General features: G+C 67.9%; 57 protein-coding genes and 1 riboswitch (2 of these 58 cut by a window edge). Of the genes, 25 read left to right on the top strand and 32 right to left on the bottom strand.

From position 1 onward, the window contains the following. Positions 1–194 carry the 3' portion of a class I SAM-dependent methyltransferase gene (locus HV701_RS14715; protein WP_175133753.1) on the top strand. The gene continues 988 nt to the left of window position 1, outside the view, so only the last 194 of its 1,182 coding nucleotides appear in the window; its start codon lies beyond the left edge, outside the window; its stop codon occupies positions 192–194. Between the two features lie 11 nt (positions 195–205). Here HV701_RS14715 and HV701_RS14710 read toward each other — a convergent pair whose 3' ends face one another. After that, positions 206–1,309: a tRNA nucleotidyltransferase/poly(A) polymerase-related protein gene (locus HV701_RS14710; RefSeq protein ID WP_175133752.1), complete on the bottom strand. Its 1,104-nt coding sequence runs from the start codon at positions 1,307–1,309 to the stop codon at positions 206–208. Further along, positions 1,306–3,348 carry a lytic transglycosylase domain-containing protein gene (locus HV701_RS14705; RefSeq protein WP_254595177.1) on the bottom strand — a complete coding sequence of 681 codons (2,043 nt, stop codon included), beginning with the start codon at positions 3,346–3,348 and terminating at the stop codon, positions 1,306–1,308. The genes HV701_RS14710 and HV701_RS14705 overlap by 4 nt, the downstream gene beginning before the upstream one ends. A 306-nt stretch (positions 3,349–3,654) precedes the next feature. Here HV701_RS14705 and HV701_RS14700 point away from each other — a divergent pair, with 306 nt between their 5' ends. The 6 genes from HV701_RS14700 (at position 3,655) to HV701_RS14675 (ending at position 9,975) form a co-directional block, all read left to right on the top strand. Continuing rightward, the gene (locus HV701_RS14700) at positions 3,655–4,329 is read left to right on the top strand and encodes a 5-formyltetrahydrofolate cyclo-ligase (RefSeq protein WP_175133751.1); all 675 of its coding nucleotides are present in this window, start codon (positions 3,655–3,657) and stop codon (positions 4,327–4,329) included. A 336-nt stretch (positions 4,330–4,665) separates the two neighbouring features. Continuing rightward, positions 4,666–6,096, top strand: a complete 1,431-nt coding sequence (locus HV701_RS14695; protein ID WP_175133750.1) for a circularly permuted type 2 ATP-grasp protein — start codon at positions 4,666–4,668, stop codon at positions 6,094–6,096. A 2-nt stretch (positions 6,097–6,098) separates the two neighbouring features. Then, entirely contained in the window at positions 6,099–7,085 is a 987-nt protein-coding gene (locus HV701_RS14690) for an alpha-E domain-containing protein (protein WP_175133749.1), read from the top strand. Positions 7,086–7,098: 13 nt separating this feature from the next. Next, positions 7,099–7,902, top strand: a complete 804-nt coding sequence (locus HV701_RS14685) for a transglutaminase family protein (RefSeq protein ID WP_175133748.1) — start codon at positions 7,099–7,101, stop codon at positions 7,900–7,902. A gap of 55 nt (positions 7,903–7,957) precedes the next feature. Further along, positions 7,958–8,821: a proteasome-type protease gene (locus HV701_RS14680; protein WP_175133747.1), complete on the top strand. Its 864-nt coding sequence runs from the start codon at positions 7,958–7,960 to the stop codon at positions 8,819–8,821. A gap of 155 nt (positions 8,822–8,976) precedes the next feature. Beyond that, on the top strand, positions 8,977–9,975 hold the full coding sequence (locus tag HV701_RS14675; RefSeq protein ID WP_175133746.1) for a tripartite tricarboxylate transporter substrate-binding protein: 999 nt from the start codon (positions 8,977–8,979) through the stop codon (positions 9,973–9,975). Between the two features lie 172 nt (positions 9,976–10,147). Here the strand turns inward: HV701_RS14675 and metF are convergent, their stop codons facing one another. The 9 genes from metF to HV701_RS14630 form a co-directional block, all read right to left on the bottom strand. After that, positions 10,148–10,990: a methylenetetrahydrofolate reductase [NAD(P)H] gene (gene metF / locus HV701_RS14670; RefSeq protein ID WP_175133745.1), complete on the bottom strand. Its 843-nt coding sequence runs from the start codon at positions 10,988–10,990 to the stop codon at positions 10,148–10,150. 136 nt (positions 10,991–11,126) lie between these two features. Continuing rightward, a complete protein-coding gene (locus tag HV701_RS14665; protein WP_050446250.1) occupies positions 11,127–11,462 on the bottom strand; it encodes a phage holin family protein in 336 nt (111 codons plus the stop codon). 116 nt (positions 11,463–11,578) lie between these two features. Next, positions 11,579–12,997, bottom strand: a complete 1,419-nt coding sequence (ahcY, locus tag HV701_RS14660) for an adenosylhomocysteinase (protein ID WP_175133744.1) — start codon at positions 12,995–12,997, stop codon at positions 11,579–11,581. A gap of 101 nt (positions 12,998–13,098) precedes the next feature. After that, positions 13,099–13,234, bottom strand: a riboswitch (S-adenosyl-L-homocysteine riboswitch). Between the two features lie 67 nt (positions 13,235–13,301). Then, positions 13,302–14,342, bottom strand: a complete 1,041-nt coding sequence (locus tag HV701_RS14655) for a glycosyltransferase family 4 protein (RefSeq protein ID WP_175133743.1) — start codon at positions 14,340–14,342, stop codon at positions 13,302–13,304. 86 nt (positions 14,343–14,428) lie between these two features. Beyond that, the gene (locus tag HV701_RS14650) at positions 14,429–14,665 is read right to left on the bottom strand and encodes a DUF1289 domain-containing protein (RefSeq protein ID WP_175133742.1); all 237 of its coding nucleotides are present in this window, start codon (positions 14,663–14,665) and stop codon (positions 14,429–14,431) included. A gap of 126 nt (positions 14,666–14,791) precedes the next feature. Continuing rightward, positions 14,792–15,697, bottom strand: coding sequence for an alpha/beta fold hydrolase (locus HV701_RS14645; protein WP_175133741.1), 906 nt, complete (start codon positions 15,695–15,697; stop codon positions 14,792–14,794). 15 nt (positions 15,698–15,712) lie between these two features. Then, on the bottom strand, positions 15,713–16,351 hold the full coding sequence (gene leuD / locus HV701_RS14640) for a 3-isopropylmalate dehydratase small subunit (RefSeq protein WP_175133740.1): 639 nt from the start codon (positions 16,349–16,351) through the stop codon (positions 15,713–15,715). Continuing rightward, a complete protein-coding gene (gene leuC, locus HV701_RS14635) occupies positions 16,348–17,769 on the bottom strand; it encodes a 3-isopropylmalate dehydratase large subunit (protein WP_175133739.1) in 1,422 nt (473 codons plus the stop codon). The genes leuD and leuC overlap by 4 nt, the downstream gene beginning before the upstream one ends. Positions 17,770–17,826: 57 nt before the next feature. Next, positions 17,827–18,810: a tripartite tricarboxylate transporter substrate binding protein gene (locus HV701_RS14630; protein WP_175133738.1), complete on the bottom strand. Its 984-nt coding sequence runs from the start codon at positions 18,808–18,810 to the stop codon at positions 17,827–17,829. 132 nt (positions 18,811–18,942) lie between these two features. Between HV701_RS14630 and HV701_RS14625 the strand changes: the two genes are divergently transcribed. Continuing rightward, positions 18,943–19,866, top strand: coding sequence for a LysR family transcriptional regulator (locus HV701_RS14625; protein ID WP_175133737.1), 924 nt, complete (start codon positions 18,943–18,945; stop codon positions 19,864–19,866). Positions 19,867–19,885: 19 nt separating this feature from the next. Here HV701_RS14625 and HV701_RS14620 read toward each other — a convergent pair whose 3' ends face one another. Genes HV701_RS14620 through HV701_RS14610 form a run of 3 tightly spaced genes read right to left on the bottom strand, consistent with a single transcriptional unit; the run spans position 19,886 to position 22,269 of the window. After that, entirely contained in the window at positions 19,886–20,509 is a 624-nt protein-coding gene (locus tag HV701_RS14620) for a flavin reductase family protein (RefSeq protein ID WP_175133736.1), read from the bottom strand. A 1-nt stretch (position 20,510) separates the two neighbouring features. Continuing rightward, a complete protein-coding gene (locus tag HV701_RS14615; protein ID WP_175133735.1) occupies positions 20,511–21,281 on the bottom strand; it encodes a GntR family transcriptional regulator in 771 nt (256 codons plus the stop codon). 37 nt (positions 21,282–21,318) lie between these two features. After that, positions 21,319–22,269, bottom strand: coding sequence for a polysaccharide deacetylase family protein (locus HV701_RS14610; RefSeq protein ID WP_175133734.1), 951 nt, complete (start codon positions 22,267–22,269; stop codon positions 21,319–21,321). A gap of 196 nt (positions 22,270–22,465) precedes the next feature. Between HV701_RS14610 and HV701_RS14605 the strand changes: the two genes are divergently transcribed. The 3 genes from HV701_RS14605 to HV701_RS14595 are packed head-to-tail and all read left to right on the top strand — an operon-like array spanning position 22,466 to position 27,041. Continuing rightward, positions 22,466–23,656: an ABC transporter substrate-binding protein gene (locus HV701_RS14605; RefSeq protein WP_175133733.1), complete on the top strand. Its 1,191-nt coding sequence runs from the start codon at positions 22,466–22,468 to the stop codon at positions 23,654–23,656. A gap of 17 nt (positions 23,657–23,673) precedes the next feature. Continuing rightward, a complete protein-coding gene (locus tag HV701_RS14600; protein WP_175133732.1) occupies positions 23,674–24,552 on the top strand; it encodes a branched-chain amino acid ABC transporter permease in 879 nt (292 codons plus the stop codon). After that, the gene (locus tag HV701_RS14595; protein ID WP_175133731.1) at positions 24,552–27,041 is read left to right on the top strand and encodes a branched-chain amino acid ABC transporter ATP-binding protein/permease; all 2,490 of its coding nucleotides are present in this window, start codon (positions 24,552–24,554) and stop codon (positions 27,039–27,041) included. Before HV701_RS14600 ends, HV701_RS14595 begins: the two co-directional genes overlap by 1 nt. 43 nt (positions 27,042–27,084) lie before the next feature. Here HV701_RS14595 and HV701_RS14590 read toward each other — a convergent pair whose 3' ends face one another. Further along, positions 27,085–28,059 (bottom strand): Lrp/AsnC family transcriptional regulator, encoded by a 975-nt coding sequence (locus HV701_RS14590; RefSeq protein ID WP_236755506.1) that lies wholly within the window; start codon positions 28,057–28,059, stop codon positions 27,085–27,087. A gap of 113 nt (positions 28,060–28,172) precedes the next feature. Between HV701_RS14590 and HV701_RS14585 the strand changes: the two genes are divergently transcribed. Further along, entirely contained in the window at positions 28,173–29,477 is a 1,305-nt protein-coding gene (locus HV701_RS14585; protein ID WP_175133729.1) for an MFS transporter, read from the top strand. An 84-nt stretch (positions 29,478–29,561) separates the two neighbouring features. Beyond that, positions 29,562–30,989, top strand: coding sequence for an amidase (locus HV701_RS14580; protein WP_175133763.1), 1,428 nt, complete (start codon positions 29,562–29,564; stop codon positions 30,987–30,989). A gap of 102 nt (positions 30,990–31,091) precedes the next feature. On the opposite strand, the gene metK is transcribed toward HV701_RS14580, so the two are convergent. Continuing rightward, positions 31,092–32,255, bottom strand: a complete 1,164-nt coding sequence (gene metK, locus HV701_RS14575) for a methionine adenosyltransferase (RefSeq protein ID WP_175133728.1) — start codon at positions 32,253–32,255, stop codon at positions 31,092–31,094. A gap of 202 nt (positions 32,256–32,457) precedes the next feature. Here metK and HV701_RS14570 point away from each other — a divergent pair, with 202 nt between their 5' ends. From HV701_RS14570 to xerC, 5 genes are all read left to right on the top strand, one after another. Continuing rightward, positions 32,458–33,396, top strand: coding sequence for a lysophospholipid acyltransferase family protein (locus tag HV701_RS14570; protein ID WP_419761597.1), 939 nt, complete (start codon positions 32,458–32,460; stop codon positions 33,394–33,396). Between the two features lie 44 nt (positions 33,397–33,440). Beyond that, a complete protein-coding gene (locus tag HV701_RS14565; protein WP_175133726.1) occupies positions 33,441–34,331 on the top strand; it encodes a lysophospholipid acyltransferase family protein in 891 nt (296 codons plus the stop codon). Positions 34,332–34,393: 62 nt separating this feature from the next. Further along, complete coding sequence (gene dapF / locus HV701_RS14560) at positions 34,394–35,305, top strand: diaminopimelate epimerase (protein ID WP_175133725.1); 912 nt, start codon at positions 34,394–34,396, stop codon at positions 35,303–35,305. A 4-nt stretch (positions 35,306–35,309) separates the two neighbouring features. Further along, entirely contained in the window at positions 35,310–35,987 is a 678-nt protein-coding gene (locus HV701_RS14555) for a DUF484 family protein (RefSeq protein WP_175133724.1), read from the top strand. A 7-nt stretch (positions 35,988–35,994) separates the two neighbouring features. Continuing rightward, complete coding sequence (xerC, locus tag HV701_RS14550) at positions 35,995–36,996, top strand: tyrosine recombinase XerC (protein ID WP_276529850.1); 1,002 nt, start codon at positions 35,995–35,997, stop codon at positions 36,994–36,996. A gap of 9 nt (positions 36,997–37,005) precedes the next feature. Here xerC and HV701_RS14545 read toward each other — a convergent pair whose 3' ends face one another. Genes HV701_RS14545 through HV701_RS14520 form a run of 6 tightly spaced genes read right to left on the bottom strand, consistent with a single transcriptional unit; the run spans position 37,006 to position 41,537 of the window. Next, the gene (locus HV701_RS14545; protein WP_175133723.1) at positions 37,006–38,151 is read right to left on the bottom strand and encodes a nickel/cobalt transporter; all 1,146 of its coding nucleotides are present in this window, start codon (positions 38,149–38,151) and stop codon (positions 37,006–37,008) included. Continuing rightward, positions 38,142–38,825: a DUF1007 family protein gene (locus HV701_RS14540; protein ID WP_175133722.1), complete on the bottom strand. Its 684-nt coding sequence runs from the start codon at positions 38,823–38,825 to the stop codon at positions 38,142–38,144. Before HV701_RS14540 ends, HV701_RS14545 begins: the two co-directional genes overlap by 10 nt. Next, positions 38,786–39,766: a metal ABC transporter substrate-binding protein gene (locus HV701_RS14535; RefSeq protein ID WP_175133721.1), complete on the bottom strand. Its 981-nt coding sequence runs from the start codon at positions 39,764–39,766 to the stop codon at positions 38,786–38,788. Before HV701_RS14535 ends, HV701_RS14540 begins: the two co-directional genes overlap by 40 nt. Before the next feature lie 18 nt (positions 39,767–39,784). Then, on the bottom strand, positions 39,785–40,651 hold the full coding sequence (locus HV701_RS14530) for a metal ABC transporter permease (protein WP_175133720.1): 867 nt from the start codon (positions 40,649–40,651) through the stop codon (positions 39,785–39,787). Beyond that, positions 40,648–41,370, bottom strand: a complete 723-nt coding sequence (locus tag HV701_RS14525) for a metal ABC transporter ATP-binding protein (RefSeq protein WP_175133719.1) — start codon at positions 41,368–41,370, stop codon at positions 40,648–40,650. Before HV701_RS14525 ends, HV701_RS14530 begins: the two co-directional genes overlap by 4 nt. Beyond that, complete coding sequence (locus HV701_RS14520; protein ID WP_175133718.1) at positions 41,367–41,537, bottom strand: hypothetical protein; 171 nt, start codon at positions 41,535–41,537, stop codon at positions 41,367–41,369. The genes HV701_RS14525 and HV701_RS14520 overlap by 4 nt, the downstream gene beginning before the upstream one ends. Positions 41,538–41,712: 175 nt before the next feature. On the opposite strand from HV701_RS14520, the gene HV701_RS14515 reads away from it, so the two are divergent. The 5 genes from HV701_RS14515 (at position 41,713) to hslU (ending at position 46,373) form a co-directional block, all read left to right on the top strand. Continuing rightward, positions 41,713–42,210 (top strand): Fur family transcriptional regulator, encoded by a 498-nt coding sequence (locus tag HV701_RS14515; RefSeq protein ID WP_175133717.1) that lies wholly within the window; start codon positions 41,713–41,715, stop codon positions 42,208–42,210. A gap of 334 nt (positions 42,211–42,544) precedes the next feature. Continuing rightward, positions 42,545–43,672: a CobW family GTP-binding protein gene (locus tag HV701_RS14510; protein WP_175133716.1), complete on the top strand. Its 1,128-nt coding sequence runs from the start codon at positions 42,545–42,547 to the stop codon at positions 43,670–43,672. A gap of 127 nt (positions 43,673–43,799) precedes the next feature. Next, positions 43,800–44,264, top strand: coding sequence for an RNA polymerase-binding protein DksA (gene dksA, locus HV701_RS14505; protein ID WP_056327244.1), 465 nt, complete (start codon positions 43,800–43,802; stop codon positions 44,262–44,264). Between the two features lie 161 nt (positions 44,265–44,425). Beyond that, positions 44,426–44,965, top strand: coding sequence for an ATP-dependent protease subunit HslV (hslV, locus tag HV701_RS14500; RefSeq protein ID WP_175133715.1), 540 nt, complete (start codon positions 44,426–44,428; stop codon positions 44,963–44,965). A 73-nt stretch (positions 44,966–45,038) separates the two neighbouring features. After that, a complete protein-coding gene (gene hslU, locus HV701_RS14495) occupies positions 45,039–46,373 on the top strand; it encodes an ATP-dependent protease ATPase subunit HslU (protein WP_175133714.1) in 1,335 nt (444 codons plus the stop codon). A gap of 154 nt (positions 46,374–46,527) precedes the next feature. Here the strand turns inward: hslU and HV701_RS14490 are convergent, their stop codons facing one another. Beyond that, the gene (locus tag HV701_RS14490) at positions 46,528–46,833 is read right to left on the bottom strand and encodes a copper-binding protein (RefSeq protein WP_175133713.1); all 306 of its coding nucleotides are present in this window, start codon (positions 46,831–46,833) and stop codon (positions 46,528–46,530) included. Positions 46,834–46,976: 143 nt separating this feature from the next. Here HV701_RS14490 and HV701_RS14485 point away from each other — a divergent pair, with 143 nt between their 5' ends. Then, complete coding sequence (locus tag HV701_RS14485) at positions 46,977–47,540, top strand: cob(I)yrinic acid a,c-diamide adenosyltransferase (protein WP_175133712.1); 564 nt, start codon at positions 46,977–46,979, stop codon at positions 47,538–47,540. A gap of 46 nt (positions 47,541–47,586) precedes the next feature. Here the strand turns inward: HV701_RS14485 and lipA are convergent, their stop codons facing one another. Next, positions 47,587–48,594 (bottom strand): lipoyl synthase, encoded by a 1,008-nt coding sequence (gene lipA, locus HV701_RS14480; protein WP_175133711.1) that lies wholly within the window; start codon positions 48,592–48,594, stop codon positions 47,587–47,589. A gap of 146 nt (positions 48,595–48,740) precedes the next feature. On the opposite strand from lipA, the gene HV701_RS14475 reads away from it, so the two are divergent. Next, complete coding sequence (locus HV701_RS14475; RefSeq protein ID WP_175133710.1) at positions 48,741–49,553, top strand: substrate-binding domain-containing protein; 813 nt, start codon at positions 48,741–48,743, stop codon at positions 49,551–49,553. 78 nt (positions 49,554–49,631) lie between these two features. Here HV701_RS14475 and HV701_RS14470 read toward each other — a convergent pair whose 3' ends face one another. From HV701_RS14470 to HV701_RS14435, 8 genes are all read right to left on the bottom strand, one after another. Next, positions 49,632–50,363, bottom strand: coding sequence for a tetratricopeptide repeat protein (locus HV701_RS14470; protein ID WP_175133709.1), 732 nt, complete (start codon positions 50,361–50,363; stop codon positions 49,632–49,634). Beyond that, on the bottom strand, positions 50,360–51,001 hold the full coding sequence (gene lipB / locus HV701_RS14465; protein ID WP_175133708.1) for a lipoyl(octanoyl) transferase LipB: 642 nt from the start codon (positions 50,999–51,001) through the stop codon (positions 50,360–50,362). The genes HV701_RS14470 and lipB overlap by 4 nt, the downstream gene beginning before the upstream one ends. A gap of 18 nt (positions 51,002–51,019) precedes the next feature. Next, entirely contained in the window at positions 51,020–51,292 is a 273-nt protein-coding gene (locus HV701_RS14460; protein WP_175133707.1) for a YbeD family protein, read from the bottom strand. Positions 51,293–51,401: 109 nt separating this feature from the next. Then, positions 51,402–52,268 carry a D-amino acid aminotransferase gene (locus tag HV701_RS14455; protein ID WP_175133706.1) on the bottom strand — a complete coding sequence of 289 codons (867 nt, stop codon included), beginning with the start codon at positions 52,266–52,268 and terminating at the stop codon, positions 51,402–51,404. A 134-nt stretch (positions 52,269–52,402) separates the two neighbouring features. Further along, positions 52,403–53,665 (bottom strand): D-alanyl-D-alanine carboxypeptidase family protein, encoded by a 1,263-nt coding sequence (locus HV701_RS14450; RefSeq protein WP_175133705.1) that lies wholly within the window; start codon positions 53,663–53,665, stop codon positions 52,403–52,405. A gap of 154 nt (positions 53,666–53,819) precedes the next feature. Continuing rightward, on the bottom strand, positions 53,820–54,473 hold the full coding sequence (locus HV701_RS14445; RefSeq protein ID WP_175133704.1) for an alpha/beta hydrolase: 654 nt from the start codon (positions 54,471–54,473) through the stop codon (positions 53,820–53,822). Positions 54,474–54,506: 33 nt separating this feature from the next. Then, positions 54,507–55,106, bottom strand: a complete 600-nt coding sequence (locus tag HV701_RS14440) for an ABC-type transport auxiliary lipoprotein family protein (protein WP_175133703.1) — start codon at positions 55,104–55,106, stop codon at positions 54,507–54,509. Beyond that, positions 55,103–55,532: the 3' portion of an MlaD family protein gene (locus tag HV701_RS14435; RefSeq protein WP_175133702.1), read on the bottom strand. 527 nt of this gene lie beyond the right edge of the window; only the last 430 of its 957 coding nucleotides appear in the window; its start codon lies beyond the right edge, outside the window; its stop codon occupies positions 55,103–55,105. Before HV701_RS14435 ends, HV701_RS14440 begins: the two co-directional genes overlap by 4 nt.

The raw sequence follows: 55,532 nt of genomic DNA, 5'->3' as shown, positions 1-55,532 counted from the left end.
ACGCCGGCCTGATGGAGCTGCTGGCCCAGCTCGATCCCAGCGATGCGCGGGCCTACGCCCAGGCGGTGGCGCCGGTGCAGAAGCTGCTCTCGGAAGCCGAGATGGGCGAGCTGTTCAAGGTGCTGGCGGTAGGCCGCGGCGTCACGGAACCGCTGATCGGCTTTGCGCGCGGCGACCGCCTCGGCAAGCTGTAGAACACGCCGCTTCAGGCGTCGCGCAACCGCTGCAGACGCGCTTGACGCACGCTCTGCTTGATCCGCGCGGGGTCACCGGCGCAGGCCCGGGCAATGGCGCCGGCATCCACCTCACGCACCGCCTGCGCGCGAGCGCGCCAGGCGCCGATGTCCACCGGCCGCAACACCGCCGCGGTCTCCAGCAGATCGAAGAAGCGCTCGGGCTTGCGCAGCGCGTCGACGCGCTCCAGCAGCGCGAGCTGGGTTTCGGCGGCATCGGCGCTGGCCGCCTGTGCCGCCTCCAGGCCCGACAGCACCTCGGGCAGCAGGCGCGCATAGTCATTGCACTCGGTGGGTACGCGCAAACGCCGGCCCAGGGCGTCGCGCCCGGGCGACAGGCGGCACAACAACGCATAACGCCCCGGCAGGGACAGCTTGCGCGCGGCCGCGCGATCGACGTCGCCGCCGGTTTCCCCGGATTCCTGCAACTCGGGCATGACGCGATCCAATGCGCCCGACTGCCGCAACACATCCAGCATGCGCGAGGGCGCGGCGGCCATCAGGCCACGCGAGACCTCTTTCCAGACGCGCTCGGGCACCAGGGCATCGGCCTCGCCGGCCTCGACCATGCGGCGGCACAGCGCCAGGGTCTCGGGCGCGACGCCGAAATCGGGGAAACGCGCCGCGAAGCGGGCCAGGCGCAGGATGCGCACGGGATCTTCCTCGAACGCCTCCCCTACATGGCGGAACACGCGTGCCTTGACGTCGCCGGCGCCGCCGAGCGGGTCCACCAGCTCGCCGTCCCGCGTCTGCGCGATGGCATTGACGGTCAGGTCGCGGCGGCGCAGGTCTTCTTCCAGCGTGACGTCAGCGCCGGTGTAGAAGGTGAAGCCCTTGTAGCCGCGGCCCGACTTGCGCTCGGTGCGCGCCAGCGCGTATTCCTCTTTGGTCACCGGATGCAGGAACACCGGGAAATCGCCGCCCACGGGAATGAAGCCGCGCCGCGCCATGTCTTCCGGCGTGGCGCCGACCACCACCCAGTCGTGGTCGCCGGGCGTCAGGCCGAGCAGCGCGTCGCGCACCGCGCCGCCCACGATATAGACCCGCAGGCCCTGCGTCGCCACATCTCCCGTCATGGCACGCTTGAGCTTTCCGCCCCCAGCGGCACCACGTTGCCCAGGCGTTCCTTGAGCGACTGCGGTTGGCCGCTGAACATCGCGGCGTAGTACACCGCATTGGACATCACGTTCTTGACGTAGGTACGGGTTTCGTTGAACGGGATGGTCTCGGCGAAGATCGCGCCCTCGACCGGATGAGTGAAGGTCGAGCGCCAGTTGTGCGGGCGGCGCGGGCCGGCGTTGTAGCCGGCGCTGGCCAGCATCTGCGAACCGTCCAGGTCGCGCAGCACCATGTTCAGGTAGTTGGTGCCCAGCTCGGTGTTGGTGTCGAAGTCGTTGACGCTGTCGGGCGTGAAGTCACTCATGCCGATCTTGCCGGCGACCCACTTGGCGGTGGCCGGCATCAGCTGCATCAGGCCAGAGGCGCCGACGTGCGAGCGCGCGTTCATGATGAAGCGCGATTCCTGGCGGATCAGGCCGTAGACCCAGGCCGGATCCAGCGCGATGGCGTTGGCCTTGGCGGTGACGCGGCCTTCGAACGGCGCGATGAAGCGCTGGCTGAAGTCGAATTCCTTTTCGGTGCGGTCCGACGTGTTGACCACGCGGTCGTAGATGTTTTCGGCGCGGGCCAGTTCGGCGGCGGCGAGCAGTTGGCGGTCCGTCATCCCGCGCAAGGTGAAGTTCCACTCCGGCACGGCTTCCTGGCGCCAGCCGAGGCGGAACAACTGCACCGCGCGGCGCAGGCCCGGATTGGCGCGGGCCTCGGCGATCTCCTGGTCGGTGACCGGCGCGGGGCGCGGCGGCACGGTGATACGGCGGCCCAGCTCCTCGGCGGACAACTGGCCGTAGAAATCAAAGCGGTCGGCAATGGAGGCGTAGGCCGCGTTGGCCTGGTCGCGGTGGCCGGTGGCGGCCAGGCCGCGCGCCTTCCAGTAGACCCAGGACGGGTCGGCCTGCTGCGCTGCCGGCATCTGCTCGATGGAAGCGATGACCCACTTCCAGTCGATTTTGGGCTGACGCAGCGCGGCGCGCACTTTCCAGCCGGCGTTGTACTCGGTCATGCGGATGTGGCCGGCCTCGTGGTACCAGTCGTCGGCACGGCTGTCCAGGTTGAGCGCGGCCACCAGCGCGTACTGGCCGCGGATCCAGGCCAGGTTCGACTTGGCCATGGACTTGGCCCATTCGCGCCGCAGGTAGGAATCGGCCACGTTGATGTCGGAGCGCGCCAGGCGCGCCAGCGCGATGGTGACCAGTTCCTTTTCGTTGCGGCCCACCGGCAGGCGATCCTGTCGCGTGAGCCAGCGCATCGGGTCCTTGATGAGAATGTCGTAGGCCTTCTGATCGCGCGGCTCGAACATGTACTGCACGAACTTGCGCGCGTCGGCGGTTTTGTTGGCCTCGATGGCATCGCGCAATTGCGGTTCGAGTTGCTCCCAGCCCAGGACGTTATCGGCCACCAGTTGGTCATATAGCGTCCAGCAGGCTCCGCCCGGGGAGAACACGGCCATGGCCTGCGCGGCGGTAGCGCGCTGGCCGGTCATGTGCTTGGCATTGAGGATCGCGCACTCGACCTGGGCATTGCTGTTCTTGACGGGAGCCAGCTTGCGCACGGTGTCGAAGTCGCCGCTGCGCGCGGCCGCCAATAACCAATCGGCGCGCAGCCGGTCGGCCAGGTAGGCATCGCCATTGCCATTGATGAATTTCTGCAGTGCCGCGGTGGGCCGGCCGCCGGCGGGCGGGCTCCACAGCTGGTAGCGCAGCAGCCAGTATTCCGGGTACATGCCCAGGGGATCGGACTTGGCCTGGGGCACCAGGGCGCCCAGTATCGACCACTGCTTGCGGCTCATGGCCTCGCGCGCGGCCACTACGGCGGCCAGGGCCGGCGTCTCGGCAGTCGGCGGCAAGCCCGCCAGCACGGCCGGCGGCACGGCGATGGCCGGCTGCGCGGCTGGCGCAGCGGATTGCGGCGCGGCGCTCACGGACGCGGTACGCTGCTGAGCGTCGACCGGGGCGCAGGCGGCCGTGAACAACGCCAGCAACGGCAGCCAGCGGCGCAGGCCGATACGGACTTCGGCGCCGTGCGGGGATTTCCCGCTGGTTTTCTGATACCGTCCGGAGTGCGGGGCCCGACCCCTTCCCGAGTGCGCGTGCGCCGGCTTCATACGCCCCCCGTGGCGACGGCTTGCGGGTCCGCGCAGTGATGGGCGCGGCAACAGGCACGGGCGCTCACGCGGCGATCGGCGCGGGTTTGCTCACGGGTTTGCTCACCGACGTGATGAGCGGCGCGCAGGTTCGCGCCGTGATACGTGTTATCGCTGACCCGCATTGTCGCCTTCATTTTTCACCCCTGTTACAGCTACCGCATGACTACGCAAAATACTCCAGAGGATACCGCAAGCCAGCTACGCACGCGATTGCGGAAACTGCGAGCCGAACTGCCAGAAGACCAACGCAGCCGCGGTGGTCTTCTGATGCGCGCGCGTCTGTTCACCTGGCTCAACGTGGCCCGCGACGAAGCCGGGCGCGGCGGCGGCCGCATCCCTTCCGTTGTGGCGGCATTCTGGCCGATGGCCGATGAACCGGATCTGCGGCCGCTCTTGCAACAATGGGTCGAAAACGGTGTCACGGTGGCGCTGCCGGTGGTGCGCGAACGCAACGCGCCGCTGGTTTTCCTGCCCTGGACGCCGGACGCGGCGTTGCGCGCCGGCCCCTACGGCATCCAGGAGCCGGCACAGGGCGCCGAAGTGCAGCCCGACGTGGTGCTGGTGCCCACCCTGGGTTACACCGAATCCGCCGACCGTCTCGGCTACGGCGGCGGTTACTATGACCGCACCCTGGCGGCGTTGCGCGACCGCGGCCACGCCTTCACCAGCATCGGCGTGGCCTGGAGCAACGGCGAACTGGACCCTGGCTATGAACCGGCCGGCCACGACTTCCGCCTGGACGCCGTCATCACACCGGACGGCTGGGTTCCCCATGCCCCGCATGCGCAATCCGGCACCGGCGATGCCACGGTGCACCGCTATACGCTACGCTGACGCACCAGTTTTGCCCGCCGGATTGCACCATAATGGTGCAATCCTCTTGATCCGCCCCTGATACCGAAGGCGGCCGCCACGCAGCCGCCCGATCCGGACCCGTTCCGCCACGCCATCCCCCCCAGCGGGACAGCCGTCCCGCCTGCCTCACCACGCCCGCGTTCATCCGCAGGCTAGCCATCGGCCGCCGACCAGAGGATATTTAGATCCTAGGCGGCCTCCCGTCCACGCCAATCCAAGTTGGCACACGGGTTGCTTATTCATTCAGACCGGCCTCGCATTGGCCGGACAACGGCCGCGCCCAAGCCGGCCGTCAGCATCTGCAACGGAGGAGCCATGAAGGACAGACCATCCCGTCCCGCCGCCTATGACGAAATGCGCGACAGCGCCGGCGGCATACGCTCCCACTACCAGGCCTTCGAGCGCTGGCACCAGGAGCAATCGGCGGAAGCCATGGCGGCGCGCCGCCTGGAGGCCGACCTGAGTTTCCGGCGGGTCGGCATCACCTTTTCGGTGGCCGGCGATGCCGCCGGCACCGAGCGCCTGATCCCGTTCGACCTGATTCCGCGCATCATCCCCGCCGACGAATGGCGCCGCCTGGAAGCCGGCCTGAAGCAGCGCGTGCGGGCGCTGAACATGTTCATCCACGACATCTACCACGGCCACGACATCGTGCGCGCCGGCGTCGTCCCGGCCGAACAGGTGTTCCTGAACGCCCAGTACCGCCCCGAAATGCAGGACGTGGACGTGGCCGAGGACATCTACTGCCACATCGCCGGGGTCGACATCGTGCGCGCCGGCGCCGGCGAGTTCTACGTGCTGGAAGACAACCTGCGGGTGCCGTCCGGTGTGTCGTACATGCTGGAGAACCGCAAGATGTCGATGCGGCTGATGCCCGATGCATTCGGCCGCGTCAAGGTCGAACCGGTGGCGCACTATCCCGACCTGCTGCTGGACAATCTGCGGGAAGTGGCGCCGCACGGCGGCGACGATCCCACCGTAGTGGTGCTGACGCCCGGCATGTACAACTCGGCCTACTTCGAGCACGCTTTCCTGGCGCAGCAGATGGGCGTGGAGCTGGTGGAAGGCCAGGATCTGTTCGTCGAGCAGAACACGGTCTACATGCGCACCACGCAAGGGCCGCGCAAGGTCGACGTGATCTACCGCCGGCTGGATGACGACTTCCTCGACCCGCTGTCGTTCCGCGCCGATTCGGCGTTGGGCGTGCCCGGCCTGCTGTCGGTGTACCGCGCCGGCCGGGTCACCCTGGCCAACGCCATCGGCACCGGCATCGCCGACGACAAATCCACCTATCTGTACGTGCCGGACATGATCCGCTTCTACCTGAGCGAAGAGCCGATCCTGTCGAACGTGCCGACCTGGCGCTGCAGCCGCCCGGACGAACTGTCGCACGTGCTGGCCAATATGCACGATCTGGTCGTCAAGGAAGTGCATGGCGCCGGCGGCTACGGCATGCTGGTGGGCCCGGCGGCGTCAAAGGCGCAGGTCGAGGCGTTCAAGGAACGCGTGCGCGCCGCCCCCGCCAACTACATTGCCCAACCGACGCTGGCGTTGTCCACCGTGCCGACCTATGTCGAATCGGGCGTGGCGCCGCGCCACGTCGATCTGCGCCCCTACGTGCTGTGCGGCAAGGACATCCGCACGGTGCCGGGCGGCCTGTGCCGCGTGGCGCTGACCGAAGGCTCGCTGGTGGTCAACAGCAGCCAGGGCGGCGGCACCAAGGACACCTGGGTTCTGGAGGAATAACGATGCTGAGCCGAACCGCCGACAACCTGTTCTGGATGTGCCGCTACACCGAGCGCGCCGAGAACACCGCGCGCATGCTGGACGTGAACCTGCAGATGTCGCTGCTGCCGCAGGATGCGCAAACGCGCGAAGGTTCATGGAACGCCGTGCTGCGCATCTCCGAATTGCAGCGGCTGTACCACGCCAAGCATGCCGCGGTATCGCCGCAGGACGTGCTGCAGTACATGGTGCGCGACGCCGAGAACCCCTCGTCCATCTACAGCTGCATGCGCGCCGCCCGCGAGAATGCGCGCGCCGTGCGTGGCAGCCTCACTACCGAAGTCTGGGAGACCTACAACACCACCTGGCTGGAACTGCTCAAGCACCTGCATACCGGGCTGCTGGAGCGCAACCCCGGCGAGTTCTTCGAGTGGGTCAAGTTCCGCTCGCACCTGGCGCGTGGCGTCACCATCGGCACCATGCTGGAAGACGAGGCGCTGTACTTCCTGCGCATCGGCATGCACCTGGAACGGGCCGACAACACCGCGCGCATGCTGGATGTGAAATTCCACGAACGCGACGCCGACGGCACGCCGCAACAACAGCAGGACGGCCGCGGCGAAGGCAGTGCGCCGGGCGCGCTGCAAAGCGAGTTCTATCGCTGGTCGGCACTGCTCAGTTCGGTGTCGGGGCTGGAAATCTATCGCAAGGTCTACCGCGACGTCATCACGCCAGACCGCGTGGCCGAACTGCTGATCCTGCATCCGGACATGCCGCGCTCGTTGCTGGCCGCCATGCGCGCAGTGGCCGACGATCTGGCACGGGTCTCGAACCAGCGTTCGACCGAGACGCAGCGGCGCGCCGGCATGCTGTGCGCCGAGCTGCAGTTCGGCCGCGTCGAGGACATCCTGGGCAGCGGCCTGCACCAGTACCTGGAGCATTTCCTGGACCGCATCAACGATCTGGGCAACCGCATCAGCCAGGACTTCCTGGTACCGCTGTCGGCATGACAAGGAGACAGGCATGAAGCAGATCATCACGCACGTCACGCACTACCGCTATACCGCGCCCGTCACCTACAGCATCCAGACCCTGCGGCTGACGCCGCGGGACGATGAACACCAGCGCGTGCTGCGCTGGCACATCGAGGCGCCCGGCGTGCTCGAGAAGCAGGTGGATGCCTATGACAACATCACCCACACGCTGACCCTGAACCGGCCTCACACCGAGATCGAGCTGCGCGTCGTCGGCCAGGTGCTGGTCGGCGCGCTGGAGCAGGGCGCGCTGGGTGGCGAAGACAGCCGCCTGCCGGTGCATGCCTATTGCGTGCAGACGCCGCTGACGCAGGCCGACGACACCATCCTCGCCTTCGCCCGCAATGTGCTGCCCGACGGCCTGAACACGCCGGCCGATGTGCTGACCCTGGCGTCCGCCATCTACGACCGGGTCGCGTACGAACCCGGCACCACCGACGTCACCACCGCCGCCGGCCAGGTGCTGGCCCTGGGCCATGGCGTCTGCCAGGACCACGCCCATCTGTTCCTGGCCTGCGTGCGCGGCCTGGGTGTGCCGGCGCGCTACGTCAGCGGCTACCTGTACACCACCTCCCAGCATGCCGCCAGCCACGCCTGGGCCGACGTCTGGCTGGCCGGCTCCGGCTGGACCAGCGTGGATGTCACCAACCGGCAGTTCGCGTCCGATTGCCACTGCCGCCTGGCGGTGGGCCGCGACTATGACTCGGCCGCGCCGGTGCGCGGGGTGCGCAGCGGGGGCGGCGAGGAATCGATGGAGGTCAATGTGCAGGTGCAGACCGCCTCGCAGCAATAACCCTATCCGGCCGCGCCGCAATACAATGCGGCGTGGCTTTTCCCATTTTTCGATCATGACCTACTGCGTAGCCGCCCGCCTCGATGCCGGCTTGGTGTTCCTGTCCGATTCCCGCACCAACGCCGGGGTCGACCAGATCAGCGTATTCCGCAAGATGACCGTCTTCGAGCGGCCGGGCGAACGCATGATGGTGCTGATGACCTCGGGCAACCTGGCGGTCAGCCAGGCCGTGCTGAATGCGCTGGCGCGCCAGCACGACGACAGCGGCGAAACCATCTGGAACGCGCCCGACATGTTCGAAGCGACCCGCCGCGTTGGCGCGGCGGTGCGCGCGGTCTACCACCGCGAGGCCGCGGCCCTGCACGAGCAGGGCGTGGATTTCAATGTCAGCCTGATCTTCGGCGGCCAGATCGGCACCGAGCACTGCCGCCTGTTTCAGGTGTATTCGGCCGGCAACTTCATCGAGGCGGGGTCCGAATGCCCGTACTTCCAGATCGGCGAGGCCAAGTACGGCAAGCCCATCCTGGACCGCGTGCTGCGTCCCGACACATCGCTGGACGAGGCCGCCAAGTGCGCGCTGATCTCGATGGATTCGACGCTGCGCTCGAACATCTCGGTGGGCCTGCCGCTGGACCTGCTGGTCTACGACGCCGACGCCCTGCGCGTCACGCATTTCGCCAGCATCGACGAACACAACGAGTACTTCCGCATGATCCGCAACACCTGGGGCGAACGCCTGCGCCAGGTATTCGCCGAAATCCCCGACCCGCTCTGGACCCGCCCGGAAGACCCCGGCTCGCTGGTCCCCGCCAGCCGCGAACACCAACCACTGCGCGCCGAGCCGGTGGATGTAGCGCCCCCAACCTACCCGACGCCGCAGGTGCTGGCGGAGGACCCGGGCAAGGATCAGCCGAACTAGGGCTAAGACTGGTCCCACCGTACAAACCCGGCTTTCCGCTACGCTAAACCCGGCTTGTAAAACCACAAATTCTCATCTTGCGGCTGGCGCGCCACACTGGCGCCAGCCCGTCATGCTTCGCCTTGCGGGCCGCCATAAAACCATGAGGACGAGACATGACCCCAAATTCCCCGCGCGCCCTGTGGCGCCTGGCCGGGCCGCTGCTGGCCCTGGGCTGCCTGGCCGGCGGCCCCGCCATGGCCCAGAGCGGCTATCCCAACCATGCCATTTCATTGGTCGTACCCTTCGCGGCGGGTGGCCCCACCGACGTGGTGGCGCGCAGCCTGGGCGCCGCCATGTCGCAGACCCTGGGCCAGAGCATCGTCGTCGAGAACCGCCCGGGCGCGGGCGGCACGCTGGCGGCCACGCATGTGGCCCGCGCGGCGCCAGACGGCTACACCTTCCTGATCCATCACAACGGCATGGCCACGGCGCCGGCGCTGTACCGCAAGCTGCCGTTCAATCCACTCACCGATTTCGCCTATGTCGGCCAGGTGGCCGACGTGCCCATGACACTGCTGGGCCGCAAGGATCTGCCGCCGGCCGACATGGCCGAGTTCATCCAGTATGCGCGTGCCAACGGCAGCAAGATCAATCTGGCCAACGCCGGCCTGGGCGCGGTGTCGCAGCTGTGCGGCATGCTGCTGCAGGAGGCGCTGGGCACGCAGTTCACCGCCATTCCGTATGCGGGAACGGCGCCCGCGCTGACGGCGCTGCTGGGCGGCCAGGTGGACGTGCTGTGCGATCAGACCACGCAGACGCTTCCGCACATCAGGGCGCAACGCGTGAAACTCTACGGCGTCACCACGCTCGACCGCATCAAGACGCTGCCGGACTCGCCGACGATGCAGGAAAGCGGACTGAAGGGCTTCGAGGTCAAGGTCTGGCACGGCGTGTATGCGCCCAAGGGCACGCCCCCGCAAGCAATAGCCAAGTTCAACGAGGCCTTGCGCACCGCGCTGAAGGACCCGGCCTTCACGCAGAAGATGGCCGAGTTGGGCGCCGAGATCGTGCCCGAGGCCAAGCAGACGCCGGCCAGCCTGCAAAGCTGGCTGCAGTCGGAAGTGGACAAGTGGGGGCCGATCATCCGCAAGGCGGGCGTGTACGCCGACTGACGCGCCTGGCTCGCGCCAGCGACTGGCAACGGTCAGCGCCACCTTGCCGACCGGCCGCGGTGGCAGGGTGCGCCCGGCGGCCGGTATCGTGACGCGGCCGCAATGAGGTCGAAAAAAAAGGCCGGCGAGGGTTGCCGGCCTTTCCGTTGCCGCGCAAGACGCGGCGCGGGTATCACATGCTCAGTTCCTTCCACACCGCCATTGGCGCCTCGGCGTGGTTGAGGGTGTAGAAATGCAGGCCCGGCGCGCCGTTGTCCAGCAGGTTCTGGCACAGCTCGGTGACCACGTCCACGCCGAACGCGCGGATCGAGGCCTTGTCGTCCCCGAACTCGGACAGGCGCAGGCGGCTCCAGCGCGGCACTTCGGCACCGCACATCTCCGAAAAGCGCAGCAGCTGGGTATGGTTGGTGATGGGCATGATGCCCGGCACGATCGGCACCCGCACGCCCTTGGCCTGGGCCCGGTCGACGAAATCGAAGTAGGCGTCGGCATTGAAGAAGTACTGGGTAATGGCCGCATCGGCGCCGGCATTGACCTTGGCCACGAAATGGTCCATGTCGGCCGACACGCTGGCCGCCTGGGGATGCATTTCGGGATAGGCCGCCACTTCGATGTGGAACCAGTCGCCCGTTTCCTGGCGGATGAAAGAGACCAGTTCGTTGGCGTAGCGCAGTTCGCCAGCGTCGCCGCCCATGCCCGAGGGCAGGTCGCCGCGCAAGGCGACCACCCGCCGCACGCCTTCGTTCTTGTAGGCCAGAAGGATCTCGCGCAGGTCCTGACGCGAGGCGCCCACGCACGACAGGTGCGGCGCCGCGTCGCAGCCCAGGTTGCGCAGCGTGCGCACGGCATCGGCCGTGCCGGCGCGGGTGGAGCCGCCCGCGCCGAAGGTCACGCTGACGTATTTGGGCTGGATCGCCAGCATCTGCTTGGCCGCGCGCACCAGCCGCTCCTGGCCGGCCAGGTCGCGCGGCGGGAAGAATTCCAGGCTGAATGCGGGAGAAATCGAGTCGGACATATCGGATCAGTTATCCATGGCGCTATGCGCATCGCATGAACCAGGTCCCGCCCCATCGGGGTGCCGCGGAGCCGGCTTTGCCGGTCCGCTGGCACGCCCCCTTGAGGGGGAGCGCGTAGCGCTCGGGGGTGGGAATTCAGGGGATCAGTTTGGTAAGCAGGCCCGAAATGATGCTGTACAGGATCGCACCGCCGACGGCCCACCAGAACCCGTTGACCTGGAAGCCCTTCAGCACGGAGCCGACGAACCAGAACAACAAGGCGTTGATGACGATGAGGAAGAGGCCAAGCGTGACGATGGTGATGGGCAGCGTCAGCAGCACCAGCACCGGCTTGACCAGCATGTTGACCAGGCCCAGCACCAGCGCGGCGATGAGCGCCGATCCGAAGCTGGCCACGACGATGCCGGGCAACAGATAGGCAACGGCCAGCAGGGCCACCGCGTTCAGTATCCAGACGAGTATCAATGCCATGTTCGACCTCCTGTTGTACGCTCCGCGGTCCCGTCATCGCCAGGCGACCCGGGATCCCCGCGGACCGGAAAGCCCGCGCCGACATGGCGCGGTACTTCCCTATTTTGCTACAAGCATCAGTAGCGGTAGTGATTCGGCTTGTAAGGACCTTCGACCGGCACGCTGATGTAGTCGGCCTGATCCTTGCGCAGCGTGGTCAGTTTCACGCCGAGCTTCTTCAGATGCAGGCGCGCGACCTTCTCGTCCAGGTGCTTGGGCAGCACGTAGACTTCGCCCGACTTGTAGGCGTCGTTGCGCGTGAACAGCTCGATCTGGGCGATGGTCTGGTTGGCGAACGACGACGACATCACGAACGAGGGGTGGCCGGTGGCGCAACCCAGGTTCACCAGGCGGCCCTGGGCCAGCAGGATGATGCGCTTGCCGTCCGGGAAGATGACGTGGTCGACCTGCGGCTTGATCTCTTCCCACTTGCAGTCGGCCAGGCTGGCGACGTCGATTTCGTTGTCGAAGTGGCCGATATTGCACACGATCGCCTGGTCTTTCATGGCGTTCATGTGTTCGCGGGTGATGACGTGGTAGTTGCCGGTGGCGGTGACGAAGATGTCGCCGTGGGCGGCGGCCTCTTCCATGGTCACGACCTTGAAGCCTTCCATGGCGGCCTGCAGAGCGCAGATCGGGTCGATTTCGGTGACCCACACCTGGGCGCGCAGGGCGACCAGCGCCTGGGCGCAACCCTTGCCCACGTCGCCGTAGCCGGCGACCACGGCGATCTTGCCGGCGACCATCACGTCGGTGGCGCGCTTGATGCCGTCGACCAGCGATTCACGGCAGCCGTACAGGTTGTCGAACTTGGACTTGGTGACCGAGTCGTTGACGTTGATGGCGGCAAAGGCCAGTTCGCCCTTCTGCGACATCTGGTACAGGCGGTGCACGCCGGTGGTGGTTTCCTCGGTCACGCCCTTGATCAGGGCCAGGCGGGTCGAGTACCACTTGGGGTCGCGCTCGAGCGTTTTCTTGATGGCGGCGAACAGCACGCGCTCTTCCTCGCTGCCGGGGTTGGCCAGCACCGAGATGTCTTTCTCGGCCTTGGTGCCCAGGTGCAGCATCAACGTGGCGTCGCCGCCGTCGTCGAGAATCATGTTGGCGTTCTGGCCATTGGGCCATTCGAAGATCTTGTGGGTGTACTGCCAGTACTCTTCCAGCGTTTCGCCCTTGACGGCGAAGACCGGCGTGCCCGACGCGGCGATGGCGGCGGCGGCGTGGTCTTGCGTGGAGAAGATGTTGCACGAGGCCCAGCGCACTTCGGCGCCCAGGGCCACCAGCGTTTCGATCAGCACGCCGGTCTGGATGGTCATGTGCAGGCTGCCGGCGATGCGGGCGCCCTTGAGCGGCTGCTTGGCGGCGAACTCTTCGCGGATGGCCATCAGGCCGGGCATTTCGGTTTCGGCGATGGCCAGCTCGCGGCGGCCCCAGCCTGCCAGGGACAGGTCGGCGACGATGTAGTCGGAGAAGGATTTATCGGTTACAGCGTTCATGGTGTGTAGGCTCCACGTGAATAACGAACGGCGCACGATACGGCCGGACAACGCGAACCCACCCACGACAATCGAGTGCTCGCCTTTTCCGCCATACGCGACAAAGGTGAGCGCCGTTGCTGTAACGCCGTGCATGGCACGGCGCTTGAACAGGGATTCCTGAGCCTGGCGAACCGGATTCCGCGAGTCATGGTGCATGACGGGAACCGCAAGGTCGTCGCAACGCTCCTCAGGATTGACCGGCATTGTACCGGTTTGGCCGGGACAGAGGAAAGCCCGGCGTGCAATGTCGGATCAGCTGCCGTCAACCCGCCTGGGCCAGAGAGCGCGCCGGTTCCGCGCCGCAGGTCAGCGGCACCAGCGATGCCAGCAGATCCGAGGCCACCGCGTCCCAGCTACGCGTCAGGGCGTGCTCGCGCACGGCATGCCGGTCCAGCGGCAGCGCAGCGCGGCAGGCGTGGGCCAGGTCATCATCGAGGCAACCGGTGACGCCTTGGGTCACCACCGCCAGCGGCGCCTCGCTGCGGAACGCCGCCACCGGGGTGCCGCAGGCCATGGCCTCCAGCATCACCAGGCCGAAGGTGTCGGTCAGGCTGGGGAACACGAAAACATCCGCCGCGCCGTACAACGCCGGCAAGGCGTCATCGTTCTGCATGCCCAGGAACACGGCCTCCGGAAAGCGCTTCTTCAGCCGCGTCTCGTCGGGCCCGGCTCCCACCACCACCTTGCTGCCCGGCAGGTCCAGCGCCAGGAAGGCGTCCAGGTTCTTCTCGCGCGCCACCCGGCCGACCGACAGGAAGACGGGGCGCGGCAGGTCCTGAAACGCCTGGCCGGGGGTGGGCTGGAACTTGCGGGGATCGACGCCGCGCGACCAGATGCGCAGATTGGCGAAGCCGCGCCGCACCAGGATGTCGCGCACGGTCGGCGTGGGCACCAGCACGCACTGTGACGGCCGGTGGAACCAGCGCAGGAAGCGCCATGGCAGCGCGGCGGGAATGCCCATGCGCGCCTGCAGGTAGTCGGGAAACATCGTATGGAACGACGTGGTGAAGCGCCAGCCGCGCGCCAGCGCCATGCGCCGCGCCGCCAGGCCCAGCGGGCCTTCGGTGGCGATGTGCAAGGCGTCGGGCACGATATCGCCGAGGGTGCGGCGCAAGTGCCTGCCGGGCTGCAGGCATAGCCGCAGGTCCGGCTCGGACGGCGCCGGCACGGTCCGGCTGCCCTGGGGATTGACCACGATCAGCTCGTGGCCCCAATCGGTGAGGATCTGCTGCATGGTCGTCCAGGTGCGGACGACGCCGTTGACTTGCGGATGCCAGGCATCCGTAACCAGGACGATGCGCATGATGGAGCCGGAAGTGGGCAATAGCGCGATTTAGCCCGCGCCATGTGACACCCTCAAGACCACGGCGCGCGTGGCCGGCCCGGCAGCTAGTTATTGCGGCGCGGATACCCCTGCGCCTTGATGCGGATCCAGACCTCGCGTTTTTCCTCTTCCGTCATGAAGACCCAATTGGCCACTTCCATGGCCGTACGGCCGCAGCCCCGGCAAATATCGTCGAACAGCGTGGAACATACGGCAACGCAGGGGGAATCCGAGGCCCGGAAGGCGCGCTGCGCGTCCTCGGGTTCGGGCAATTCGGTCAGATCGGCAAAGGAACGATTCATGGGCGAAGGTTACCACCGGCGGTGCGTCCCTTTTTGGATAGCCCTATCGCCCGGCGTGGCTTGATTGACAGCCGCCAAAGGCCGCGGCGGTCGCCCTCCGGCGCCGCCACGCCCGGCGCATGACGCTCAGCCAGCGTCCCGCTGTCCGGCCCATCCGAAGAAAACCGCCACCTCGCGCAGCAGCGCGTCCGGCGATTCCTCGGCCAGATAGTGGGCTCCCGGCAGCGGCCCGCCCGAGACCTCGTCGGCCACCGCCCGCCACAGCCCCAGGACATCGAAATTGCGCCCCACCGCGCCGCGCTCGCCCCACAGGACGCGCAGCGGCAGGCGCAGGCGCTCGCCGGCCGCGCGGCCCTGGCGGTCGTGTTCCAGATCCAGGGTGGCCGAGGCGCGGTAGTCCTCGCAGATGCCGGTGGCCCAGCCCGGCAGGCGCGCCGCGCGCTCGTACTCGGCCATCGCCGCGTCGGAAAAATGCGCCAATCCGCCGGGGCGCCCCCCCATCACCGAACGCAGGTAGAACACCGGGTCGCGTTCGATCATCGTCTCCGGCATGGGCGCGGGCTGGATCAGCCAGAACCAGTGGTAATAGGCCTGGGCGAAGGCGCGGGTGGTGTTCTCGTACATATCCAGGGTCGGCGCGATATCCAGCAGCATCATGCGCCCGACGGCGTCAGCATGGTCCAGGGCCAGGCGATGCGCCACGCGGGCGCCGCGGTCGTGGGCCAGCACGTCGAAGCGCTCATGCCCCAGGGCGCGCATCAGCGCCACCATGTCGGCCGCCATGGCGCGCTTGGAATGCGCGGCGTGGTCCGGCGTGGCCGCCGGCTTGTCGCTGTCGCCATAGCCGCGCAGGTCGGCCGCCACGCAGGTATGGTGGCGCGTCAGTCGCGGCCAGACGCGGTGCCAGATGGCATGGGTCTGCGGATGGCCGTGCAACAGCAGCAGGGGCGGCCCCGCGCCATCGACGCGGGCGGCGATGTGGATGCCATTGACCTCATGGCGGCGCACGGGAAGATCGAAGAATGCGGTCATTGCGGTCTGTGCCTCTCAGTTGCCAAGCCGGCTGCGCACCCGGCGCGCCACGTCTTTCATCCAGGGGTGCCGGGCCCAGTGGCCGGCCTCGAAGTGTTCCACATCCGGCAATTGCTGCAACGAGGCGCCCACCATGTCCTGGCCCTGCGCGAACATGCGGCGGTGGCGCGCCGGCAGGTCGAAGTGCGCGGTCCAGCCGTCCGCCGTCCGCAGCGCGCCTGCCAGCGCGTCGATCTCGACGGGATTGCCTGCCATATTGGACACCCGCGCCAGCAGGGCGTCGACCTCGGCCGGCGGCAGACTCACCAGCAGCAGGCCGTTGTTGAGCGCATTGAAGTAGAAGATCTCGCCGAAACTGGCGGCGACCACCGCGCGAATGCCGAACTGCATCAGGCCCCAGACCGCGTGTTCGCGGCTGGAGCCACAGCCGAAATTGGGCCCGGCCACCAGGACCGACGCGCCGGCGTAGGCGGGCTGGTTCAGCACGCAATCCGGGCGCGGCGCGCCGTTGGCGTCGAAGCGCAGGTCATAGAGCAGGCCGCGATCCAGGCCGGCCTTGTCGATGATGCGCAGGAACTGCTTGGGCATGATCTGGTCGGTGTCCAGATTGGAATACGGCAAGGGCGCGGCCACGCCGCGGATGATCTGGTTCATTGCGTCTGCTCCAGGTCGCGCACGTCGACGATGCGCCCGGCCAGTGCGGCGGCGGCGGCCATGGCGGGACTCATCAGATGGGTACGGCCGGCGCGCCCCTGGCGGCCTTCGAAGTTGCGGTTGGTGGTGGAGGCGCAGCGTTCGCCCGGACGCAGCACGTCGTCGTTCATGGCCAGGCACATGGAACAGCCGGGCTGGCGCCATTCGAAGCCGGCCTCGATCAGCGTGGCGGCAATACCCTCGGCCTCGGCCTGCGCACGCACGGCGCCGGAACCCGGCACCACCATCGCGCGCACGCCGCCGGCCACCTTGCGCCCGCGTACCACGTCGGCCACCACACGCAGGTCTTCGATGCGGCCGTTGGTGCAGGAACCGATGAAGACCCGATCGATGGCAACGCCGGCGATCGGCGCGCCCGCTTGCAGGCCGATGTATTCCACGGCCTTCTCCAGCGCCAGGCGCGCCAGGGCATCGGGCTCGCCGCGGGGGTCGGGCACGGCGCCAGTGACCGGCACGGCCTGGTCGGGGCTGGTGCCCCAAGTCACGAAGGGCGCGATCTGCGTGGCGTCGAAGACATGCTCGGCGTCGAACACCGCATCGGCGTCCGAATGCAGGGTCGCCCAATAGGTCCGCGCCTGTGCCAGTTCCGAGGCGTCCAGGTGCCGGGCGCGGGCGGCGACATACGCATCGGTGGTGGCGTCCGGCGCGATCAGCGCGGCGCGGGCGCCGGCTTCCACCGTCATGTTGCACAGGGTCATGCGGGCTTCGGCCGACAGGCCGTCGATGGCGCTGCCGCAGTATTCGACCGCATGGCCGCGCGCGCCTTGCGCGCCGATACGGTGCACCACATAGATCACCAGATCCTTGGCCGACACGCCAGGGGGCAGATGGCCATCGACGCGGATGCGCATATTGCGCGCCACCCGGTACACCAGGGTCTGGGTCGCCAGGATGTGTTCGACTTCTGACGTGCCGATGCCGAAGCCCAGCGCCCCCAGCGCGCCGTAGGTGGTGGTGTGGCTGTCGCCGCACAGCACCACCATGCCCGGCAGGATCATGCCGTGCTCGGGCGCGATCACGTGTTCGATGCCTTGCAGCGGATCGGTGGTGTCGAACAGCGCAATGCCCTGTGCGTCGCAATGGCTCTTCAGATTGCGCGCCTGGCGCGACGACGCCTCGTCGGCAATCACGCGCAGCGCCGCCGGCACCGGATGGGTGGGGATGATGTGGTCCACCACCGCCATCTGCTGGCCAGGCCGCAGCGCCTGGCGGCCGCGCGCGGCCAGGCCGCTGAAGGCCTGCGGGCTGGTGTACTCGTTCATGATGTGCAGGTCGACGTACAGCAGGATGTGCTCATGGTCGACGCGGGCCACCTCGTGGCTCGCCACCAGTTTGTCGTATAGCGTCATGCCGGGCATGTCGGTGCTTCCTTGCGAAAAAACGCGTCCACGCGGGGCGCGGGGTATTCCCGGGCCTCAGTTGGCCTGGATGCCGGCGTCCTTGACGATGCCGGCCCAGCGCGCCATCTCGGCCTTGACCATGGCGTCGGTCGCGGCCGGCGTGGAGATGAGCGGGTCGAAGCCCTCGCGGCGCATGCGCTCGGACAATGCGGGCGATTGCAGCGCCTGCGCCAGCTTGGCATTGAGGCGCTCCACCACGGCCTGCGGCGTGCCTGCCGGCGCGCTGACCACGAACCAGGTCGTGAAGGCGTAACCGGGCAGACCCGATTCGGCGATGGTAGGCACGTCCGGCAGCAGCGGCGAACGCGAGGTGCCCGTCACGCCCAGCGCCTTGAGCTTCTTGCCATCGACCTGCGGCTTGGCCGCCGACAACACCGGGAAGCTCATCTGCACCTGGCCGCTGATGGTATCGACCATGGCCGGACCGCCTCCTTTGTAGGGCACGTGCAGGATCTGCGTGCCCGAGACCGACTTGAACAGCTCGGCGGCCATATGGAAGGTGCTGCCGGTGCCGGCCGAGCCGAAACTCAGTTCGTTGGCTGGGCGGGCGCGGATATAGGCGAGCAGTTCCTTGACGTTGTTGACCGGCAGCGACGGCGACACCGTCAGCACGTGCTGCGAGGTGCCCACGGTGCCGACCGAGCGCAGGTCGCGCTCGGTGTCGAACGGCATGTTGCGAAACAGCGCCGGGTTGATCGCCAGCGACATGGTGTTGATGGCCAGCGTGTAGCCGTTGGGCTCGGCGCGGGTCACGGCGGCCATGCCGATGTTGCCGGAGGCGCCCGCGCGGTTCTCGACGATCACGCTCTGACCCAGCGCCTTGCCCCAGGCGTCGGAAATCAGGCGGGCGGCGATATCGACGCTGCCGCCGGGCGCGAACGGCACGATCAGGGTCACCGGGCGCTGCGGGAAAGCGTCGGCCGCCGTGGCCGGCGCCATCCAGCAGGACGCGGCGGCGGCCAGCGCGCACAGCGCGCGCAACGAATGGGGGGGCTTCATGGGTGGGGTCTCCTCAAGGGTGGCCGCGTCAGGCGGCTCTGCGTATCGGTCAACCCAGTGTATAAGCCCGTTCCATTCTTATAATGGATGAATAAAATAAATCTTTATTAAATTGAATTTATAAATAGCCCTATGGATGCCCTGTCGGATCTGGCTTTCTTCTCCCTGCTGGTCAAGCACGGCAACCTGTCGGCGGCCGCGCGCGAATTGGGCCTGACGCCACCCGCCGTCAGCACCCGGCTGGCCAAGCTGGAGCAGCGCTTGGGCGTGCGCCTGCTGAACCGCAGCACGCGGCGCGTCAGCGTCACTCAGGAAGGCGAGCTGTACCTGGCCGAGGGCAGCCGCATCCTGGCCGACCTGCAGGCGCTGGAACGCTCGGTGTCCAGCAGCCGCGCCCAGCCGCAAGGGCTGCTGCGCCTGAACGCCACCTTCGGCTTTGGCCGCGCCCACGTGGCGCCTGCCGTCTCCGACTTCGCGCGGCAATACCCCGAAGTCGAGGTGCAACTGCGCCTGACCGACAGGCCGCTGAATCTGATCGAAGAGGGTTTCGATGCCGCGGTGCGTTTCGGCGACCTGCCCGACGCGCGCCTGACCGCCCGCAAGATCGCCTCCAACCGGCGCCTGCTGTGCGCATCGCCGCGCTACCTGGAGACCTTTGGCGAGCCGCGCACGCCAGGGGAATTGCAGCGCCATCGCTGCATCGTGGTGCGCGAGAACGACGTGGCCTACGGCACCTGGCGGCTGGAATCCGGCGCCCGCGCGGAAACCGTGAAGGTACGTGGTCCGGTCAGTTCCAATGATGGCCAGAGCGCGCTGGAATGGGCGCTGGACGGCCACGGCATCGTCATGCGTTCGGAGTGGGAAACCGCCGCCCTGTTGCGCGCCGGCCGCTTGCGCCAAGTGCTGCCCGAATGGGCGACACCGCCGGCCGACATCCACGTGCTGTACCCGGAGCGCCTGAACCTGCCCGCCAAGACGCTGGCATTCGTCGACTTCCTGGCGCAGCGCTTCGCCCGCCACCTGCGCACGCCGGGCTCGCCGGCCGCGCCGTGGTGAAACCGCGGCCGGCCGCCATTCAGATCTCGTCGATGGCGGTGCTGGCGGGCGCCTCGCCGATGGCGTAACGGTCGCGGGTGGTGACGTAGAAGCTGGCGCCGAAACGGCCCACCGGGAAATACTCCTGCAGCCGCACGCGCCAGGTGTCGGTATCGATCAGGCCATCGCGCGCGTGCAGCCAGCGCACCTGGCCGATGAAAATCTGACGGCTGGCGGTCTCCAGCGTTTCGAACAGCGTACATTCGAACGCCACCGGCGCCTGTGCGATGCGCGGCGGCGCCACCCGCTGGCTGGGCGCGGCGTCCAGGCCGGCGTGCGCCAGCTCGCTGACATCGGCCGGCAGGCGATCGCCGCAGCGGTGCATTTTTTCGGCCATGGCCTCGTCGGTCAGGTGCACCACGAATTCTCGATCGCGCGCAATGTTGCGCGCCGTGTCCTTCAGGTTGCCGTCGTCCAGGCGATTGATGCTGACCATGACGATGGGCGGGTCCTCGCCCAGCATGTTGAACATGCTGAAGGGCGCGGCGTTGACCACGCCGTTTTCGGACAGGGTGGTGATCAGCGCGATCGGGCGCGGCACGATCAGGCTCGCCATGAGCTTATAGCGCTGATATTCGGTGATTGAATCGAAGTCGATGTCCATGTCAGGCCAGTCCCAGCATCTGGGCAAGGGTTTGGGCGGGCTGCGGGCGCTCCAGGCTGATGCGCCGCTCCAGGTCCGCGAGATGGTTGTCATTGATCCGTACGGCCTCTGCCACCTGCCCGCGTTCCATCAGGTCGACGATCTGCACGTGCTCGCCATGCTCGCAAGCGGCGTTGCCGGGCGGCTCGTACAACGCCACGATCAGCGAACAGCGCGACACCAGCTCGGCCAGGTAGCCATGCAGGATGCCATTGCCGGACAACTCGCCCAGGCGCACGTGGAACGCGCTGGCCTGGCGCGCCCAGGCCGGCTGGCCGGCCCGGTGCAGCAAGGCGTGTTCGTCGCGCAGTTGCTTGCGCAGCGAGGCGTAGTCGGCCTTGGTGGCGCGCGCCGCCGCCAACGGCAACAGCGCCGCCTCCAGGGCCCGCCGCGCCTGAAAGATCTGGCGCGTGTCTTCGGGCGTGGGTTCGGCCACCACCGCGCCGCGATTGTGGTGCAGGTCGACCACGTGCTCGTGCGCCAGCCGTTGCAGGGCCTTGCGCGCGACCGAGCGCGACACCCCGAAGATTTCGCACAGGGCCGCCTCGGGCAGTTTGGTGCCGGGCGTGAGCCGCTGGCTCATGACGCTTTCGTATACCGCTTCGCAGATGCGGCGTTCCATATCGGCATCGGGCGCCGCGTCATCCGCATCGTCGGAAGCGGCAACGGCGATGGCGCGTCGACGCGCGGGGACGGCTTTGGCGCGAGGCGGGGCGGGGCGGCGGGTAGGCATGGCGGAACTCGGTGGCTGCGTGGGGAAAAGACGGCATTCATGGGACCAGCGCCGGTGCCAGGGCATCGACATGGCGGCAGATCTCGCCCGGCGTGGCGAACCAGATCTCGCCACGGTCGCGCGCGGCCGCCAGCGGCGCCAGCGCCCGGCGCAGATGCCGCAAGCGGTAGGGCTGGCCGACGATGTACGGATGCAGCGCAATGCCCATCACCAGGGGCTGGCGCTGCGCCTGCGTCCGCATTTCCTCGAACTGGTCAAGAATCATATCGGCAAAGTCGCGCGCATCCATCTTGCGGCCCACGATCATGGGAATGTCGTTCAGCTCCTGCGGATACGGAATTGCCCACAGGTCGCCGGACCGGGTGCGCATGCGCGTGGGTTGGTCATCATGGCACCAATTCAGCGTATAGCGGTACCCGGTTTCTGCCAGCAGGTCGGGGGTGGCGCGGCTTTCCGAGATCCAGGGCGACAGCCAGCCGGCGGGCGCACCGCCGGCATGGCTGCTGATGCGGTCGCGGCAGTGCTCCAGCAGCGCCCGTTCCTCGGCTTCGGCCATCCCGCCCTGGCGATGCGCATTGCTGTACCCATGGCCGATCAACTCATCGCCGCGCGCCAGACAGGCATCGACCAGCTCGGGGCAATGGTCATACAGCGCGGTATTGATCAAGGCGCCGGCCGGCAGCCCCAGGGCGTCGAACAGCTCCAGGCAACGCCACGCGCCGACCCGGTTGCCGTACTCGCGCCAGGCGTAATTGAGCACGTCGGGATGCGGCGACGCGGGCCCCAGTTCCGCGCCCAGCCCCTCGCCAAAGGCGAAATGCTCAATGTTGAACCCCAGGTAAACCGCCAGGCGCGCGCCGTTCGGCCAGAGGTAGTCCGGCCGGCCGGAGATGGGCCGGTAGGCAAAGCGGTCATGGCCGGCCAGCGGCGCGGGCGACCAGGGCGCGGCACGCCCCGCATTAGTGCTTTGAAGCTGGGATGGATTCATTTTGGTGCAAATCCTGATGCATGATTGTGAACAAAATTCTGGATTTTTGAGAACAAAAGCAAGCTATCAACGTTGACAAACAACCGCATCCCCCCTGCGCCGAGCCCCCCTGGCGGGGGTGGCACGGATCTTGCATCGGGAACGGCAGCAGCACTTGACCCATGCAAGATCCATTCCACTTTTCCAGGAGTGCCTGATGCGCCCGACCCGCCGTTCCTTCATGCTCCGCGCGACCGCCGCCACCCTCTTCGCGGCCGGCCTGGCCGCGCAACCCGCGCTGGCCGCCGACCCGATCAAGATCGGCCTGATCACCGCCCTCTCGGGCGAGTCGGCGCGCGCCGGCGAGGCGCTGACGCGTGGCATGACCATCGCCATCGACGAAATCAACGCCAAGGGCGGCCTGCTCGGCGGCCGCCAGATCGTGCTGGTGCGCCGCGATGACGAAGGCAACCCGGCCAAGGGCATGGCCGCCGCGCGCGAGCTGATCTACAAGGAAAAGGTGACCGTGCTGTTCGGTGGCCTGGACACGCCGGTATCGATGGCGATCGTGCCCATCGTCAACCAGGAGAAGGTGCCGTTCATGGGCCCCTGGGCCGCGGGCACCGCGATCACCCACAACAAGGGCAACCCCAATTTCGTGTTCCGCGTCTCGGCGATGGATGAGATCGTCGACAGCGCCATGGTGCAGTACGCCCGCAAGACCTTCCAGAGCGCCAAGCCCGGCATGATTCTGGTCAACAACCCCTGGGGCGAATCGAACGAAAAGGGCCTGGCCGCGGCCCTGGCGACCGCCGGGATCGCCCCGGCCGGCGTCGAGAAATTCCAGCCGAACGACCTGGACGTGACGCCGCAACTGAGCCGCCTGAAGGCGGCGGGCGCCGATACGCTGTTCATGGTGGGTAACGTGGGGCCCTCCGCGCAGGTCGTGAAATCGCTGGACCGCATGGGCTGGAAAGTGCCGGTGGTATCGCATTGGGGGCCCGCCGGCGGCCGCTTCACCGAACTGGCCGGTCCCAACGCCAAGAACGTGCATTTCGTACAGACCTACAGTTTCTTCGGCAAGCTCGGCCCGGTGGGCGAGAAAGTGATGCAGGCGCTCAAGACCAAGTATGCCGACATCAAAGGGCCGCAGGACATAACCCCGGCCGTGGGCGTGGCCAACGCCTACGACGGCATGCAACTGGCGGCACTGGCCATTGCGCAGGCCGGCTCGACCGACGGCGACGCGGTACGCCAGGGCTTCTACAAGATCGGCAAGTACGAAGGCCTGATCAAGACCTATGAGCAACCCTTCACGCCGGCTTCGCACGATGCCCTGCGCGAAGACGACTATGTCTGGACCCACTTCGTCGACAACCGCATCCTGCCCGTCAAGGGCGTGCAGTAGCCGGAAGGGAGAGACGCATGCTGTGGATGTCCGCCATCGTCAGCGGCCTGGGCCTGGGTAGCATGTATGGGCTGATGGCCCTGGGCTTCTACCTGACCTATGCCGTGTCGGGCACGGTCAATTTCGCCCAGGGCAGCTCCATGATGCTGGGCGCGGTGCTGACCTATACCTTCGCGCAGACGCTGGGCTGGCCGTTGCTGGCGGCGCTGCCGCCGGCCCTGGCCCTGTGCGCCCTGTATGGCCTGGTGGTCGAGCGGCTGGCGGTGCGCCCCTTTGCCAGCCGCGGTTCGAACGCCTGGCTGATGTCGACCGTGGCGCTGGGCATCGTGCTGGACAACGTGGTGATGTTCACGTTCGGCAAGGAACCCCGCAGCCTGCCCTCGCCCCTGGCGCAGGCGCCGGTGGCGATCGGCGGGCTGGGCCTGGGCATCTATCCGCTGCAGTTGCTGATCCCGCTGGTGGGGTTGGCGCTGGCCGCGGCCCTGCACACCCTGTCGCGTCGTACCCGCTGGGGCGTGGCGCTGCTGGCGGTGGTGCAGAACCCGAACGCGGCGCGCCTGATGGGCATCCCGGTGCGGCGCGCCATCATGGCGGCCTTTGCCGTATCGACCCTGTTCGCGGGCGTGGCCGGCGCACTGGTCGCGCCCCTGTTCAATGTGCAGGCGGACATGGGCACGTTGTTCGGATTGAAGGCTTTCGTGGTCGCCATCCTGGGCGGTATCACCAGCGCCTGGGGCGTAATGCTCGCGGGCCTGCTGTTCGGCGTGGCCGAAGCATTGATCACGGTCGCGCTCGGCTCTGGCTATACCCAGATCATCAGCTTCGCGCTGGTCATCGTCATCCTGGCCATGCGCCCCAATGGATTGTTCGGCCGCGCCGCGGTAAGGAAAGTCTGATGCAGAAGCGAAATGCGGCCTGGCGGCCGGCCCTGGCCGCCTACGCCCTGCTGGCCATCGCCAGCCTGGCCCTGGCGGCCACCGTCAATGGGTACTACGTTTTCGTGTTGGGCAATGTGGCGCTGCTGGCGCTGGCCGGCATCGGCCTGAACGTGCTGCTGGGGCTGACCGGGCAGATGTCTTTCGGCCACGCGGCGTTCTACGCCATCGGCGCGTACACGGTGGCGATCCTGACCGGCCAGGCGGGCTGGAGCTTCTGGCTGGCGTGGCCGGCCGCGGCCCTGGTGGCGGGCGCGTTCGGATTGCTGCTGGCGATTCCGGCGCTGCGGGTCCAGGGGCCTTACCTGGCAATGATCACCATCGCTTTCGGCTTCATCGTGGAGCACGCGCTGATCGAAGGCGGCGATATCAGCGGCGGCCAGAACGGCTTGATGGGCATCGCACAGCCGGCCCTCGGTGCCTTGGGCGGCGATCGCGGCGTGGCGATGCTGGCGATCGTGGCCGTGTTCGCGGCCCTGGGCGGCTATGCGTTGCTGGCGCGCGGCACATGGGGCGCGGCGATGCGCGCGGTCAAGGACAGCGAGACGGCCAGCGAATCCATCGGCATCAGTCCCCTGCTGGTCAAGGCCATGGCGTTCATGGTGTCGGCGGCCGTGGTGGGCCTGGCCGGCGGCCTGTATGCATCGCAGGCCGGCATGATCACGCCGCACAATTTCAATTTCATGCAGTCGATCCTGTTCGTGCTGGCCGTGACGATCGGCGGCGCGGGCTCGTTGGCCGGGCCGCTGCTGGGCGCGGTGGTGGTCGGCCTGCTGCCGGAACTGCTGTCGAGCCTGGAGGAATACCGCCTGCTGTTCTTCGGCGCCTTCCTGCTGGTGGTGTTGTGGGCGGCGCCCGATGGCGCCGCCGGCCTGCTGGCGCGCTGGCAGCGGCGCCGCATGACGCCAAGGCTGGCGCCGCGCCAGGGCGCACTGGCGACCTCGGGCCGGACTCGCCGCGCCCTGCGCGCCGATGCGCTGACAATGACTTTCGGCGGCGTGCGCGCGGTGCAGGGCGTGTCCTTCCAGGTCGCGCCCGGCGCCATTACCGCGCTGATCGGTCCCAATGGCGCGGGCAAATCCACCGTCATCAACATGCTCAGCGGCTATTACCAGCCGACGGACGGCCGGGTTGCATTGGGGACCGTGCCCCTGGCGCGCCTGCCCGCTTACCGCGTGGCGCGCGCGGGCATCGCGCGCACCTACCAGACCTCGCAATTGTTCGACACGCTGAGCGTGGAGGACAACGTCGCCCTCGGCCTATTGCGCGGCCGGCTGGGCGGCCTGCTGGCCGCGCGGCGTTATCTGTCGCCCGACGCCCGCGAACGGGCCCGCGCGCTGCTGGCCTTCTGCGGTTATGAAGGCGCACTGGACGCGCCCGCCGCCGATCTGGCGCACGTCGACCGGCGCCTGGTGGAAATCGCCCGCGCGCTGGCCACTGATGCCGACATCCTGCTGATGGACGAACCCGCGGCCGGCCTGTCGCGCGAAGACAAGACACGGCTGGCGACCCTGCTGCGACGCATCGCCGACGCCGGCGCCGGGATACTGCTGGTGGAACACGACATGGCGTTGGTGATGGGGGTCTCCGACCACATCGTGGCCATCGACGCGGGACGCGAGCTGGCCCAGGGCGGTCCCGACGACATCCAGCAATCCGACGCGGTGCGACAGGCCTATCTGGGCGACGACGCGGCCCGGCATACGCCAGCGGCGCGTGCGCGCCCGGCCACCACGGGTCTCACGCCGGAAGTGCTGGGCGTGGGCAACCTGACCACCGGCTACGGCGCCAATCCGGTATTGCATGGCATCGACCTGCAAGTCCGCCAGGGCGAAATGGTGGCGCTGCTGGGCGCCAACGGCGCCGGCAAATCGACGTTGATGCGCACGCTGGCCGGCCTGCATCGCCCGGCGCAAGGCGGCATGCACCTGCAGGGACAGGAATTGCAGGGTTTGAGCGCCGACCGCATCGTGGCGCGCGGCCTGGTACTGGTGCCCGAGGGGCGCCAGGTATTCGCGGATTTGAGCGTGCTGGACAACATCCGGTTGGGCGCTTTCCTGCATCCGGCCGACCGCGAAGCGCGCGTGCAGGAAATGCTGGCGCGCTTTCCACGCCTGCGCGAACGGCTGCACCAGCGCGCCGGCCTGCTGTCCGGGGGTGAACAGCAGATGCTGGCGATCGCCCGCGGACTGATGTCCAAACCGGTGATCCTGCTGCTGGACGAGCCATCGCTGGGGCTGGCGCCGAAGATCATCGACGAACTGTTCGAGGCGCTGGATCAGCTGCGGGCCGAATCCATGACGATCCTGCTGGTGGACCAGATGGCGGCGCTGGCCCTGTCGCTGGCCGACCGCGCCTACGTGCTGGAATCCGGCCGCGTGGCGGCGCAGGGCGCGGCGCGCGAGATCGCCGCGGACGGCGCGTTGGCGCGGGCCTATCTGGGCGCCTAGGGGCCGGCTGCAAGGCGCCCGGCACGCCCCCGCGGCCGGCCGATCAGGCCGCCTCGGCGCCCAGCCGCGCGCCGGCGCGCACGATGCCGCAACGCTTGTAGGCGCGCATCACCACCCCCACTTCGCAGGCCAGCACGCCATCGAGCTCGCCCAGCCTGCGCGTGACCACATCCCACAAATGCAGGCTGTCGCGGCACAGGACGTGCCAGAACAATTGGGAGGCGCCACTGGTGCCGAACAGGCAGCGCGTGTTCGGATCCAGCGCCAGATGGGCCGCCAGGGCGTCGACCGCCTGCGGCCGCACCTGCACCGAAATCACCGCCTCGACGGGAAACCCCACCAGGGCCGGCTCGACCTCCACGCGAAAACTCAGTGCGCGCCGCTCCACCAGATGCTGCAACAGGCGATGGGCGGTGGGCTCGCTGACCTCGGCCTGCGCGGCCAATTCGGCCAGGCTGGCGCGCCCGTCGCGCATCAAGTGCGCAACGATGCGTTGTTCGGGGTCGGTCAACGCCACGGGCGCCTGCGGCGGGGCGGGTTCCGGCGCGACGGGCGTGCTGCCATCGGGCTGGATACGCCATTGACCGGCGCGGCGAAAAGGCCGCAGCACCAGCCGTGCCTCCACCTGCTCGACCCCATCGATCGAAGGCAGCACCCGCGTCACCACGTCGGGCATGTCGGCCGCATCCGCCAGAGTCAGTTCGGCCATCAGATCGGCCCTGCCCGCCAGGGTCACCACCAGCTGCGCGATGCCGAGCTGCGCCAGCGCCTCGGCCGCCTCGGCCACCCGGCCCGAGCGACAGCGCACCCAGGCGTGCAGCACCACACCGCGCCCGGTCGCGAGCGGATCGGCCTCGGCGATGACGCGCAGGGCGTCGGCGTCCATCAATCGCTTGATGCGCCGGGCCACGGTGCGCTCGGCGATGCCGGTGGCCGCACCCAGCTCGCGCCAGGAGGCGCGCGGGTCGGCCTGCAGTGCCATCAGGCAGGCCAGATCGGTGTCATCGAGCGACGGCATTAGGGACTTACCCTTACTTGACGTGACCATATTCATTAATCTAACGTTCGCGCATTGATAAAAACACAAAATTTTCTGGTTTATTTGACCAAAAAATAAATCCCGAGGCCCTTATGAGTACCCCTTCCGCAACCCTGCGCGCCGCGCAGGGGGCAAACGCTGCGCCCGTATCGCGCGCCCGCACGATTCTGGCCGGTAGTGTAGGCAATGCGGTGGAATGGTTCGATTGGACCATCTACGCGTCGTTCGCCATCTTCTTCTCCCGCCAGTTCTTCCCCGAAGGCAACGAGACCGCCGCCCTGCTGGCCACCTTCGGCATTTTCGCCGTCGGCTTCTTCATGCGCCCGGTGGGCGGCTGGGTGCTGGGCATTTTTTCCGACCGCTATGGCCGCAAGGCGGCGCTGGGCCTGACCATCCTGATGATGGCCGGCGGCTCGCTGATCATCGCGGTCACGCCGACCTATGCCACCATCGGACTGGCCGCCCCCCTGCTGCTGACCGCCGCGCGTTTGCTGCAAGGCCTGTCCCTGGGGGGTGAGTATGCCTCGGCCACGACTTTCCTGGCGGAAATGGCGCCGCCCAACAAACGCGGCTTCTATTCCAGCTTCGTCTTTTTCAGCGCCGCCGTGGGCATCCTGGCCGCCTCGGCCGTGGGCTGGCTGCTGACCTCGGTCCTGACCAAGGCCGAGATGGCCGCCTGGGGCTGGCGCATTCCGTTCTTCCTGGGCGCGCTGGGCGGCCTGGCCGGCATGTGGATCCGCCGCTCGGTGCCCGAAACCGAGGCGTTCTCGCACGCCAAGAAGGCCGGCGTCGAAAAGCAGCCGCTGCGCACCCTGCTGCGCGAGCATCCGCGTGAAGTGCTGCGTATCGTCGGCTTCTCCATCCTGACCACATTCGCGTTCTACATCTTCGTGGCCTACGTGCCCACCTACGCCATCCGCCAGGTCAAGGCCGATCCGCAAGTGGCGTTCGCCGCCAACACCGTGGCGCTGATCGTGTTCATGCTGGTGCAACCCCTGTTCGGCCTGCTGTCCGACCGCATCGGCCGCAAGCCGCAACTGATCTTCTTCGCCGCCGGCTACCTGTTGTTCTTCTATCCGCTGATGACCACGCTGGGCCCGTCGTTCGGCTCGATCCTGGCCGTGGAACTGTTCGGCCTGGTGCTGTACGCCATGTACACGTCGATCGCGCCGGCCATCATGTCGGAGCAATTCCCCACCAGCGTGCGCGCCGTGGGCATCGGCACGCCCTACAACCTGGTTGTGGCGCTGCTGGGCGGCACCACGCCATACCTGCTGACCTGGCTGCAAAGCAAGGGCATGGAGCGTTGGTTCTTCTACTACGTACTGGCGGGCGCTGTCATCACGCTGATCACCTTCATCCGCATGCCGGAGACCCGGGGCCAATCGCTCAAGTAGCACGCACCCCAGGCTCCCACGCCCCCTAACATTGCTTTCCGGCTCCCCCAAGGGGCCGGAGAGCTTTTCCTTTTCATGAGCGCCATGCCCGATCAAGACACCGCCCTGCATTTCCGAGAAGCTCGCGAACTCGCCCGCGCCATCCGCGCCGGCGCGCTGAATTCACGCCAGGTCACGCTCCACTTTCTGGACCGCATCGCGCGCGCGCCGGCCCTGGCCGCGTACAGCGAAGTCACCGCCGAGCGCGCGCTGGCCCAGGCCGAGGCCGCAGACCGCCTGCTGGCCGCCGGCATCTCGCTGGGCCCATTGCACGGCGTACCGATAGCGGTGAAAGACAGCGTGCAATGGGCCGGCACCACCGCCAGCGGCGGCTCGCTGGCCCGGCGCGGCATCGTCAGCGAACAGAGCGCCGCCGCCGCTCGCGGCCTGGCCGCGCAGGGCATGGTGATCCTGGGCAAGACCCGCATGACCGAATTCGCCTTCGGCCTGTCGGGCCAGAATCCCACCCAGGGCACGGCCCGCAATCCCTGGGACGCGGCCACCGCGCGCGCGCCCGGCGGTTCGTCCAGCGGCGCCGGCGTCGCGGTGGCGGCGGGCCTGGCGCCCCTGGCGCTGGGCGGCGACACGGGCGGTTCGGTGCGCGCGCCCGCCGCGCTGAACGGCGTGGTGGGCTACAAACCGTCATCGGGTGTCATCAGCCGAGCCGGCTGTCTGCCGCTGTCGGACACGCTGGATGTACTTGGCCCTATTGCCCGCAGCGTGGCCGACGCCCGCCTGCTGACGCAATTGCTGGCTGGCCCCGACATCGACGACGGCGCCACGCTGGCCTTGCCCGCGGCCAGCATCGCCGCCCTGCGCCAGCCGGCCGCGCGCCGTGGCGGCGCCATCGCCATACTGACGCCGCAGGCGTGGCCGACCGCGCTGGCCGACGCAGGCCTGCGCATCTGGCTCGAAGCGCAGGAACGGCTGGCTCAGGCCGGCATCCCCTCCAAGACCTGGCACCCGCCGGCATCGCTGTCGTTCGCGCGCATGGCGGACGACAACTCGCTGGTGCTGGCCTACGAGGCCTATCGCTACTTCGGCGCGCTGGCCGAAGACCCGGCCCAGCCGCTGTGGGAAGTGGTGCGCGGCCGCATCGCCGCCGGCGGCCGTATCGCGCGGGCCAACTACGAGGCCGCGCTGCAACGGCGCCAGGACGACATGGCGACGTTCGCCGCCGCCATGCAGGGTTTCGACGCCCTGCTGATGCCGGCCTGCGACCAGGCCGCCCAGGCGCTGGACGCCGCCGACGTCCGCCACGCCGGCCTGGGCAAACTGTTGCGCCCCGCCAACTTCCTGGGCGCGGCCGCGATCGCTTTGCCGGCCGGCTGCGACGCGCAAGGCATGCCGATGGCGGTGCAGTTGCTGGCCCCGGCCGGCAGCGACGCGGCCCTGCTGGACCACGCCGCGATGTTGGAGCCAGTGCTGGCGCCAGTGGCACGCACCCCTGATCTGTCGGCCTGGGGCCTTTGACCACAACCGCTGCGCCCATGAAAAAACCCCCGAAGGTTGGATCGAGGCCCAACGTTCAGGGGTCAGTTCAAGCCGCGGCTTTTTCTGCCGCGGCAGTACGCTTTACAGCGCCTTCTTCAGTTCCTGGACCTTGTCCGTGGCTTCCCACGAGAATTCCGGCTCGGAACGGCCGAAGTGGCCATACGCGGCGGTCTTGGTGTAGATCGGGCGCAGCAGGTCCAGCATGTTGACGATGCCCTTCGGACGCAGGTCGAAGTGCTCGCGCACCAGCTTGGCGATCTGGTCGTCGGGAATGACGCCGGTGCCTTCGGTGTAGACGGTGATGTTGATGGGTTCGGCCACGCCGATGGCGTAGCTGACCTGCACCTGGCACTGGCGCGCCAGGCCGGCGGCCACGATGTTCTTGGCCACGTAGCGGGCGGCGTAGGCGGCCGAACGGTCGACCTTGGACGGATCCTTGCCCGAGAACGCGCCGCCGCCGTGCGGGCACGCGCCGCCGTAGGTGTCGACGATGATCTTGCGGCCGGTCAGGCCGCAATCGCCTTGCGGGCCGCCGATGACGAAGCGGCCGGTCGGGTTGACCAGGAACTTGGTCTTGGGCGTGATCAGGCCTTCGGGGAAGCTGGGCTTGATGATGTCTTCGATGACCGCTTCGCGGATGGTCTCTTGCGTGACTTCCGGGGCGTGCTGGGTCGACAGCACCACGGTGTCGACTTCCGCCGGGCGGCCGTCGACATAGCGGAAGGTCACCTGCGACTTGGCGTCGGGACGCAGCCACGGCAGGCGGCCGTCCTTGCGCAGTTCGCTCTGGCGCTGCACCAGGCGGTGCGCGTACCAGATCGGCGCCGGCATCAGGTCGGGCGTTTCGTCGCAGGCGTAGCCGAACATCAGGCCTTGGTCGCCCGCGCCCTGGTTCAGGTAGTCTTCCGAGCTGCGGTCCACGCCCTGGGCGATGTCGGGCGACTGCTTGTCGTAGGCGACCAGCACCGCGCAACCCTTGTAGTCGATGCCGTATTCGGTGTTGTCGTAGCCGATGCGGCGGATCGTGTCGCGCGCGACCTGGATGTAGTCGACGTTGGCGGTGGTGGTGATTTCACCAGCCAGCACGACCAGGCCCGTGTTGCACAGGGTTTCCGCCGCCACGCGGGCGTTGGGGTCCTGGGTGAAGATGGCGTCCAGAATCGCGTCGGAAACCTGGTCGGCTACCTTGTCGGGGTGCCCTTCGGAAACGGATTCGGAAGTGAAGAGAAAGTCGTTGTTGGCCACAGATGCGTCCTTTGGTGTCCGGCAAGGCCGGAACGTAGGTTCACGGGCGCGTTGCACCCCGGACTGCATGAAATACGCTGATCTGGGCGCGACGCTTTAGCGGATTTGGCAAGCGACGCAGACGCGCCGTAACCTTGCCGTCGCCCCGCAAGTTGTCGGTTAACTCGGCGACGGGTCGATTTTAAGCGAAAATGCGGGTCTTATGCTTGCGCCACGGGTGGGGTCTTTCCCCCGAGCACCAGCATTACCATGCCCGATATCGCTCATTTGCCGCATGCTGCTCGTCTTATTTCGCCTGTTCGCTTCTCTGCCCCTGCCCGTCGCGCACGCGCTCGGGCGCGTGCTCGGCCGCATCGCCTATGCCTTTCCGGGCAAGTACCGGCGCCGCCTGCGGGCCAACGCGACCCAGGCCGGCTACCCGGACGCGGCCTTCGCGCGCCGGGCGGCCGGCGAGGCCGGCGCCATGATCCTGGAGATGCCACGGGTCTGGTTCCGCAATGAACAAAGCCTGGCCCAGGTCGTGTCGGACGACAACGCGGTGGTGCAAGCCGCCCGTGCCGAAAACCGCGGCATCCTGTTTCTGACCCCGCACCTGGGCTGTTTCGAGATCACCGCGCGCTACCTGGCCCGCCTGATGCCCATGACAGTGATGTTCCGCCCGCCGCGCAAGGACATCCTGGCGCCGCTGCTGGAAACCGCGCGCAACAGCTCGGCCGTCAACGCCGTGCCCGCCACCATGCAGGGCGTGCGGGAGTTCGTGCGCGCCCTGCGGCGCGGCGAATCCGTCGGCATGCTGCCGGATCAGGCGCCGGGCGTCGGCGACGGCGTCTGGGCGCCATTTTTCGGACGAATGGCCTACACCATGACCCTGCCCGGCAAGCTGGCCACCCAGACCGGCGTGCCGATCATCCTGACCGCCGGCGAACGCCTGCCCGGCGGCCGCGGCTGGCGCATCCATTATGTGCGGGTGCCCGAGCCCTTGCCCGCCGATCCCCAGGCCCAGGCCGCGCTGCTCAACGCCGCCATGGAAACGCTGATCCGCCGCTGCCCGCAGCAGTATCTCTGGAGCTACAACCGCTACAAGACCCCGCGTGGCGCCCCGCCCGCGCCCGCCGAGGACACGGACGCCGCGTCCCGCTGACGCCGCCGCAGCCCCGCCGCCCTGGTCTTATGCCCAATCTACCCATGAACGAATCGAAAACGCGCACGCTGGTCAACCTGCTGAAATGGTTCGGCCGCATGCGGCCGGCCACCCGGCTACGCATCGGCGCCGCGCTCGGCTGGCTGGCCATGCGCCTGGCCAAATCGCGCACCCGCATCGTGCGGCGCAACCTCGAACTGTGCTTCCCGGACCAGCCCGAGGCGGTGCGCGAGCGCTGGGTGCGCGAGCACTTCCGGGCACTGGCGCAATCCATCGTCGACCGTGGCGTGCTGTGGTACGGCACGCCCGAGGCCATCAAGGATATGGTCACACAGAGCGGCGCCGAACGCATCAACGCGCTGACCGCCCAGGGCCGCGCGGTGATCCTGCTGGCCCCGCACTTCATCGGCCTGGACGCCGCCGCCACCCGGCTCACCATGGAAGTGCCGAGCGCGGCCACCATGTACACGCCGCAAAGCGATCCGCATATCGACGCGGTGGTCGCCGCCGGCCGCGCCCGCTTCAACGAGGTGTTCCTGGTCAGCCGCAAGGACGGCGTGCGCGAACTGATCCGCCACCTGCGCGCGCCGCGGCCGGTGTATTACCTGCCCGACATGGACTTCGGCCGCCAGGGCGCGGTGTTCGCGCCGTTCTTCGGCGTCCAGGCGGCAACGCTGCTGGCCACCGCCCAGCTGGCCAAGAAGTGGGACGCGGCGGTGCTGCCGATCCTGGACTTCTGGAATCCGGAAACCGGCCGTTACCACGCCGAAGTGCTGCCGCCGCTGGAAAACTTCCCCGGCGACGACTCGCTGGAAGCAGCCACCGCGCGCCTGAATCGCGAGCTGGAAGCCTGGGTGCGCCGCTGCCCCAGCCAGTACTACTGGGTGCATCGCCGTTTCAAGACGCGACCGCCGGGCGAGCCCAAGATCTACTGACGCGACGGCCGGCTCGCGGCAAGAGCAAGCCATCCGGTGACATCGCGGTTTCCCCGGCCAGAATGGGCGATAATCCCCGCATGAACTGGAACTTCACCAAAATGCATGGCGCGGGCAACGACTTCGTCGTCCTGGACGGGGTCCGCCAGGCCATCGACATGACGCCCGAGCGCGCCCGCGCCCTGGGCGATCGCCACTTCGGCATCGGCGCCGACCAGATCCTGCTGGTCGAACGCGCCACCCGGCCCGACGCCGACTTCCGCTACCGCATCTTCAACGCCGACGGCAGCGAGGTCGAACACTGCGGCAACGGCGCGCGCTGCTTCGTGCGCTTCGTGCATGAACAGGGCCTGTCCGACCGCAACCCGCTGCGCGCCGAGATCGCCACAGGCATCCTGGTGCTGGACGAAGGCGACGACGAACAGGTCACGGTCGACATGGGCAGCACCCGCTTCGACCCGGCCGCCCTGCCCTTCGACACCGCCGGCCTGGCCTCGCGCAGCGAAGGCCAGGACACCCTCTGGGAACTGGAACTCGACGTGCCTGCCGGCCTGCCCCGCACGGTGGCCCTGTCGGCCGTGGCCATCTCCAATCCGCACGCGGTGCAAGTGGTGGACAACGTCGACACCGCGCCCGTCGCCATCGTCGGCCCGCTGATCGAAACCCATCCGCGCTTTGCCCGCCGCGTCAACGCCGGCTTCATGCAGATCGTCGACCGCAACAACATCCGCCTGCGCGTGCACGAGCGCGGCGCCGGCGAAACGCTGGCCTGTGGCACCGGCGCCTGCGCCGCGGTGGCGGCGGGCATCCGCCGCGGCCTGCTCGATTCGCCGGTGCGCGTACAGACGCGCGGCGGCGTGCTGACCATCGCCTGGAATGGCGAACAGCTACGCATGACCGGACCGGCCGAATCCGTCTTCACGGGCCAGGTCGATATCGACAAGCTCGTCTTTTCCATGGCGCTGAACCGCTGACCCCATGACCGATACCGCTTTCACCGCCCACGACATCGCCACGTTCCTGCAGGAGCACCCCGGCTTCTTCGACCAGCACGCGGACGTCTTCGCCACGCTGCAAGTGCCGCATCCGCACGGCTCGCGCGCCATCTCGCTGGGCGAGCGCCAGATCCTCACGCTGCGCGAACGCAATCGCGAACTCGAATGGCGCCTGAACGAACTGGTGCGCAACGCCACCGCCAACGAGACCATCGGCAGCCACATCTCCAAGTGGTGCTGCCGCCTGCTGTCCGAACCGGACCCGCAACGCGTGCCCGGCGAAATCGCCCTGGGCCTGGCCGAGCAATTCGAACTGAACCACGTGGCGCTGCGCCTGTGGAATCTGCCTGAACTGTCCGAAACCGGCTATGGCGAACCCGTCAGCCAGGACCTGCGTACCTTCACCGACAGCCTGAAGACGCCGTACTGCGGCACCGACACCGGCTTCGAGGCTGTCGCCTGGCTGGACGCCAAGCCCAAGTCGCTGGCGCTGGTGCCGCTGCGCCTGGAAGCCGACGGCGCCAGCGTCGGCCTGCTGGTGCTGGGCTCGGACGACCCCGAACGCTTCACCCCCGAGATGGGCACCGCGTTCCTCGACGCCATCGGCCAGCTGGCCTCCGCCGCGCTGCACCGGCTGAGCCCCGCCGCGCCCAAGGCGTGATCGAGCCATGAACACGGGAGCCCCGGAGCACGCCACAGAGCGCCCGGCGCCGGACGCTCCCCTGCCCGACCCGATGACCGCCTGGTTGCGCCATCTGGAAAGCAACCGCCGCTATTCCCCCCACACGCTGGACGGCTACCGGCGTGAACTGCGTTTCCTGCTGGAGCTGGCCGAACGCGCCAGATTGCCGCTCGACCAACTCGGCAACGGCCACATCCGCCAATTCGTGGCGCGGCTACATGCCCAGGGCCGCGGCCCGCGCAGCCTGGCCCGCACGCTGGCGGCCTGGCGCGGCTTCTATCAATGGTGGGCGCCCATGATCGGCCTGGCCGGCAATCCAGTGGCCGGCGTGCGCGCGCCCAAGGCGCCGCGCGGCCTGCCCAAGGCCTTGTCGGTGGAACAGACTCAGGCCCTGCTGGACCGCGCGCCGGCCCGGGTGGCAACCGAGCCGGCCGCGCTGCGCGACCAGGCCATGTTCGAGTTGTTGTATTCCAGTGGCCTGCGCCTGTCGGAACTGGTTGGTCTGGACCTGCGCTACACGCGCTCGGCCGACCATGAATCGCGCGGCTGGCTCAACCTGGACGACGCCGAGGTCATCGTGCTGGGCAAGGGCGGCAAGCGCCGCTCGGTGCCAGTCGGCCAGGCCGCGCTGGCGGCGCTGCGGCGCTGGATCGAGGCGCGGCCGCAACTGGCGCCGCCGGCGGCATCGGCCAACGATGCCGCCGCGCTGTTCCTGGGCGCGCGCGGGCGACGCATCTCGCCGCGCGTGGTGCAACTGCAGTTGGCGCAGGTCGCGCAGGCCGCCGGCCTGCCGACCCACGTGCATCCGCACGTGCTGCGCCACAGCTTCGCCAGCCATGTGTTGCAATCGGCGCAAGACCTGCGCGCCGTGCAAGAGATGCTGGGCCACGCCAACATCTCCACCACCCAGATCTATACCCGGCTCGACTTCCAGCATCTGGCGCGCGCCTACGACCAGGCGCATCCGCGCGCCGGACGCAAGTCCTGAGCGGGGCGCTCAGCCCCCGCCGGCCAGCATGCCGCCCAACAGCAGCACCCCCAGGGCCAGCACGGCCAAGGCGGCCAGCGCTTCCACCGCATAGCGCAGGCGCGCCGCCGCCACGCTCGACAGGCGCGTGCCCAGCGCGTTGGCTGCGCCCCCGGCCGCGACCGCCAGGCAGGCCAGCGCGGCCACGGTGAGGCCCGTGCCCAGGCCCATCGCCAGCGCCGAGGCCACCCCCGCCAGGAAAAACCCCTGCGACAACGCGAACACCAGCACGATCAGCGCGCCGCTGCACGGGCGCAGGCCCACCGCGAACACGGCAGACCAGGCGCGGCGCCAATTCAGCCGCCCGGCCATCTGCTCCGCCGGCGGCACGTGGGCATGGCCACAACCGCAGGCGTCGTCATGGTCATGGTGATGATGCGCTTGAGTGTGCGTATGGGCATGGCCCTGATGTCCGGCCTGCGCGCGCGGCGCAACCGCCTGCACCGTGATCGCGCGCAATGCCGCCGCCCCCTTCAAAGCCGGCGCGTCGGCGCTCGCCGCCGCGGCGGGCATGGCCCCATCGGGTGCGGCTGCCGCCCGGGAGGTCCGCCGCCGCCACAATGGCCGGATCGCCTTGACCCACACCAGCCAGACGCCCAGCAACGTCACCAATGCATACGACGCCAACTCCAGCCAGCGCGTTGCCTGGTTCATGGCCGCCGCCGTGGCATTGAACACCACGGCCAACACCGCCACCATCGCGATCGCCACCAGGGCCTGCACCAATGACGACAACAAGGCCAGCAATGCGCCGTTGCGCGCGGTCTGGCGATTGGCCAGCACGTACGAGGAAATCACCGCCTTGCCATGGCCCGGCCCCAACGCATGAAACACGCCATAGGCGAACGACAGGCCGATCAGCAGCCAGCCACCGCCATCGGCCTGCCAGGCCCGCACCGCCGCCGTGAGCTGGCGATAGAAATGGGTCTGCCATACCGACACCTGGCCGAAAAAACTCGCCAGCCAGCCGGGACCGCCAAGCCCCGCGCCGCCGCTCTCGGGCACACCGAAGGGATGCGCGCCCTGCGCCGCGGCCACGCCGCCCCAGGCCAGGACGGCCAATGCGATCAGCCCCGCGAGCGTGGCCGGCACTCGGCGGCCGCGCGCTACCGGCATTGCACTTCGATACGATGCGTCAGGCCCTTGGTGATGGCGAAAAGCTCCTCGGGCAACGCGTCCGGATCGGCCGGGATCGCGGCCAGTTGCTGCATGGTCTTCCAATCCAGTTCCTTGGGCTTGCGGTAAGCCTGCTTGCAGGCCGCCGCGCCGGGTCCATCCAGCGCGACCGCCCCCTTTTCCTCGAAGGCATAGGCCACGAAATACGTCGGGTCGTAGATGTCGACCTGCGCGCCCGCGGCATCCGCGGCGGCGGGCTCGGCCAGCGGCAGCGTGAAGGCCAGCGCCAGCCGCCCGGTCTTCGGGTTCCAGGTCACGCGCGCATCGCGCGGCGCGGCGAACGCCATGGTCTTGCCGGCGACAGTGACACGCGTGAAATAGTGCGAAATCGGTTCACCCAGCGCCTTCATCCAATCGCGCGCCATGCCCTTCAGGGTGTCATCCGGCAACGTGCCGTCCTTGCCCTTCTTGAGCCCCTGGGTGGCGTAGGCGCCGAACATTTCGTCGAACAGCCAGACCTGCCGCACGGCGGTGACCCGATGCTGTTCGTCCAGGTCGATCACGGCGCGGGCATCGATCCACATGTGGGGATGGGCGCTGGCGGCCGTGGCCGCCAACGCGCCCGCCACGGCGCTCAGGGCCGCAAGGCCGCGGCGAGCTGACGTACGTTCCATTCGAACATTTCCAGATAGGTGGCGCCGGGCTGTCCGGGTTTGGACAGGGCGTCGGAATACAGCGTACCACCCACCTTGGCGCCCGTTTCGCGCGCGATCTGCTGCACCAGGCGCGGACTGGTGATGTTCTCGACAAACACCGCCGGCACCTTGTCGCGCTTGACCTGCTCGATGATGCGCGCCACGTCGCCGGCCGACGGTTCGGCCGCGGTCGAGATGCCCATCGCGGAGATGAACTCGACGCCGTAGGCGTCGCCGAAATAGCCGAAGGCATCGTGCGAGGTGACCACCTTGCGGCGCTCGGCCGCGATCGCGGCGAAGGTCTTGCGGGCGGCCGCATCGGCGGCCTGCAGACGGGCGATATAGGCGTCGGCCCGCTTGCGGTAGGCGTCGGCATGGGCCGGGTCGACGGCCGCCAGGCCATCGGCCACATTGCGCGCGTAGATCACACCATTGGCCAGGTTCTGCCAGGCGTGCGGATCGACATCGCCATGATGATGGTGGCCTCCTTCCGCGCCATGGGCGTGATCGTGATCATGGTCATGGTCGTGATCCTTGTCGCCATGGCCGGCGAACTTGCGCGGCGTCACGCCCTTGGAAGCGATTACGGTCGATCCGGCGAAACCGGATGCCTTGACCAAGCGCGGCAGCCAGGCCTCGAAATCCAGGCCGTTGACGAACAGCACCTTGGCCGCCGTCAGCTTCTTGGCGTCGCCCGGAGTGGGCTCGTATTCGTGGGCGTCGCCGTCCGGGCCGACCAAGGTGTCGAGCCTGATGTCATTGCCGCCGACCTCGCGCACGATGTCGCCAAGGATCGAGAAACTGGCCACGACCGGCAAGGGTTCGGCGGCATGAGCCGCGCCGAAGGTCGCGGACAGCCACAAGCCAGCGGCGGCCAGCAAGGCGCGGCGGCGCGAAAGCGGCAGCAGAATGGAACGCATAGCGAATCTCCTTGGAGTTCAGGCGCGGCGCGATACGCGCCGCGCCCGCAGCAACCCGCCATGCGGGCCGCCAACGATGGAAAACAGGTAGCAAACGCCCGCGGCCAGGATGATGGCGGGCGAGGCGGGCACGTTGAAGTGGTACGACACCAGCAGGCCGGCGATCGAAGCGGCCACGCCGATGGCGGCGGCCAACGGAATCTGGCTGGCCGCCGAACGCCTCCAGAAACGGGCGGCGGCGGCCGGCAGCATCATGATGCCGACCACCATGAGCGTGCCCAGTACCTGAAATCCGGCCACCAGGTTCACCACCACCAACACCAGGAAACTCATGTGCACCAAGCCGCCATGACCGCCGCTGGCGCGCAGGAAGCCAGGATCGAGGCATTCGGCCACCAACAGGCGATACAGCGCGGCCAACGCCAGCAGCGTGATGCTGGCAGTCGCCGTCACCAGCAACAAGGCGTCATCGTCCAGCCCCAGCACTGTGCCGAAGAGCACATGCAGCAGATCCATGTTGGAGCCGCGCAGCGACACCAGCAACACCCCCAGGCCCAGCGAGATCAGATAAAAGGCGGCAAAACTGGCGTCCTCGCGCAGCGGCGTCAGGCGGGCCACCAGTCCCGCCAGCAACGCCACCGCCAGGCCGGTGAGGATGCCGCCCAGCATCATGGCGCCCAGCGACAGGCCGGACAGCAGGAAACCCGCCGCCACGCCCGGCAGGATGGCATGCGACATGGCGTCGCCCATCAGGCTCATGCGCCGCAGCACCAGGAACACGCCCAGCGGCGCGGCCCCCAACGACAGGGCACTGGCGCCGGCCAGCGCGCGCCGCATGAAGCCGTAATCGAGAAAGGGCGCCACGACCCATTGCAGCGCCGTCATGCAAAAGCCCTCATATGCCAGTCGCGCGCCGTCCGCAGATGCTCTTCGGTCAGCGCGGCCGCGGTCGCGCCCCAGGCCACCACCGACCCGGACAACAGCAGGCATTGCGGAAAATGCGCGCGCACCAGGTCGAAGTCGTGCAGCACGGCGACCACCGAGCGGCCCTGGCCATGCAGCTCGCACAGCAAGGCCATCAACTCATCGGCGGTATGGCTGTCGACGGCGGCGAAGGGCTCGTCCAGCAGCAATACCGGCGCATCCTGCACCAGCATGCGGGCGAACAGGGTGCGCTGCATCTGGCCGCCCGACAGCGTATCGACGCCTCGGCCAGCCATGTCCGCCAGGCCAACGGTTTCCAGCGCGCTCATGCAGCGGTCGAGTTCCTCGGGGCCATGACCACGCCAACTGCCGACCCGGCGCCACGCCCCCATGGCCACCAGATCCAGGACCCGGGCGGGAAAGGCGCGGTCCAGCTCGGCCGCCTGCGGCAGCCAGGCCAGCTCGGCGCGGCCGGCGCCGCCGATGTCGACGCGGCCGGACATGGGCCGCAACACCCCCATGATGCCCTTGATCAGCGTCGACTTGCCGGCGCCGTTGGGCCCGACCACCGCCGTCATGGAGCCCGGCTCGAACCGGCCCGAGACCCCGCGCAGGGCCGCATGTCCGTGCCAGCCGAACGAGGCATTGCGCAGTTCGATGGCAACCGGCGCGCGGTTCATCGCGGCCACCAGCCCAGCGCCCAGCCCGTCAGCGCCCACAATGCGAGCGCCGCGGCCAGCGCATAGGCCATGCGGCGCCAGGCGGACACGAGAAAGGCAGAGCGCAAGGCAACGCCAGGACGCGGCGTGGCCTCGATCCGCGTGGATGGGGTGGAAGACTGGGACATGGAGACGGCGGGCGGCAAGGCAGGGTGAAACGGCGTGGAATGGCCAAAACTCATTATGTTATATCATAACCAACAGGCTTGAATCGCGGGGTTTCGCCCGCAGCTGGATGTTTTCTGCTACCTTCCAGGCATCTCGCGCGCGTCGCGCGCGTTCCTTATCCAGATGAAGCCCGCCATGCCCGCTCCGCCCCGTTCTCCCCGCAGCGACACCGTAGGCGCCCAACTCAGCGTCGCCGAGGCGCTGTGCGAACAACGTGGCCGCCGCCTGACCCCCATCCGCCGCAAGGTGCTGGAACTGTTGCTGCGCCACGGCCGCAGCCTGAAGGCCTACGAACTGCTCGACGCCATGCGCGAGGTGCATCCTGGCGCGGCGCCCCCCACGGTATACCGTGCCCTGGACTTCCTGATGGACGAAGGCCTGATCCACCGCCTGGACGCCGTCAACGCCTGGAGCGCGTGCCATGACGTCGGCGGCGCGCCGCACGACCTGCTGGTGGTCTGTACCGGCTGCGGGGCGGTCGCCGAAATTTCCGACCCGGCCATGAGCCGCCAGCTCGCCGAGCGCGTTGCGCAAACCGGCTACGTCCTGGCCACCCATGAAACCGAAATCCGGGCCCTCTGCCCCCAATGCCAGAAGCAGCAGCCCGCGGACGCCGGGCACCACCACCACTGACGGTTTGGCGCTGGCGGCAGGCTCTGCCACCGGCGCCCCCGCCCGGGCGCTTGAAATCCGGAAAATCGCCCCAAAATAGGGATATCGCCTGATACTTGACGGCGTACAGCCGCGATCTGGGCGGCTACGGCCCCCGGGTTGGCCCGGGGTTTGCCCCCTGCCCCCGACTGTGCTGTAATCCTGCGTCCGGCCGCGATCCGCGGCCCTCGCAGCCTGTGGCAGTAACATCGGTCGAACGATGTCTGGCAGGCAATCGGCAGCCGCTGCCGCCCCGCCAGATCCCGCGTTTGACCGCCGTGTTTAACCGCCTTTACTTCACGCAAGCAGCTTCGCCATGAACACCCCGCGCAGTTTGGACAAAATGGTTCCCGTCACCATCCTCACCGGCTTTCTCGGTGCGGGCAAGACCACCCTGCTCAAGCGCATCCTGACCGAGTTCCACGGCCGCCGCGTCGCCGTCATCGAAAACGAATTCGGACCGGAAAGCATCGACAACGACCTGCTGGTGCAGGACAGCGATGAAGAAATCATCGAACTGTCGAACGGCTGCGTCTGCTGCACGGTGCGTGGCGATCTGATGCGCACGCTGTCCGACCTGCGCGCCAAGCGCGAGGCCGGCACCCTGAATTTCGAACGCGTCATCCTGGAAACCACCGGCATGGCCAACCCCGGCCCGGTGTGCCAGACGTTCTTCATGGACGACGACATCGCCGAGTACTACCGCCTGGACGCGGTGGTCACGGTGGTTGACGCCAAGCACGGCATGGTGACGCTGGATGAACAGCCCGAGGCGCAGAAGCAGGTCGGCTTCGCCGACCGCATCCTGGTCTCCAAGAAAGACCTGGTCAACGACATCGACTACGAAGCGCTGCGCAGCCGCCTGTTGCGGATGAACCCGCGCGCGCCGATCACGCCGGTCAACTTCGGCGACGTCGACCTGAAGTCCATCATCGACATCAGCGGTTTCAACCTGAACTCGATCCTGGACATCGACCCGGACTTCCTGGCCGACGAACATCCCGACGCTGCCCACGACCACGACCATGACCATCACGACCATGGCCACGATCACGGTCATGACCATCACGGCCACGATCATGATCACGAGGGCGAATGTGGCGCGCACTGCAATCATGCGCATCACCACCACCCCAAGCACGACGATGAAATCGGCGCGTTCGTATTCCGTTCCAACAAGCCGTTCGATCCCGCGCGCCTTGAGGAATTCCTGGGTGGCGTCGTACAAGTCTATGGTTCCGACCTGCTGCGCTACAAGGGCATCCTGTACATGAAGGGCATCAACCGCCGCATGTTGTTCCAGGGTGTCCACATGATGATGGGCGCCGAACCCGGCAAACCGTGGACCGCGGCCGAAAAGCCGTCCACCAAGATGGTCTTCATCGGACGCAAACTGCCCCAGGAGATTTTCACCCGGGGCTTGGAGCAGTGCCTGGCGGGGTGATCCCCTTTTTGGATACGTGACGCGGTGCGACGAAGGCAGTACTGTGAGGTACGAATAGCGTAGGCAGCAAGCACACGGACCGGGAAGACAATCCCGCGCCAGGATCGATTCATAGTGGAGTGTTTTCATGGCTACCAAGGCAGCAACCAAAAAATCAAGCAAGTCGACGAGCGATACGGCGATTGATCTGCCCAGCGAGAAGGAATTGCTGGCCATGCCCGAGTCCGACTACATGAACGATCGCCAACTGGCGTTCTTCAAGGAACGGCTCAAACAACTCGAACAGGACATCCTGGCCAACGCCGGCGAGACCACCGAGCACCTGCGTGAAACGCAATTCGTGCCCGACCCCGCCGACCGCGCCACCATCGAGGAAGAACACGCGCTCGAGCTGCGCACCCGCGACCGCGAGCGCAAGCTGCTGAAGAAAGTGCAACAGTCCATCGCCCGCATCGACAGCGGCGAATACGGCTGGTGCGAGGAAACCGGCGAACCCATCGGCATCCCGCGCCTGTTGGCCCGCCCCACCGCCACCCTGTCGCTGGAAGCGCAGGAACGGCGTGAAATGCGGCAGAAGCTGTACGGCGACTGATCCGTCCCGTTATTCAAGCGCCACACTGAAAGGCTATGCTGGTTTCCAGCATGGCCTTTTTTTCTCGCCGCCCACCGGCCGGCCGGTTCTGGCGGTGGCGCCCGGCAAGCCTTGATTTCACCGGCATCGCCCCCAGCTAGTCCTTTCAAAGGAAGGAACGCATGGAACAATTTCACGCCACCACCATCGTGTGTGTCCGCCGCGGCAACCGCGTCGCGCTCGGCGGCGATGGCCAGGTCACCCTGGGCAACATCGTCATCAAGGGCACGGCCCGCAAAATCCGCCGCCTGTACCACGACAAGATCCTGGCCGGCTTCGCCGGCGCCACCGCCGACGCGTTCACCCTGCAGGAACGCTTCGAGGCCAAGCTCGACAAGCACCAGGGCAACCTGATGCGCGCCGCGGTCGAACTGACCCGCGACTGGCGCACCGACCGCGTCCTGCGCCGGCTCGAAGCCATGCTGATCGTGGCCGACGCCGAGCACACCCTGGTGCTGACCGGCAATGGCGACGTGCTCGAACCCGAGTACGGCCTGGCCGCCATCGGCTCGGGCGGGGCCTATGCCCAGTCCGCCGCCCTGGCGCTGCTGCGCAACACCGAACTGGCGCCCGAGGCCATCGTCAAGCAATCGCTCGAGATCGCCGGCGACATCTGCATCTACACCAACCAGAACCACGTCATCGAAACGCTGGGCGACTGACACCCGCCGCGCGGCGCCACTCGCGGCGCCGTGGCACGCCCCCAGCCAGCCTCCGCTTCAAGGATCCGCCCTCATGTCCGCCTCCAACATGACGCCCGGAGAAATCGTCTCCGAACTCGACAAGTACATCGTCGGCCAGAACCGCGCTAAGCGCGCGGTGGCGGTGGCCCTGCGCAACCGCTGGCGCCGCCAGCAGGTGGCCGAGCCGCTGCGCCACGAAATCCACCCCAAGAACATCCTCATGATCGGCCCCACCGGCGTGGGCAAGACCGAGATTGCGCGCCGCCTGGCCAAGCTGGCCAACGCGCCCTTCATCAAGATCGAGGCCACCAAGTTCACCGAGGTGGGCTACGTCGGCCGCGACGTCGACACCATCATCCGCGACCTGACCGAATACTCGATCAAGCAGACCCGCGAACTGGAAATGCGCCGCGTGCGCACCCAGGCCGAGGATGCCGCCGAAGACCGCATTCTCGACGCGCTGGTGCCGCCGCCGCGCGGCGCCTCGGGCGAGCCCGAGCGCGGCGAGGACAACAGCGCCCGCCAGACCTTCCGCAAGCGCCTGCGCGAAGGCAAGATCGACGATCTCGAAATCGAGATCGAAGTGGCGCAGGCCGTGCCGCAAATGGATGTCATGACGCCCCCGGGCATGGAGGAAATGGCCGAGCAGTTGCGCGGCATGTTCGCCGGCATGGCGCGCGACAAGAAAAAACCCAAGAAGATGAAGGTGCGCGAAGCCTTCAAGCTGATCGTCGACGAGGAAGCCGCCAAGCGCGTCAACGAGGAAGACCTGCGCGCCGCCGCCATCACCAACGTCGAACAGAACGGCATCGTGTTCCTGGACGAGATCGACAAGATCGCTGCACGCCAGGAAAGCGGTGGCGCCGACGTCTCGCGCCAGGGCGTGCAGCGCGACCTGCTGCCGCTGGTCGAAGGCACCACCGTCAACACGCGCTACGGGATGGTCCGCACCGACCACATCCTGTTCATCGCCTCGGGCGCCTTCCACCTGGCGCGTCCTTCCGACCTGATCCCCGAACTGCAAGGCCGCTTCCCTATCCGCGTCGAACTCGAATCGCTGACCGCCGAGGACTTCGTGCGCATCCTGAGCGATACCGACGCCTCGCTGACCAAGCAGTACACGGCGCTGCTGGCCACCGAAGACGTGCAGCTGGAATTCACCGACGAAGGCGTGCGCCGCTTGGCCGAACTGGCCTACGAGGTCAACGAAACCACCGAGAACATCGGTGCCCGCCGCCTCTACACCGTGATGGAAAAGCTGCTGGACGAACTGTCGTTCGACGCCACCGCCTCCAGCAACAAGACGGTCAAGATCGACGCCGCTTACGTCAACGCGCAACTGGCCGAAGCCGCCAGCAGCCAGGACCTGGCCCGCTACGTGCTGTAGGCCTCGCCGCCGGCCTCACAACCGGCGGCACCCCGACAAAAGGCCCGCCGCAAGCGATTGCGGCGGGCCTTTTGTCGGCGAAGGCGAGGCCCGCGCCCGACGCGCCCGCAGCGCCTGTCACCATGCGGACGCCCGGCCGGCGCCCGCAGCGCGTTCAATTGGTGATCGCCGTCACCACATATTTGCCATCCTTGCGCTCGGCGGTAAAGCGCACCTTGTCGCCGGCCTTGATCTTGGCCAACAGCGCCGGGTTGGCGTCGTAGACCAGCGTCATGGCCGGCAGGTCCAGCGCCTTGATGGCGTCGTGCTTGATGGTGACCTTGCCCGCGCCAGGATCGACCCGCCGCACCTCGCCACTGGCCTCGGCCTGTTGGGCGAATGCCAGCGGCGTAGCCAGCGAGACGACGGCCATCGCGGTAGCGACGGCCAAGGGCGTTGCGTATTTGCGGTTGAAAGCCATGCGTTATCCTCCGATTGCGACGAAAGCACGATGCCGGCCTGGCAGCCCGCACGCGGTTTCCACAATGCTAGGATACCGCCCTCATGCAATAGTTTCCCGGTAATAACGCAACAATCCTGACGGTTGTTTGCAAAGGACACCCCATGGCCAATCGCCTTTCAGTCATCGCCACCCGCACCGGAGACGACGGCAGCACCGGACTAGGGGACGGATCGCGCGTACCCAAGGACGCCGCCCGCATCGCCGCGCTGGGTGATGTGGATGAATTGAACAGCGTCATCGGCCTGCTGCTGACCGAGCCCATGCCGGCCGACGTGGCGGCCGATTTGCTGACGATCCAACACGATTTGTTCGATATGGGTGCCGAATTGTGCATTCCGGGCCACGTCGCCCTGGCCGACGAGCAGGTGGCGCACCTGGATGCGCGGCTAGCCCACTACAACGCGGCCCTGCCGCCCCTGCGCGAATTCATCCTGCCGGGCGGTTCGCGGGCGGCGGCACACGCCCACCTGGCCCGCACCGCGTGCCGCCGCGCCGAGCGCGCGGTGGTGGCGCTGGCCCGCGCGGAAACGGTGAACGCGCCGGTGCGGCAGTACCTGAACCGGCTGTCGGACCTGATGTTCGTGCTGGCGCGCTATCTGAATCGCGAGGCAGGCAGACCCGACGTGTTCTGGACCAGCCGCGTGTCGCGCCAGGCTGCGGAATGAAAAAAAGCCCCTTGCGGGGCATTTCTGATCGGGGTTGCCGCAATGCTCAGTTGGGCACGCCCGCCGCATGCGCCTGCTCATCGGCGTGGTACGACGAACGCACCATGGCCCCAACCGCCGCGTGCGAGAAGCCCATCGCATAGGCCTCGCGCTCGAACATCGCGAAGGTGTCGGGATGCACGTAGCGCAGCACCGGCAGATGGTGCTCCGACGGCTGCAGGTACTGGCCGATGGTGAGCATGTCGACGTTGTGCTCGCGCATGTCGCGCATCACCTGCAGGATTTCCTCATCGGTCTCGCCCAGGCCAAGCATCAGGCCAGACTTGGTCGGCACATCGGGGTGCAGCTTCTTGAACTCGGCCAGCAGCTTGAGCGAGTGCATGTAGTCCGAGCCCGGGCGGGCCTGCTTGTACAGGCGCGGCACCGTTTCCAGGTTGTGGTTCATCACGTCCGGGGGACCGGCATTCAGGATGGTCAACGCGCGATCCAGGCGGCCGCGGAAGTCGGGCACCAGCACCTCGATACGGGTGGAGGGCGACCGTTCGCGGATCTGGGTGATACAGTCGACGAAGTGGCCGGCGCCGCCGTCGCGCAGGTCATCGCGGTCGACCGAGGTGATGACCACGTACGACAGCTTCATCGCGGCGATGGTGCGCGCCAGGTTTTCGGGTTCCTTGGTGTCGAGCGGATCGGGACGGCCATGGCCCACATCACAGAACGGGCAGCGGCGGGTGCACTTGTCGCCCATGATCATGAACGTGGCCGTGCCCTTGCCGAAGCACTCGCCGATGTTCGGGCAGGAGGCTTCCTCGCACACCGTGTGCAGATTGTGTTCGCGCAGGATGCGCTTGATGTCGTAGAAGCGCGAACCCGGCTGGGCCGCCTTGACGCGGATCCACTCCGGCTTCTTCAGGCGTTCGGCGGGAATGATCTTGATCGGAATGCGCGCCGTCTTGGCCTGGGATTTCTGTTTCTGCGTCGGATCGTACGCCGGTTCCGCGGGCGTGGCGGCGGGTTCGTTCGAGGGCACAGGCGACTCGGCAAGCGTGGACATGGGGCACCTTCACGACCGGCACGCACACGCCCCGGTCTGAGACAAAAGAAGACATTTTACCCCTTGCGCCCGAATCCGCTCGAATGGTCCGATGCCGGGCCGCCTCGGGTTATCGTCACGCCTGACGAATCCACACCGCCTTCCCGATGCCCGCCTTGCCTTCGCCCCGCCCCATCGCCCTGCTCGCCCCCCGGCTCGATTACGCGCCGGCGGCCCGCGCCATACAGGCATGCGCCGAACGACTGGCGCCGGCCGGCTACTATCTGGCCGCCGGCCCCTGGCGCGATGCCTCCCTGCTGCCACGGCTGGCCCAATTGGCGCCGGCCGCGGCGCTGGCGATCGGGCCGCTCGACGACCCGCCATTGCGCGCCGCCGTGGCGGCGCTGGAAATCCCGGTAGTGGAAACCTGGAGTGCGCCGGCCGCCCCATTGGACAGCCTGGTCACTGCCGACAACACCGAGGCAGGCCGCCTGGCGGCCCGCCATCTCGCCGAAAAAGGCCATGCCCGCGTGGCCTGCATCAGCGCCGACACCCCATGGGAACGCGCCCGCCGCGAAGGGTTCATCGCCAGCGCGGCCGCGCTGGGGCGCGACCTGGTCGCCGATATCGTGCAGCCCGAGGCCCAGCAACTGAACGACGGCCGCATGGCATTCCTGCGCCTGCTGGCCACCAATACGATTTTCGACGCGGTGTTCTGCACCTCGGACTTGCTGGCCGCCGCCACGGTGTCGGAGGCCCACAACCGCGACCTGCACGTACCGCAGGACCTGGCGGTGCTGGGGTTCACCGAGGACGGCAGCGCAGCGCAGTGGGTCCAGGGGCTGACGACGCTGGGCGTGGACGCGGCCGAACTGGGCCGGCGCGCGGGACAACTGCTGCTGGACCGGCTCGACGGCGAGCAGCCGGCCGGCACGCGGCTGACGCTCGACGTCGTGTTCGAGGCGCGCCTGAGTACTTAGCGGGTACGTGGCGGGCCCGCCGGCCGCGCCACGACTCGGCGGGTTCGCGCGGGCGCCATGGTCCGCCCCGTAAGCCGCTCAGGCCCCCGTCTCGTACAACGGCGGAAAGCCGCAATCGCGCAGCATCGCATCGGCTTCGCGCAGAAACGCCGCCGTGGAGGTCTCGGGCACGCGCGCCAGCCACTGCACCGCCTCTTGCTTGCGGCCCCGCAGCAACAGCATGCGGCCCAGGTGGAACATGCCGCGAAAATCGCCGCCCTCGGCGCAACGCCGGTAGCAATCGAACGCGCGCTCCAGATCCTGTTCCACCACCTCGCCGGCTTCGTAGAAGCGGCCGACAACGCCCATGGATTTGACGTGGCCCATCTGCGCCGCCTGCTGGTACAGGGCCAGCGCCGCCGCGCCGTTTCGCGCCACGCCTCCGCGGCCGCTCTTGAGCAGATGGGCATAGTTGTACATGCCCCAGTCCAGCCCACGATCCGCGGCCAGCCGGAACCAGTAGGCCGCCACGGTATCGTCCGCCGGCACGCCCCAGCCGTTCTCATAGCAACGGCCGATCATGTTGATGGCCATGGGGTGATCGGCGTTGGCGGCGCGCTTGAACCACGCCAGCCCTTCGGCGGGGTCACGCGGCACGCCGATGCCATCGAGCAGCATCTGGCCGAAGATGGTCTGCGCCTCGACCAGGCCCATTTCGGCCGCCGTGCGAATCCAGGCGGCGTATTGCGGCGCCGGCCCGGCGCGCAGGCTGGCCAATTGCTCGGGGGTGGTCGCGGCCACCTCGGCCGGGGTATAGCGGGTTGTCTTCATATGGGTGTCCGTGCCTGGCGCCACAAGCGGGCCAGGTTGCCCGCCAGCGCGTCGCCCACCTCGGTGGGATCGCGCCGCGTGCCACAGGATGCCATGTCGACGGTGCGCAGGCCGGCGTAGCCGCAGGGATTGATGCCGAGAAACGGCGTCAGATCCATCGCCACGTTGAGCGATACGCCGTGATAGGCACGGCCATTGCGGATCTTGATGCCCAGCGCGGCGATCTTGGCCAATTCGCTGCCGCCATCGGGATCCGGCACATACACCCCGGGCGCGCCCGGCTTGCGGCAGGCGCCGGCCACCCCCATCGCATCGAGCGTGTCGATCACCGCGGCCTCCAGCAGAGCCACGTATTCCTTCACGTACATATCGACGCGGCGCAGGTCGAACAGCGCATACGCCATGACCTGGCCCGGGCCGTGATAGGTGACCTGCCCGCCGCGGTCGCACTGCACCAGGGGAATCGCACCGGGGTTGAGCACGTGCTCGGGCAGGCCCGCCTGCCCCAGCGTATAGACCGGTGCATGCTCGCACAGCCAGATTGCGTCGGGCGTATCGGCCGAACGCTGGTCGGTGTACGCCTGCATGTCCCGCCACACGGACAGGTAGTCCGCGGGCCGCGCGAGCCACTTGATCACAACTGCTGGCCTCTACGTCTACAGGACGATCGACACCATCGGATGGCCATGCAAGGCACGGTAGAGCTCGTCGAGCTGCTCGCGCGAGGTGGCGCGCACCGTGAAGGTCAGCCCCATGTAGTTGCCGCCCTTGCTGGGCCGCATCTCGACCGTCGCCACATCGAAGCCCGGGTCGAAGCGCAGCACGACTTCAGTCAGCGTCTGGGCGAATTCAGGGTGCTGCTTGCCCATGACCTTGATGGGAAAGTCGCTGGGATATTCGATAAGGGAGTCTTCGGGCGGAATATGCATGATGGATGGCCTGGAACGTCAATATTTCTATATGGGGGCAGGCATCGTGCAGGCAAGGCCCGCCGCCGGGGCGCGCGGCGTGGGCGGCCGGCCGGCCGCCCCGCGGGGCCTAGAGCGCGGCGATGCGGGCATCATAACCCGCGCGCAATAGCTCATAAACAGGGCCGGGCTTGCCCGAACCGACCGGCCGGCCATCCAGCGCGACGATCGGCAAGACTTCCTTGGTGGCCGAGGAAAGCATCAGCTCGTCGGCCCGGATCACTTCATCCTGGGCGAGGCGGCGCGCCTCGAACGGAATGCCGGCCTCGGCCGCCAGCTCGCCCATCAGGCCATAGCGGATGCCTTCCAGGATCAGGTTGTTCTTGGGCGGCGCGAGCAGCTTGCCGCCGGACACCACCCAGATATTGGTGGACGAGCCTTCCGTGAGAAAGCCGTCGCGGAACTGCAGCACCTCGTCGACGTGGGCGTCCACCGCCTGCTGCTTGGCCAGCACGTTGCCCAGCAGCGAAACCGATTTGATTTCGCAGTGCAGCCAGCGCTCGTCGGGAATGCTGATCGCGCCAAGCCCCTGCGCGCGCTGGGCGGCCGACGGCGGCGTCCAGGCCGAGACCATGCCAAACACCGTGGGGCTCACAGCCGGCGAGGGAAACGGGTGGTCCCGCTTGGCCACGCCGCGCGTCACCTGCAGATAGACGATGCAGGTATCCAGGCGCGTGCGGTCGAGCAATTGCCGGATCAGGTCGATCCAGCCACTGCGGTCGAACGGTTGCGCGATGCGCAGGGCGGCCAGGCTGCGGTCCAGGCGGTCGAGGTGCTCGGCCATGCGAAAGGCATTGCCTTGGTACACAGGGACGACTTCGTAGATGCCATCGCCGAAAATGAAGCCGCGGTCGAGGACGGAGACCTTGGCCTCGTCCACGCGCAGGAACTCACCGTTGAGATACACCTGGCTTTCGCCCGGCACGCCCGGAATCATGAGGCACTCCTGAATTTGAAATGGAATAGGGACGGGCCTGCCGGCCCGCCCCTGGAAGCATGCAAAACGGGCGTTTCGCGCACGAAACGCCCGTTGCTAGCTTACACCCGCGGCCGCGCCCATGGCGCGCCCGCTTACTGGAACCAGCGCTTGACGGTATCGACCATGCGGCCGAAGAAACCGGCGCGCTCGACCGCATCCTGCACCACCAGCGGTTCGGTGCGCAGCACCTTGCCGTCCAGCGTGAATTGCAGCGTGCCGACCTGCTGGCCCTTGGCCAGCGGCGCGATCAACGGATCCGTGCGTTGCGCCACCGGCTTGAGTTCGCCGGCCTTGCCGCGCGGCACCGCGATGGAGACCGGGTTGGGCGGGCCGAGCTTGACGTTGTCGGCGGTGCCTTCCCATACGCGGGCATCGATACCGGGCTGACTCTTGTCGAACAGCTTGACCGTGTCGAAGTTCTGGAAGCTCCAGTTCAGCAACTTGAGGCTTTCCTCGGCGCGCGTGGCTTCGCTGTCGGTGCCCACCACCACCACCAGGATGCGGCGATCGCCGCGCACCGCGGTCGACACCAGGCAATAGCCTGCCGAATCGGTATGGCCGGTCTTCATGCCGTCGACCGACGGGTCGGCCCACAACAGGCGGTTGCGGTTGGGCTGGGTGATCTTGTTGTAGGTGAAGCTCTTCTGCTTGTAATAGTGGAAGAACTGCGGATGATCGGTGATCAGGTGCGCCGACAGCGTGGCCAGGTCGCGCGCCGACGTCATGTGCTGCGGATCGGGCAAGCCGGTGGCGTTCATGAAGTGGGTGTTGCGCATGCCCAGGCGCTCGGCTTCCTGGTTCATGAGCGAGGCGAACGCGGTTTCGCTGCCGCCGACCGCTTCAGCCAGCGCGACCGAGGCGTCGTTGCCGGACTGCACGATCATGCCCTGGTTCAGCTCATCGACAGTAACCGGCTTGCGCGGCTCGATGAACATGCGCGAACCGCCGGTGCGCCAGGCGTGCTCGGACACGGGCACGGTCTGCTCCAGCGTCAGGCGCTTTTCCTCGAGCGCGTTGAAAACCACATAGGCCGTCATGATCTTGGTGAGCGATGCGGGCTCGACCTTCATGTCGGGATTGGAGGCCGCCAGGGTCTGGCCGCTGTTCACGTCCAGCACGATCCAGGCCTTGGCCGCGATGGTGGGCGCGGGAACCGCCGACACATCGCCCACCGGCACCGCTCCCGTTGCCGACGGCGCGCCGGCCGTGGCTCCCGCGGCGGCCGGCGCAGCGGCGGGCGCCTGCTGGGCCCAGGCTGGCAGCGACGCCGCCAGCATCGCCGACAACACCGCGCCGGCGAGGGCGCGGCGGGCAAAGACTACGGGGGAGAGAGTGGGGTAAGACAGATTCTTCATCGGCAACGTGGGTCCTGGAAAGACGCCCGCCGGCGCGGGGCTGATGGCTGACAATTATAGGCAGTCGATGAGACTCGTCCGGCCCGGGATGGGTTCCGCGGGCATTTAAAACATGCAACTTGATGCTACGCCGCGCCTAGCGCGGCACACGCATTCAATCAAGCTTGACCTTCAGGTGCGCCTGCACCAGTTGGCGCAGCACCAGCAGCTTGCCGTGGAAAAAGTGCGAAGCGCCCGGGATCACCACCACCGGAATCGAACGCGGCCGAGCCCAGTCCATGGCCTCGGACAGGGGCACGACTTCGTCCTGTTCGCCATGCACCATCAACGTATCGCCAGGCACCTGCACCTCATGCGGCTGGAAACGGTTGACGGCAGGTCCCATCAGCATCAGCGCGCTCGGCAGCACGGCATCCCCCTGGTCGACCAGCGCGGCGTAGGTCTGCGCGGCCACCGCCGTGCCAAAGGAAAATCCGGCCAGCACCCAGGGCGCGGCCGCCAGTTCCGGGTGGCGCTCGCGCATCTGCGCGACCAGCGCCAGCATGTCCTGGGTCTCGCCCACGGATTTGTCGAACGCGCCCTCGGACAACCCGACACCGCGGAAATTGGGGCGCACCGCCACCAGGCCATGCTGGACACAGGCGCGCGACAATGTGGTCACGACCTTGTTCTCGCGCGCGCCGCCCTGCAAAGGATGCGGGTGCAGCACCAGGGCCCAGCCCCGTGGCGTGCCGTCGGGCCAGTCCACCGCGCAATCGATGCGGCCGGCGGCGCCGGTAAAGGCTTGGGTTTCAGTGCTTGCGGGCATGGCGGACTCGTGCTGCTTGGAAAAAAGGGAATGTTAACCGCCCGGCCGGGCCGCGGCCCTGGGCTGGGTGGCGAGCCATCGCGCCAACTGATCGGCGGCATCATCGGTGGCCTGGCGCAACGCGGCCACGCCGCCCGCGGCATCCTGCGTCGGCGCAGGCGCCTGCGTCGCGATCCGCAACTGGCCCACCACGCGGCGGCCGTCGAGCAGCACCGCCTGCAGCAACACGCGGCCCTCGCTGGCCGAACCGTCGGGCGCGAACACCTGTTCGAATTGCGACAGGTAGACCTGCAATTGCGGCGTCTGACTGCTGGCGCGCTCGGCCAGCACCGGCCCCTGCCGCGACAGGCGCTCGATCAGGCGCTGGCGCACCAACTCCGCCGGCGACGAGGCCCAGCGATAGGTCGCATACGATTGCGGCGCGGCGCTATCGCCGACACGCCAGATGACCCCGGTACTCGACAGCGCCGGCACGGCCGAGAACGCCAGCGCAATCGGTTCACGCGCGGGCAATTGCGGCGCCGGACGGGCATCCAGGCCCAGGTCGAACACCGCCGGCGGCGCGCCCACGCGACCCACACCGCAGCCCGCCAACACCAGGGTCAGAACCAGAATCGCGCTACGCATCTTCATTTCCGCTGTCTCCCAAAACCGGCGAACCCCGCCTCGCCGGGACCGGGCGCGGCCGGCGGCGGCCCGAACAATAACGATTGCGGCGTGTTATCCACGCGACGCAGCGTGAAGGTGGCGCCGCGCGCGGCCTCGCTGACGCTGGCCGCCATGCCGGTGACCGCCGGCAGCGTCTCGCCATCCAGCCGCGACGCGGCCAGGGCGATGTCGTTCAAGCTGCGCGTGGCGGCGGCCAGCGCGCCATCGGGCGCATTCAGGCGCGCCAGCGATTGGCGCGCCTGCCGCGCCAGGTCCGCCACTTCGCGCGCCGCGCGGTCGGCCTGGCGCGAAGTGCTGTCGAGCGAATCGACCAGCGGCCCCAGCTTGGCCAGCGCCGGCCCCAGCTCGCGGCTGGCCTCTTTCAACGACTGGGTGATGTCGGCGGCATTC

The organism is Achromobacter pulmonis (genome assembly GCF_902859765.1).
Taxonomy (GTDB): Bacteria; Pseudomonadota; Gammaproteobacteria; order Burkholderiales; family Burkholderiaceae_B; genus Achromobacter; species Achromobacter pulmonis.
The sequence above is the reverse complement of the archived record's forward strand: the minus strand, read 5'-3'. Positions and strand labels throughout refer to the sequence as shown.

Excerpts from the sequence above, each read along its gene's own strand:
- HV701_RS14510 (WP_175133716.1), top strand. The coding sequence starts at position 42,545 with ATGAACACCCCGCGCAGTTTGGACAAAATGGTTCCCGTCACCATCCTC.
- metF (WP_175133745.1), bottom strand. The coding sequence starts at position 10,990 with ATGTCCGACTCGATTTCTCCCGCATTCAGCCTGGAATTCTTCCCGCCG.
- HV701_RS14605 (WP_175133733.1), top strand. The coding sequence starts at position 22,466 with ATGCGCCCGACCCGCCGTTCCTTCATGCTCCGCGCGACCGCCGCCACC.
- HV701_RS14475 (WP_175133710.1), top strand. The coding sequence starts at position 48,741 with ATGCCCGCCTTGCCTTCGCCCCGCCCCATCGCCCTGCTCGCCCCCCGG.
- HV701_RS14655 (WP_175133743.1), bottom strand. The coding sequence starts at position 14,342 with ATGCGCATCGTCCTGGTTACGGATGCCTGGCATCCGCAAGTCAACGGC.
- leuC (WP_175133739.1), bottom strand. The coding sequence starts at position 17,769 with ATGCCCGGCATGACGCTATACGACAAACTGGTGGCGAGCCACGAGGTG.
- HV701_RS14610 (WP_175133734.1), bottom strand. The coding sequence starts at position 22,269 with ATGAATCCATCCCAGCTTCAAAGCACTAATGCGGGGCGTGCCGCGCCC.
- HV701_RS14565 (WP_175133726.1), top strand. The coding sequence starts at position 33,441 with ATGAACGAATCGAAAACGCGCACGCTGGTCAACCTGCTGAAATGGTTC.
- HV701_RS14645 (WP_175133741.1), bottom strand. The coding sequence starts at position 15,697 with ATGACCGCATTCTTCGATCTTCCCGTGCGCCGCCATGAGGTCAATGGC.
- HV701_RS14665 (WP_050446250.1), bottom strand. The coding sequence starts at position 11,462 with ATGGCATTGATACTCGTCTGGATACTGAACGCGGTGGCCCTGCTGGCC.
- HV701_RS14515 (WP_175133717.1), top strand. The coding sequence starts at position 41,713 with ATGCCCGCTCCGCCCCGTTCTCCCCGCAGCGACACCGTAGGCGCCCAA.
- HV701_RS14595 (WP_175133731.1), top strand. The coding sequence starts at position 24,552 with ATGCAGAAGCGAAATGCGGCCTGGCGGCCGGCCCTGGCCGCCTACGCC.
- HV701_RS14585 (WP_175133729.1), top strand. The coding sequence starts at position 28,173 with ATGAGTACCCCTTCCGCAACCCTGCGCGCCGCGCAGGGGGCAAACGCT.
- HV701_RS14600 (WP_175133732.1), top strand. The coding sequence starts at position 23,674 with ATGCTGTGGATGTCCGCCATCGTCAGCGGCCTGGGCCTGGGTAGCATG.
- HV701_RS14520 (WP_175133718.1), bottom strand. The coding sequence starts at position 41,537 with ATGTCCCAGTCTTCCACCCCATCCACGCGGATCGAGGCCACGCCGCGT.
- HV701_RS14675 (WP_175133746.1), top strand. The coding sequence starts at position 8,977 with ATGACCCCAAATTCCCCGCGCGCCCTGTGGCGCCTGGCCGGGCCGCTG.
- HV701_RS14445 (WP_175133704.1), bottom strand. The coding sequence starts at position 54,473 with ATGCCCGCAAGCACTGAAACCCAAGCCTTTACCGGCGCCGCCGGCCGC.
- hslU (WP_175133714.1), top strand. The coding sequence starts at position 45,039 with ATGTCCGCCTCCAACATGACGCCCGGAGAAATCGTCTCCGAACTCGAC.
- HV701_RS14630 (WP_175133738.1), bottom strand. The coding sequence starts at position 18,810 with ATGAAGCCCCCCCATTCGTTGCGCGCGCTGTGCGCGCTGGCCGCCGCC.
- HV701_RS14530 (WP_175133720.1), bottom strand. The coding sequence starts at position 40,651 with ATGACGGCGCTGCAATGGGTCGTGGCGCCCTTTCTCGATTACGGCTTC.
- HV701_RS14540 (WP_175133722.1), bottom strand. The coding sequence starts at position 38,825 with ATGGAACGTACGTCAGCTCGCCGCGGCCTTGCGGCCCTGAGCGCCGTG.
- lipA (WP_175133711.1), bottom strand. The coding sequence starts at position 48,594 with ATGTCCACGCTTGCCGAGTCGCCTGTGCCCTCGAACGAACCCGCCGCC.
- leuD (WP_175133740.1), bottom strand. The coding sequence starts at position 16,351 with ATGAACCAGATCATCCGCGGCGTGGCCGCGCCCTTGCCGTATTCCAAT.
- HV701_RS14485 (WP_175133712.1), top strand. The coding sequence starts at position 46,977 with ATGGCCAATCGCCTTTCAGTCATCGCCACCCGCACCGGAGACGACGGC.
- HV701_RS14470 (WP_175133709.1), bottom strand. The coding sequence starts at position 50,363 with ATGAAGACAACCCGCTATACCCCGGCCGAGGTGGCCGCGACCACCCCC.
- HV701_RS14615 (WP_175133735.1), bottom strand. The coding sequence starts at position 21,281 with ATGCCTACCCGCCGCCCCGCCCCGCCTCGCGCCAAAGCCGTCCCCGCG.
- ahcY (WP_175133744.1), bottom strand. The coding sequence starts at position 12,997 with ATGAACGCTGTAACCGATAAATCCTTCTCCGACTACATCGTCGCCGAC.
- HV701_RS14680 (WP_175133747.1), top strand. The coding sequence starts at position 7,958 with ATGACCTACTGCGTAGCCGCCCGCCTCGATGCCGGCTTGGTGTTCCTG.
- HV701_RS14570 (WP_419761597.1), top strand. The coding sequence starts at position 32,458 with ATGCTTGCGCCACGGGTGGGGTCTTTCCCCCGAGCACCAGCATTACCA.
- HV701_RS14460 (WP_175133707.1), bottom strand. The coding sequence starts at position 51,292 with ATGCATATTCCGCCCGAAGACTCCCTTATCGAATATCCCAGCGACTTT.
- HV701_RS14450 (WP_175133705.1), bottom strand. The coding sequence starts at position 53,665 with ATGAAGAATCTGTCTTACCCCACTCTCTCCCCCGTAGTCTTTGCCCGC.
- HV701_RS14695 (WP_175133750.1), top strand. The coding sequence starts at position 4,666 with ATGAAGGACAGACCATCCCGTCCCGCCGCCTATGACGAAATGCGCGAC.
- dksA (WP_056327244.1), top strand. The coding sequence starts at position 43,800 with ATGGCTACCAAGGCAGCAACCAAAAAATCAAGCAAGTCGACGAGCGAT.
- HV701_RS14490 (WP_175133713.1), bottom strand. The coding sequence starts at position 46,833 with ATGGCTTTCAACCGCAAATACGCAACGCCCTTGGCCGTCGCTACCGCG.
- HV701_RS14525 (WP_175133719.1), bottom strand. The coding sequence starts at position 41,370 with ATGAACCGCGCGCCGGTTGCCATCGAACTGCGCAATGCCTCGTTCGGC.
- HV701_RS14625 (WP_175133737.1), top strand. The coding sequence starts at position 18,943 with ATGGATGCCCTGTCGGATCTGGCTTTCTTCTCCCTGCTGGTCAAGCAC.
- HV701_RS14690 (WP_175133749.1), top strand. The coding sequence starts at position 6,099 with ATGCTGAGCCGAACCGCCGACAACCTGTTCTGGATGTGCCGCTACACC.
- HV701_RS14580 (WP_175133763.1), top strand. The coding sequence starts at position 29,562 with ATGCCCGATCAAGACACCGCCCTGCATTTCCGAGAAGCTCGCGAACTC.
- HV701_RS14710 (WP_175133752.1), bottom strand. The coding sequence starts at position 1,309 with ATGACGGGAGATGTGGCGACGCAGGGCCTGCGGGTCTATATCGTGGGC.
- HV701_RS14455 (WP_175133706.1), bottom strand. The coding sequence starts at position 52,268 with ATGATTCCGGGCGTGCCGGGCGAAAGCCAGGTGTATCTCAACGGTGAG.
- HV701_RS14685 (WP_175133748.1), top strand. The coding sequence starts at position 7,099 with ATGAAGCAGATCATCACGCACGTCACGCACTACCGCTATACCGCGCCC.
- HV701_RS14620 (WP_175133736.1), bottom strand. The coding sequence starts at position 20,509 with ATGGACATCGACTTCGATTCAATCACCGAATATCAGCGCTATAAGCTC.
- HV701_RS14535 (WP_175133721.1), bottom strand. The coding sequence starts at position 39,766 with ATGCGTTCCATTCTGCTGCCGCTTTCGCGCCGCCGCGCCTTGCTGGCC.
- hslV (WP_175133715.1), top strand. The coding sequence starts at position 44,426 with ATGGAACAATTTCACGCCACCACCATCGTGTGTGTCCGCCGCGGCAAC.
- HV701_RS14700 (WP_175133751.1), top strand. The coding sequence starts at position 3,655 with ATGACTACGCAAAATACTCCAGAGGATACCGCAAGCCAGCTACGCACG.
- HV701_RS14650 (WP_175133742.1), bottom strand. The coding sequence starts at position 14,665 with ATGAATCGTTCCTTTGCCGATCTGACCGAATTGCCCGAACCCGAGGAC.
- HV701_RS14440 (WP_175133703.1), bottom strand. The coding sequence starts at position 55,106 with ATGAAGATGCGTAGCGCGATTCTGGTTCTGACCCTGGTGTTGGCGGGC.
- xerC (WP_276529850.1), top strand. The coding sequence starts at position 35,995 with ATGAACACGGGAGCCCCGGAGCACGCCACAGAGCGCCCGGCGCCGGAC.
- HV701_RS14590 (WP_236755506.1), bottom strand. The coding sequence starts at position 28,059 with ATGCCGTCGCTCGATGACACCGATCTGGCCTGCCTGATGGCACTGCAG.
- HV701_RS14555 (WP_175133724.1), top strand. The coding sequence starts at position 35,310 with ATGACCGATACCGCTTTCACCGCCCACGACATCGCCACGTTCCTGCAG.
- dapF (WP_175133725.1), top strand. The coding sequence starts at position 34,394 with ATGGGCGATAATCCCCGCATGAACTGGAACTTCACCAAAATGCATGGC.
- HV701_RS14545 (WP_175133723.1), bottom strand. The coding sequence starts at position 38,151 with ATGCCGGTAGCGCGCGGCCGCCGAGTGCCGGCCACGCTCGCGGGGCTG.